This window comes from Oceanispirochaeta sp., assembly GCF_027859075.1.
Taxonomy (GTDB): Bacteria; Spirochaetota; Spirochaetia; order DSM-2461; family DSM-2461; genus Oceanispirochaeta.
Genome location: NZ_JAQIBL010000316.1, coordinates 1 through 42,747, shown reverse-complemented (window position 1 = coordinate 42,747; position 42,747 = coordinate 1). Strand labels below are relative to the sequence as shown.

Sequence of the window (42,747 nt, the reverse complement as noted above, 5' to 3'; positions counted from 1 at the left end):
TTTTAGCAATGGAGGAGGGCTTGGAGGGACTCAGCACGCTTGATGTGAGACGCGCAGCATCAAGCAGGGACCGGAAACTCCTCGATTCTACGATGATGACTGTGTGTGATTGACGGTTTGCAACTAAGCATTAGGGAATTGCTGATTAGTTGCACTAAATTATTAGTATTGCTCAAACAGGAATCACCCCTTAAAATAATCTCAGTTGTGAACTGATTTGAGGGGCAATTGATGATTAATGAGAATCCCGAGATTGTTCTTCTTCAGAACTATCACTTAAAAATTGAATGGATAAAGAGCAATAAGGACTGTTCGGAAAATATTGCCAAGGTTCATGATACTCTCAAAGAAGATTTTTCAAGCTCCCCTTATCAGGCTCTTTTTCAACTGGCATTTGTGTCGGATGATAAAAAGCTCTCAGCCAATCTCGAATTCTGGAAGAGCTTTGCCAGATTATTTACAGAAACCCTCCGTTTGAGCGAATCTCTGGAGGAATTACGGGAAAAACAAACTGTAGCGGCAGAACAATCCCTTCTTCAGGAACTATGCGTCAGAGCCCCCTATTTTCGGGGCTTCGAATATTTAAACAGCGACTGCCTCAATTATCACTGGATCCTATTAAATGACTTTTTCCAGACAGAAATAAAGAAACACCAGGGTTCTGTAGCAAGTTTCTTTTTAAACTATTCACCCGATGTACATCTGGTGGGTAAAATATATTTCCATCTGGTTGAACAGAAATCAGAAAGCTCCTCTTTTGCCTTTATGGCCACATATTCAGTGGGGCTGAACAAGAAAAAACAGGCACAGCACCGTCCACTGCAATATGCCTTGTCTGAATTTCAAAATGATCAGAACAGATTGCTTGAATTGTTATCCACTGTATCAAATGCCGCAAAACAGAGTGCGTTTCTAAAAGATCTGCTTGATTCTGGAGAACTCTTTTATCCTCTTCACTTCACCCCGGAAGAAACCTTTCAATTTCTCAAGGAAATTCCTCTCTATGAAAAGGCCGGAATACTCTGCCGGATCCCCAACTGGTGGCGCAGAGGTAAAAAATCTGCCTCTTTATCCATCTCATTTGGAGAGACGAAACAGACCTCTTTCCTGGGTCTTGAATCTCTGGTTGATTTTAGAGCGGCCATAAAAATAGGAGATGTAGAACTAACAGCTGCCGAGGCACAGGAGATTCTCAAACAATCAGAAGGACTGGCACTGATCAAGGGTAAATGGGTCGTTGTCGACAGAGAGAAGCTCTCTCAGAGCCTTGAAAACTGGGGAAAAGCAACTGATCTTCTGGCTGATGAGGATATTGCTCTCAGTGATGCTCTCAGGATGCTGATGAGCCGACAGGGGCACTCATTTTCTGATATCCTCTCCGATGAGAACGTTGAGGTCGGCATTGGAGACTGGTTCTCCGGCATTATGAAGAAGATGCAGAACCCTGAGCTGATTAAAGAATCCAGAATTGCAAAAGATTTCAGAGCCGAATTGAGGCCCTACCAGCAGGAGGGCTTAAACTGGCTCACCCTGTTGGACTCACTGCATTTGGGAGCCTGTCTTGCCGATGACATGGGACTGGGTAAAACCATCCAGATTCTGGCTCTTATGAACAGTCTCCGTAAGAAAAAAAAATACACCACAAGCCTTTTGGTATTACCAGCCTCCCTTATTCATAACTGGGCCTCGGAGCTTGAGAAATTTGCCCCTAAGATAAAATTCATCATCGCTCATCCCGGTGGAGGGAAAGAGATTCTTGATAAGAATACCTCAGCCTATCAAGTATCGAAGTGGGATATGATCATTACGACTTATGGATATGTTAAACGATACCAGTGGATTCAGGATTATCCCTGGAATTATATTATTCTCGATGAAGCTCAGGCCATAAAAAATGCCGGGTCGGCTCAGTCAAGGGCGGTCAAGAAGCTGAATAGCTGCAACCGCATTGTTCTGACGGGTACACCCATCGAAAACCGTCTATCCGACTTGTGGTCCCTCTTCGACTTTCTCAACCCGGGATTGCTCGGTAATAAAACGGAATTTTCCAGGTTCATTAAAAAAAATGATGACCTGGGGATGCTGCGCCAGGTGATCAGTCCCTATATCCTGAGGAGACTTAAGACTGATAAAAATGTCATCACCGACCTTCCCGATAAAATTGAAGTGGATTCATTTTCCCGCCTGAGTAAAAAACAACATCTTCTGTATCAGCAACAGGTTGATCTTTTAAAAGAGGCTCTTGAAGATACTGAAGGGGGGATGAAGCGCAAGGGGCTGGTCTTGTCATCTCTGCTCAAGTTCAAACAGATTTGTAATCACCCCGATCAGTATCTTGGAAATCCGACCTATAAACCCGCGGAAAGCGGTAAGTTTGAACGTTTGCGGGAGATCTGTGAGACCATCTATGAAAAGCGGGAAAAGGTCCTCATTTTTACTCAGTTCAAAGAAATTATTGAGCCTCTGGAAACCTTTCTGGAAGATATTTTCGAGCGAAAAGGGCTTGTCCTTCATGGCTCGACATCCATTGCCAGACGGAAAACACTGGTGGATCAGTTCCAAAGCGATGAGTATGTACCCTTCTTTGTTTTGTCCATAAAAGCCGGAGGGACGGGACTGAACCTCACCGCGGCAAATCATGTGATTCATTTTGACAGATGGTGGAAACCGGCCGTTGAAAATCAGGCTACAGACAGAGCTTTTCGAATTGGACAGAAAAAAAGTGTAGTGGTCCACAAGTTTATTACAGAAGGAACCATTGAAGAAAAGATTGCCATGATGCTGGAAGAGAAAAAAGGTCTCTCTGACGTGGTGCTGGAGAACACCGGTGAATCTTCTTTTATGACCGAAATGGATGATAAAGAGCTGATTGATTTATTCTCTCTCAAGGCGGGAATATAATGGGCTGGGGATATTACGGCTACGGTCGCAGCGAATCTGTGGGTGAGAAAAAAGAGAAGGCCCGGAAAAAAATTGCCGCCCTGCTTAAAAAAGGAAAAAAGATTTCACCTGTCACCATCGAAGGCCGAACAATTGCAAAAAGCTGGTGGGGACGGGCATGGAACAGCAATCTTGAGCTCTATGCCGACTTTGCCAACAGGCTATCCCGCGGCCGCAGTTATGTCACGCATGGATGTGTTATTGACCTGCAGATACTCCCGGGGAAAATAAAAGCACAGGTTTTGGGTTCCGGCAGCAGCGTCTACCGATGCGAAGTTGAGATGGATGCACTGAGCAACACAAGCTGGAAGGGTCTTACAAAACTCGTAGAAGGAAAAATCTCCTCCCTCACAGAACTACTTTCAGGAAAATTCCCTGTTGAACTGGAAGCAGTTTTAACCGATCAAAAAGGAGGACTCTTCCCCACTCCCGGGCAGTTTCATCCCTACTGCAGCTGTCCTGACCACGCAAAATTCTGCAAACATCTGGCAGCAGTTATTTACGGGGTCGGTAACAGACTGGATGCGCAGCCGGAACTCCTGTTCACACTCCGGGGAGTCTCTCCTTCAGAACTTGTTTCAAAAGCCATCATCACAGAAAAGGACAGCCTGGTAGCTAAAGCACAAAAAGTCAAAAGTACAAGACTTCTCAAACTAAAAGACAATGATTTATCCGAGATGTTTCATATCGATTTTGCCAAACCCCGGAATAAAAAGTAGAGCCTATTTCCACTTCCTCAGGTCCAGTTCCTTCTCACCCTTACTGACCAGAACTGTTCCGACCATATCGCCGGTGACATTGGTAATGGTTCTTCCCATATCCAGAAGGGCATCAATTCCCAAAATCATAGCGTAGGCGGCAGCAACGGCAGAACCGGCCTCAATGGTAATTCCTATTGAATTGAGAACCATCAGCAGCATGATGGCACCCGCTCCGGGTATCCCTGCTGATCCGATAGAGGCAAGAACAGCCGTCAGAATGATGGTGAACTGCTGGGTCAAGTTCAAATCCATGCCCACCGCGTTAGTGATGAACAGAGCGCAGACTCCCATATAGATGGCCGTACCATCCATGTTAATGGTGGCTCCCAAAGGAAGTGTAAAAGAAGCGATTTTTTTTGGAACACCGAGATTCTCATTCATATTACGCATGGTGATGGGTAGAGTACCGCTGGAACTCCTTGTGACAAAGGCGGTGACCATGGCTTCACGGGCTCCCTTAAAGAAGGTCAGATAACTCAGCTTATTCACAACAAGAAAAAATCCGTATACAAGGGCTATCTGAATAAAGAATCCGACATAGGCTGTCAGAGTCACAAGCCCCAGTGAACCAAAGGCACTGGCGCCCTGCTTACCGAACACAACAGCGATCAGTGCAAAGACACCGATGGGTGCGTATTCCAGAATCCAGCGGACAATGACATACATGACTTCTGCAGCACCATCAAAGATAGAAAACAGAGTTTCCCCCGCCTTGGCAATTCTCTCTTCTTCCGAGTTGCGAACTACAGAGATTCCGATACCAAAGGTTAAGGCAAAGAAAATGATGGGTAATACCTGACCCTGTGACAGGGCCCCAAAAGGGTTTTTAGGAATAATATTCAGGAATGTATCCATGAACTTAGGCTGATTCAGGGCCTTTCCCGCGATATCCGCATTCACGGCCAGTTCCAGTCCTGCTCCGGGATTGAAAATATTGGCCGCAATCAGTCCAATGCTAACAGCCAGGGCTGAGGTCACAATATAGTAGATAAAGATGCGGATGCCGATTTTGCCCAGCTCCTTAGGTTGAATGCTGGCAGCACCCACAACCAGTGATGTAAGGATCAAAGGCATAACAATCATCTTGAGAAGATTGACAAGAATACTCCCCAGGGGCTGCACCACAGCCACGGACGGACCAAAAACAATCCCTATGATGGCACCCAGCATTAAACCGATAAAAATTCTCAACAACAGACTAGTGTTAAAATACCAGGCAAACAAACCCTTTTTTTTTGAGGCTCTCATTTTTTTCTCCCGGTTCCAATTCAATTTAGAAAACCTATTTTTCCACTGGAACTTCATACCATAATAAGTTGATCCGGGAGATTCTCAAGTTAAAGATTCTTAACAATACCGATTGCATCTTCGTCTCGGTCATGATTTTAGGCCCACCTGTCTAGGAGACACAATAAACAGAGACATTCATGTGGGAAAGAGAATCTTTCATGGTCTCAGAAATATGACTGTCCGTGATGATCCGGTCAATATCCCGAATCTCTGCAAAGACTCGAATTCCTTTCATGCCGAATTTAGATGAATCAGAGAGGATAAAGACATCCTCCCCGGCGGCAACAAACTCCGCCATGACCTCCGCCCGGTCCAGATCCCGGCACATGGCGCCCTGGTCCAGGGTAAAACCATCCATCCCCAAAAAAACTTTGCTGAAGTTATAATAGGAGAGATACTCCCTTATCATGGGTCCCACCATGGTTTCACTGTCCTTTTGAAATTCACCCCCCAGAAGGATAACCTTGACACCCGGAGCATCCTTCATCTGCCTGGCGACAAAGGCATTATTGGTCAAGACATTGAGGCTGCTGAAGACTTTCAACTCCCTGGCCATAAGAGCAATGCAGGAACCGGCTTCCAGGAAGATCGTATCCCCTTCATTGATAAAACTCACAGCCTTGGAGGCAATCTTCTGCTTGATGCTGTAATTGATGCCCATCCGGCGGGCAATATCATCTTCAGAGGAGAGTTCGGCACCCCCTCTCGTCCTGACAAGAAGACCATTTTCTTCCAGAACCCTCAGATCACTTCGAATCGTGACAAGGGATACCGCCAGCTGGTCCGAGAGCTCCTGGACTGAGATCTCTTTCCCTTCACTGACAAGATTCAATATTTCTTCGTGTCTTTCAATCATGACTCTTATTATAGGTCTCCCTGAATACCCCTGTAAATCATCAATTGAAAGCTATATTGAGAGAATTTAAGGAATTTTCAGGGATTATTTACTTTCGATAGAAAGTTCTTTGACTTTCGATGATAAAATTGATAGAATTACAGGATGGGGGGGGCTATGGGGTTTGTTTTTAATATTCAGGGTTTTTCTCTGCATGACGGCACAGGTCTCAGAACAACCGTCTTCTTCAAAGGCTGTCCCCTGAACTGCCCCTGGTGCGCCAATCCGGAGGGAAAAAAATACGAACCTCAGTTTATGATCGGAAACAGCGGATGCATCTCCTGCGGAGACTGCGGCGATCTGAGACAACAAGGGACAAACCTGGTGGCTCTGGAGTCAGTCGAAGCCCTTAAAACCCTATGCCCCAGCGGAACTATCACGGTCTCGGGAGAATCGATGACACCTGGAGAAATTGCCCGGGAAGTCTTAAAGGACAAGCCCTTTTATTCAGCCTCCGGCGGAGGTGTGACTTTTTCCGGAGGTGAACCCCTCTCTCAGCCCGGACTCTGTAAAGAAACGGCTGAATTATTAAAAAATCAGGGCCTGATGACAGCTGTTGAAACCTGCCTCCATATCCCCTGGAAAAATATAGAATTGGTCCTGCCTTATATAGATGAGTTCCTTTGTGATCTCAAACATGGGGACCCTGTTATTTTTAAAGAACATACGGGAGGAGACTTGAATCTGATCCTGGAGAACCTGAAAAAACTGGACAGCCGAGAAGTCCCGATTCGTATCCGGGTTCCCATTATCTATGGTTTTAACCATGAAGGGAAAGCCATAGAATCCATACTGGATATTGTATCAGGATTAAAGAGTGTGAAGGCCATTGACTTTATGCCCTATCACCCTCTGGGAGCCGGAAAACACGAAGCCCTGGGACTCCCCTATTCTTTGCCATTGCATTCTATGGATATCGAAGAAGTCCACCCTTATATCCAGATGGCCGAGTCCAGAGGATGGAATGCCACCATAGGAGGCGCATTATGACCGAAAGAATCAATGCCTACAGAGACAGAATATTATCCTCCCTACCCACCATATGTACCGAAAGGGCCCGGTTTTATACGGAAGCCTATAAAATGCATAAAGACAAACCGGTCATCATGAAGAGGGCCTTCGCCCTGAAAGAGACCCTGGAGAAGATGACCATCCGCATTGAACCGGAAGAGTTGATTGTGGGAAACCACTCCTCCCGGATTTATGCGGCTCCGATTTTCCCGGAGTATGCTGTAGAATGGATCATCAAAGAATTGGATGACTTTGAAAAAAGACCATCCGACTGCTTTTTCCCTGATGACATGACAAAGACGGAACTGCTTGAGATCTGCAGCTTCTGGAAGGGATCAACGACTCTGGACAAGGGTAGATCCCTGATGACCGATGACCTTCTGGCCATTCATGAAACCGGAATCATCAGGGCCGAAGGGAATCTGACTTCCGGTGATGCCCACATCGCCGCCCATTTCCCCAAGGTTCTGGAGAAAGGTCTGGATTGGTACATCCGGCATGTAGAAGAGCTGCTGGGGAAAACCGATACAATGGGTGCTAAGGGTATTAAAAAATACCAGTACTACAAGGCCACCTTGATATCCTTGAAAGCCCTCCAGAAATTCATCATCCGCTTTTCCGCCCTGGCAGAGCTTCTTCACAATAGCTCCCGGGATAAACACAGAATCGGAGAGTTGAAGCAGATAGCCTCAAATTGTCATAACATCGCTGTAAACCCTCCTCAGGGGTTCTACCAGGCACTTCAATTGACCTACTTCCTGCAGTTGACCCTGCAGATCGAAAGCAATGGTCACTCCCTGTCTCTGGGCCGGATGGACCAGTACCTCTACCCCTTTTACAAATCGGATAAAGAAAAGGGCCTCCTGCGCGATGATTTTGTTATGGAGCTTCTGGAAAATACCTGGCTCAAACTGGTGAGCATGAAAAAGATCCGATCCTGGTCTCATACCCGGTTTTCTGCGGGGGGACCTCTATACCAGAATGTGACCATAGGAGGGCAGCTCAGAGACGGCAGTGATGGCGTCAATGAATTGAGCACTCTCATATTGAAATCTGTGGGAGAGACAAGACTCACCCAGCCTAATCTGTCTGTCCGTTTCCATCCCGGTCTGAATGATGACTTTTTAAAAGAGTGCATCGAGGTGATCCGCCTGGGATTCGGCATGCCCGCCTTTAACAATGACTCCATCGTGATTCCCTCTTTCAGAGAATGGGGTGTGGAGGAAGAAGATGCCTGGGATTATTCCGCCATCGGCTGCATTGAGGTGGCTGTTCCCGGCCGCTGGGGCTACCGCTGTACAGGAAAACACTTCCTGAACTTTATGCGGGTTTTTATGGCAGCTCTCAATGATGGAACAGATCCTGTGAGCGGTCGGCAGTTCTGCAAAGGGACAGGGATGCTCACGGATTTCACTGAGTATTCCCAGCTCCTGGAGGCCTGGGACAGGCAAGTCCGGTATTACGCCAGAGCGGGCATTGCCATTGACGCAGCCATCGATGTGGTCCTGCGGGATGAAGCCCCGGATATCCTCTGTTCGGCCTTTACCGAACCCTGCCTGGAACGGGGTTTGACAATCCACGAAGGTGGCAGCAAATACGACTTTGAATCGGGCCTGCAGGTGGGAATTGCCAACCTGGGAGACTCCCTTGCAGCGATTAAAAAGCTTGTCTTTGAGGAAAAGCGGATCGGCGCCGGAGAACTGATGGAAGCCCTTGAAAATAATTTTGAGGGTTCCGGAGGAGAAAAGATCAGACAGATTCTTCTGAACCATGCTCCCAAATTCGGGAACGACGATGAGAATGTGGACAATCTTCTGGTAGAGGCCTATGACTCATTTATTGATGAGATCAGTCACTTCAGAACCATAAGAGAGGGTTGCGGACCCATCGGCTGCCGTTACTACGCCGGGACATCCAGCATATCCGGAAATGTTCCCGCCGGATCCATAGTCCCGGCCACCCCTGACGGAAGAAAAGCATGGAAACCCCTTGCTGAAGGAGCCTCTCCCTCTTCGGGTGCCGATAGGAAGGGCCCTACCGCAGTCATGAAGAGCATCAGCAAACTGAGAACCGACCAGATTCTGGGGGGAGTCCTCCTCAACCAGAAAATGACCCCCGCCGTTCTGGAATCTGAAGGAAACAGACAAAAACTGGCCGACATGCTTCACGCCTTCTTTGACGATCTGAAGGGATGGCACATCCAGTTTAATATCGTAGACAGGGAAACCCTGCTGGCCGCTCAGAAACATCCTGAAGAGCACCGGGATCTGATTGTCCGGGTCGCCGGGTATTCCGCCTTTTTTACCAATCTTTCAGCAGAAACGCAGAATGATATCATAGCCAGGACACAGCAGGTTCTCTGATTTCTTCACTTCAAAGGATGCATGCAGCCCATTCAAAACCATCATATGATAATTTTTTTCTATCATATGACAATATATCTATCTTTATTTACCCAAACAGGCTATAATTTACCTATATTTCTTTCAGGTGCCCCTGTCTGATCCAATCCGGTGAATTCAGGCGGTTCCTCAATTATAAAAAATTAGGAGACTGTTTATGAAAAGAGTCCTGCTCACCGGAGGAAACGGATTTATCGGTACAAGATTCAAAGAGGCTCACCACCACAATTTTGAAATTCTCTCTACAGATGTTGCTGAGTTGAATATTCATGAAAAAGACAAAATACAGGATGCCCTGAGGCTGTTCAAACCCGACTATGTCATACATGCTGCCGCTATTGCCCTGACAGATTTCTGCAATGAACACCCTGAAAAATGCTATGCCATCAATGTGACCGGTGCTGCTAACATTGCCCAGGCCTGCAAGGAGGCGGGAGCCCGGATGATCTTTCTCAGCACGGAACAGGTCTTCAACGGCAACCCCGAAGGCGGTCCCTACAAGGAGAGTAATACACCCATTCCCGATACAATGTACGGTAAAAACAAGCTGGAAGCCGAGGGGCTGATTCAATCCATTCTGGAGGATGTGCTGATTCTCCGTTTCACATGGATGTTCGGAGTTCCTGAACGATTCCGGCCTGTTGTGAACAATGTTCTCTGGGACACCGTTAAGGCCGTCATGAAAGGTGAATCCATCCGGGTTCCCTCTCATGAGTACCGCGGACTGACCTATGTGAATGAATTGATGGATCAGTTTGATACAATCATGGATCTCCCTTCCGGAACCTACCATGTGGGTTCTAAAAATGATCAAAGCCGATACGATATTGTCTGCCTTATCATGAAAGAACTGGGCCTGGAACATCGAATTGAGGAACTGATTATCAAGGATGAGATAAAATATGCCCGGAAAGACCGGGATGCCCGTTTAGATACATCATTGATACAGACCAGGGGAATCAAGTTCTCTGAAACTTCGGAGGCGGTAATCAAATGTGTCCGGGAGTACAACCTTAAGATGAATTGAATACTATGAGTTTATTTCCCGGGAAGGGAATTACCCGATACGGGTAGAGGACTATCCAATTCCGGTCCTCGCCCCCGATCCGGCGACTCTCTAAAACAACCATAATCAAAAGATATAACTTTCCATGATAATGATTTACACCATATTCTCCTTATTAAAAAAAGTATGGCACAACTCTTGCTTAGTAATAGTTAAGGGAGAATCAAAAAATGGAGAATCAAACTTTGCTGACAGAATACAACTATAAGGACCAAAGGGAAGAATTCAGAGAGGAAAGCTCAAGCGGCGCCGGGCAGATCCTCTGGGTAGCAGACTATTTTCAAATCACCCCGGAAGGACAGGAATTCCTTCAAAAAGTAGCGAATACCCTCACCCTGTGATATACTCCTAATCCCATGAGCGGATTAAAATTAACTCTCCTTCTCACTGTTCTGCTCCTGACTGTAACTATGATCTCAGGAGCATCAGGGCAGGGAGAATCCCTGGATAAAACCGACCTGAATATCCTCTATGTTCCCGGCGTAGCCGACCCTTTCTACTATTCCATGGAAAAGGGTGCTTTGATGAAAGCCGAGGAAATGGGTGTCTCTCTGGATGTTTCTGAATACCCTGAATTATGGGAGCCGGCAGTGCAGATCCCCATCCTCAAAAGGGCGATTGCGGCAAAAAAATACGACCTCATCATGATTGCTCCCGTAGCCAATGACGCCCTCATTGTGCCTCTGAAAGAGTGTTATAATCAGGGGATACAAATCATTACAGTGGATACAAAAATTGGGGACGGCCTGTATACCTTGCCCTCGGACTGGTCCTTTCCCCTCGCCCATATAGGAACTGACAACTTTGCCGGAGCCGTCTACCTGGCGGAAACCCTGGCGGAACAGGTCAATGAAAAAGGAAAGGTCTATATCAATACAACCACCGAGGAAACATCCACGACGGAAGAGCGGAAAAACGGGTTTATGGAGGGGATTTCACACTTTCCCGAGATGGAAATTGTCCAGATCGATTACAATGGAGACCTTCAGACGGTGGCCATGAAACAGACCCTCAGTGCACTGATGAAGAATCCCGATCTTGTTGCGGCCTTCGGAACAAATGTGTTCAGCAGCCAGGGAGTGTCTGCGGCGGTTAAAAACGCCGGTCTATCCGGGGCTGTTCGTGTGGCCGCCTGGGATGCCACAGACTCCCTGATTGCCAGCCTCAGAAACGGTGAAGTCGATCTTGTTCTGGCACAGAAACCCGCAGAAATCGGAGCCCTGGCGGTCGAATGGGCCTATAAATACTTGATTGATCACAAGGAGATACCCCCCAGTATCACTTCGGGATATGTGGTCTTCAATAAATCCAATATCAACAATCCTGAAATGGAGCAATATATATATTAACAATGAAACTGTATCCCAAGCTGGCCTTGACAATCCTGATCCTCATTCTGCTTCAAGCCTCGTTTACAGGAATATTGGTCAGTAGAACCATCCGAAATAATAATCTGGAGGATGCCCTAGTGGAATTGAGGCTGAAGGCAGATTTCATTGTGAATAACTATCAATCATGGAAACGCCATCTCTGGAAACAACTGATACAGGTCCTGGAGTATTCAAAAGAAATGGATGAGGAAAACCTGAAGAGTGGTGAACTGAAAAGTCTTCTTACATCCTCCAATATAGATGCAGTTATTATCAAAACAGAAGACGGCAATTATTCTATGACTGCCCTGAATACCAGCCCCGATTTTATTCTGCCTCCTGTGGAAGATCTATCAGTCGTATATAATCACCCCTCCATCAGCCTGTATCAGATGAAGGGGCAGTTTTACATGATCGGGATTATTAATTTGAGTTCCCTTTCGGGAAATACCGAGATTTATCTGGTCAAACACATCAATGACAGCTTTCTCAATAATATTATCTTTGATAAAGACGGGAGGATACTGTTTCATACATCAACAGATTTTCTTGCGGGTCATAAGGAGATCCAGACCATAGCGTTTCATCAATCCGGAACCCTACCTGGAATGGCTTATAAGGAGTGGTATGACCTGGAGGAAGAGGATCAGAGTTACAACATGGCCAGCACCAAGGTGGGAGAGATCAGCAGCAGCAGTGGAAACACCAGTTCTGTCTATCTGACAACCATTCTTTCAAATGAACCCTATCAGCGGAGGATACTCTCCATCGAGAGGACTGTTCTGACTGTATCCCTCTTCACACTGCTCTTCACATTCCTCCTCATTCTTATCTTTACAAGAGGCATCACAAGGCCTGTAGCCCTGCTGGCCAATGCCATGGGTCATATCCGGGAAGGCTCCTATAATGTACAGCTGAAAATTGCAGATAAGGGAGAGATGGGGGTTCTGCTCAAGGGATTCAACGGCATGGCCGCCCGACTTCATCAAGACCAGATCAAAATTGAAAAATCCCTTGATGAAATCACGTTTCTCAATGAGTTCAACGAAGAAGTCATCCACTCCATCAGGGATGCTCTAGCAGTCGTCAACGATGATATGATCATAGAAAAAGCGAATCCCGCCTTTGACATTTTGACGGAATTAAAGGTCAGAACTCTGACAGGATTTATCAATGAAAACTTTGATACCACTCTTCTCGAGGGTGTCAGGAAGGTCCTGTTTCAGGGTGAAGAACGCTGGACTCAGCGCATCCGGAACAGACAGGACCAGGTTTTTGAGGTTAAGATTTATCCTGTTCATCGGGAGTCTCATATGCATTCTGAGAAAAGGATGTGTGTTCTTATCCTGGAGGATATTTCCGAAAAGAATGCCTATGAGGAAAAAATATTCCAGGCGGAAAAACTCTCCTCCATCAGTATGCTTTCTGCAGGGATTGCCCATGAGGTGAACAATCCTCTGTCCTCCATCCTGACGAATATACAAAATCTGATTTACGAAGAGGCCGACACAGAGCGCCTTAAATCTCTCCATCTGGTAGAAGAAGAGTCCATAAGGATTGCCCAGATTATCAGGGATCTGACGAATTTCACATCCAGGGAACTCGGTCAGGGAAACATCTGCTCTCCCCTGATTGTAGCGGAAGAGGTCGTACGATTGATCCGCCACTCCCGCAGACCCGATGGCACCAGGATTCCTCCTGTCAGCATTCTGTGCGATCCAGCAGTGGCAGATGTGATTATATCCAAGGGGGAGTTGATGCAGGTTCTTATCAATCTGCTGCAGAATGCAGCCCATGCCACAGAAAATGACAAACCTATAAAAATCAGCATCAGAGAAGAAAACCAGAGGGCTATCATGACTATTGAGGATCAGGGAAAAGGCATCCCCGAAGAAATTCTCAACCGTGTCTTCGATCCTTTTTTCACAACCAAGGCAAACAACGAAGGTACTGGTCTGGGCCTGTCTGTTGTATATGGCATCATCATGAAATACAAGGGCACAATCAAGATCGAAAGCAAAAAGGGCACAGGCACTGTCATTGTGTTCTCACTCCCTACAATCTCAAAACAGGAGGCGGTATGAATATACTCATAGCCGACGATGAAAAAGGAATCCGCATCGGCCTCAGCAAGTTGTTTCAAAGAGAGGGCCATGAGAGCTTTACCGCAGAGGATTATGAATCGGCCCTGGAATGCATCAGGACTACAGAGATCCATATAGCCCTGCTGGATATCCGTATGGGCGACAGGGATGGTGTGGAACTCTTGAAATCAATTCAGATGATCAACAGCGATGTGATCTGTCTGATGATCACGGGCTATGGAAGCATCAGCAATGCGGTTGAGGCCATGCGCGAGGGAGCGGCAGACTACCTGCTCAAGCCCCTGGATAATGAATACCTGCTGAAGGCTGTCAATGAACGGCTCGAGCTGAAGCATCTCAAGAATGAAAACCTCCTCTTGAAGGAAGAACAACAGGAAAAAATGCTGGATTTTAACTTCAGGACGAACAACCCGAAGATGAAAAAAATCCTGACCGTGGCAGATAAGGTAAAGGATACGGATACAACGGTTCTGATCACAGGTGACAGCGGAACGGGGAAAGAGGTCCTCAGCCGCTATATTCACTTTACCAGCAATAGACATGGGGCTCCCTTCATCGGTGTAAACTGCGCAGCCCTTTCGGAAACGCTCCTGCTGAGTGAACTTTTCGGGCATGAAAAAGGCGCCTTTACCGGGGCTCACGAAAGGAAAATCGGCAAGTTTGAACTAGCCGACAGAGGAACTCTATTCCTGGATGAGATTGGTGACATGTCCCCGGATGCCCAGGCCAAGCTTCTCCGGGTTCTGGAAGAAGGGACTCTGGAGAGGGTCGGTGGAAATAGAACCGTCAGGGTCAATATCCGGGTCATAGCGGCCACCAATCAGGACCTGGTCTCACTGATTCAAAAAAAGGAATTCCGGGAGGATTTATATTACCGCCTGAATGTGATCAGTCTGGTTCTTCCCTCTCTGAAGGACAGGCCCGAGGACATCCTTCTTCTGGCAGAGTATTTCAAGGCCCTTTACGGCAAAAAATACAGAAAGGGTCAACTCAATTTTTCGCCGGCGGCCTGTGAGTCCATGAAAGTCTATGGATGGCCCGGGAATATTCGGGAACTGAAAAACCTGATCAACCAGACAGTCCTTCTAACCGAGGAAGCCACTCTGGAGACGGCGGGATTAAACCGCAGAGAAGAGCCCCTGACTTCATCAGAGGAAGGATTAACCCCGGGGATTTCTGAAAGCCTAAGCCTCCAGGACAGGATGGACGGCGTGATAGAGAAGTATGAAAAGAATATCATTAGAGAAACACTGATCCGGAACAGGTTCAATAAAACAGCCGCAGCAGAAGAGCTGGGAGTCACCCGGAAAACCCTTTTCAATAAAATCAGTAAATACAGCCTTTAGAAAGCTATTCCAGGACCAATGCCGCCGCCCCGATAAGGCCTGCATCCCGGCCGGTTTCTGCCAGTTTTATTTCCATTTCTTCAGCCATCATTTCATAGGTGTGAGACAGGAAGCGGTGTTGGATGCGGTTCATGTAGTCTTCACCAAAGGACATGAGTCCTCCCCCCAGAATGACCAGTTCGGGATCCAGGGTCTTGTAAATATTGTAAAGAGTGGAGCCTACAACATCGGCTGAATCTTCCACAATCACTCTGCAGATGGGATCACCCTTTTTCATGCCCTCTTCAATGGATTGACCATCCATCTTATCGGCGGAAGCCTCTGTTATTCCAATGGTGCTTTTCAAGCCTTTCCGGAGCTGCCTGCGATAGAGTTCCGGAAAGAAGAGCCCCGAAGCCAGAGCCATGGCACAGCCGTAATTCCCGCAGGTACATTTTACATCCGAATCAATGTCAATGATGGTATGTCCCACTTCTCCGGCAGTGCCTACTTTTCCACGGAGCATCTTGTCGTTGACTATGATACCGCCGCCGATCCCGGTACTGACCGTGACAAAGACCAGGTCATGATAACCACGTCCTGCACCGAACTTGAACTCTCCGAAGGCCTGGGCATTGGCATCATTATCCAGAATGATTCTCATTCCAGGCAGCAGTACAGAGAGTTTGTCCACGAAGGGATAATCATAAATATTGTGTACAAAATTGCTCACAGTGACGATGACACCCTTTTTAAAATGGATATGCCCGGCCAGAGCCACTCCAATACCCAGGATATCATCGGGTTCGACCGAACAGGAGCGCATCACTCGTTTTACCAGGTCTGCAATGATGATAAGAATTTCATCCCATTGTTCATCCCGATGATCGTATACGGTTTCCTTTCCCACCAGGGTTCCGTCCTGTCTGAACAGACCCGCCGAGAGCTTCGTCCCTCCCAGGTCTACACCGCAAATGAGTTTTTTCGACATAAGTTCATTCCTTTTGCAATACGAAGGCTGTAACACAGCCATCGTGTTTTATTATCTGAAGGCCGAAGGGTTATCCTTTAACTGAGCCGGACATGAGCCCCCGAACAAAGTAGCGTCCCGAGACCAGGTAAATAACCAGGGTCGGCATAGCTGCCATAAGAGCCCCGGCAAAGTGTACGTTGTACTCCTTGACCCCAGTGGAGGAGCTGACAAGGTTGTTCAAAGCCACCGTCATGGGCTGACTGGAAGCATCTCCAAAGGAAACACCGAAGAGGAAGTCATTCCAGATATTGGTTGTCTGCCATATAACGGACACGACAATGATTGGTGTGGAATTGGGGAGAATTATATCCCGGAAAATCCTGAAAAAATGGGCCCCGTCCACCTGGGCGGACTGCACGAGTTCTGATGGAAAACTGTCATAGGTGTTCTTAAAAAACAGAGTGGTAAAACCCAATCCATAGACGGTATGGACCAAAACCAGACCGGATGTTGTTCCTGCCAGGTTCAGGGAACCCAGTACACGGGCAGTAGGAATCAGAACGATCTGAAAGGGAATAAAGCAGCCGAAGAGGATCAGTCCGAATAAAAGTTTATCTCCTTTAAACTGCCCTTTAGACAGAACAAAACCACTCAAGGATCCCATCAGGGTGGAGAGAAAAACTGCCGGGATCACCATCTTTATGGAGTTCAGAAAATAAGGCCGCAACCCTGTGGCCTGAACACCGATCTGAGCCGTTGACCAGGCACTTCTCCAGGGTGCTAAAACAAAATCGACAGGAAGAGCCAGCATATTGCCTCCCCGGATTTCTGAAAGTGGTTTGAAAGAGTTGACCACCATGACGTACAGGGGTGTCAGGAAGAAAATGGCGAAGATCACCATGATCACCATGTTTATGATCTCAGCCGTTTTGTGCAGCCGCATTGTGTCTTTAATAGTCATATCAGCTGTCCTTCACGATTTTGTTGATATAGGGAATGATGATGATGGCGAATAGTAACAGCATAAAGACAGCAGAACTGGCTCCTATTCCCATCTCGTTTCTTGTAAATGTATAAGAGTACATAAAAGTCGAGGGCATTTCTGTAGCCCGTCCCGGTCCACCGTTGGTCAGTGCAATAACCAGGTCGTATGACTTGATGGCCATATGCCCCAGAATAACAAATACAGATGTAAATGACGGTCCCAGTTGAGGGATGATAATCCTGGTATAGAGTTTCCAGGTTCCCGCTCCGTCAACAACCGCCGATTCGATGGTCGCATGGTTGACGGCTCTGAGTCCTGCCAGAAATATGGTCATCACATAACCCGTGACCTGCCATATGGCCGCGATGATGACCGTATAAATGGCTTTATCTGAATTCTTTATCCAGTCGAATTTAAAGTTTACAAATCCCCAGGTATGCATGATCTGTTCCAGACCGATTCCCGGATCAAGAAACCATTTCCATGCCGTACCGGTTACAATAAATGAGATGGCCATGGGATAAAGGTATATGGGACGGAAAAACCGCTCTCCCGCCTTACTCCAGTCGACCAGAATGGCAAGGATCAGACCCAGAAATGTAGCAAATGAGATATAAAGAACGCTGAAAATAGCAAAATTCTTCAGCGCAGTGTGCCAGTTTGCGAGTTTAAACATTTTTACATAGTTCTTCATACCCACCCATCCAAAGGAAGGCATGAGACTTGAATCGGTAAATGAAATATAAACGGTATAGATGATAAAGGCATATACAAATACGAAAGTGAGAATAATCGTGGGCATCAGTACGAAACGTGCGGTCAGATCATCCCTGGATATACGCCATTTATTGTTTAAGACCATAGAGTGAATCCTTTACTAAACAGATAACTACCGGCTGCTCATCAGATGAAAACAGCCGGCAGGAATTCAGCGGTAAAACCGCATCACATTATTTTAAGATCATTTAGCTGCGGCAACGGCTTTTGCAAGTTCCTGTGCTGCTGTTTTTGCATCATAGACACCATTGAAATGGGCAGTGATTACATCAAACATGGCCTGTTTGATTCCTGCAGGTACGGCATGTCCGTGTGCCATGGAACCAAAGAGGGTTCCGTTTTTGGCGGCATCTGCCAGGTCTTTCATACCTTTTTTTCCGGCTGCGTCAAACTCGGCATCTGAGATGTCAGTTCTGGCGGGAACGGAACCTTTGACAAGGTTAAAGGCAATCTGGAAGCTGGGGTTCATGATGGCTTTAGCCAATTCCTGCTGAGCATGCTTGTACTCGGGAGCTACTTTAAACATAACAAACTGGTCAGAATTGAAAGTAACGGTTCCCTGTGTTCCGGGAGTTCTGAAAAAATAGAAGTCTTTTCCAGGTTCAAGACCAGCGTTTTTAAACTCACCCTTGGCCCAGTCTCCCATCATCTGGAAGGCCGCAGTTCCTTCAATAACCATGGCAGAGGCCAGGTTCCAGTCTCTACCGCTGAAGTTGGGGTCTACATAGGTTCTCAACTTTGCCATTCTGTTGAAGACTTCAACCATCTTGTCAGATTTCAAGGCGGCTTCATCAAGATCTATCATAGTTTTTTTGTAAAATTCTGGTCCGCCCGTAGCGATGACAACGCTTTCAAAGACGGTACCATCCTGCCAGGCCTGCCCACCGTGTGCCAGAGCTGTAAATCCAGCTGCCTTGACTTTTTCCATGGCTGCCATGTACTCATCCCAGGTTTTGGGTTCTTTGATTCCCAGGTCATCCATGATCTTCTTGTTGGCCCAGACCCAGTTGGTAGAGTGTACGTTTACTGGCGCTGCGACCCACTGTCCTTTCTGTTTAGAGAAAAACTTAAGTGCTTCGGGAACGACGGAATCCCAGTTTTCATCTCTGGCTACGTCATTCAGGTCTGCAAGAAAGCCAAGATTGGCCCAGTCGATGATGTCAAAACCAAGCATCTGTACAGCGACAGGAGGATTCCCGGCTGTGGCTCTGGAACGAAGTACAGTCATGGCCTGATCACCACCACCACCGGCTACGGGTGAGTCGGTCCAACCGATACCTTTTGATTCCAAATCTTTTTTAAGAACATTCAAAGCTGCTGCTTCACCACCTGATGTCCACCAATGCAGTACTTCTACCTGGTTTACATCGACTACTGCTGCTGCAGCCTTTTTGTCATCTGTTTTGACTTCCTTCTGCCCAGCGGCAAAAAGACTCATTCCTGTCACCAATGACAGAATCAGCATCAAATAGAATCCCTTTTTCATAAATCCTCCTTGATCGCCACAGTATCTCTGTGGTTTTCGGTTTAGAATTTTTAAGAATTGTACCATCTTGATTTTCATATGTAAAGTTTTAATTTTCACATGAAGATGTTTTCTTCATTTACAACATCTATTTCTATGCATTAGAATCAATATTACCCTCTATACAAAGATTAAGGAGACTTAAAAATGGTCAAACACATCGTTTTATTTTCATATGAAAAGGAATTGGACTCGCCGGAAATCATGGAACTTCATCAAAGGTTTTGTGCACTCCCGGGTATTATCCCGGAAATTTCCGGTTTTGAGTCGGGGATGGATATCTCTGTGGAAGGTATAAGCCGTGGATATACCATGTCCTATGTATTGAGTTTCAAGGGATGTGAAGAAAGGGACCGCTACCTGGTTCACCCCTCACATAAGGAGTTTTCTGAGTTCGCCGGTCCCTTTTTAAAGGATGTCCTCGTCTTTGATTATGATGCAGAAGTCATTCTGACCTGAGCGTAGTTCCCGGTTTCTCCGCTCTTATATGCAGCATCCAGAACATACTGAGCTACGGCTCCATCTTTTAGGGATGGAGAAAAAGCAGATCCCTCCTGAAGGGACTTCAGAAACCTGTACTGGTTCTCTGTATGGAAACGGGTCCATCCGATGACAGATCTCGGTGCGGGAATCTTTGCCTCTTCATAAGTCTGCAGGGTTTCAAGACGGCTCCACCCCTGCCCCGGCTTAAGCTGATCAAACCAATACAAAAAGTTCGGATCCATCAGTTTGAAACTGAATGATCCTCTGCTTCCATACACGGTCAGATTCAGATCATCCAGAGCTCCTGTGGCAAAGCGGGAGACTTCGATGGAACCCAGCCCTCCCGAAACCAGACGGCACTGCATCCAGGCCGCATCATCCACAGTCACCTTGCCCATCTTACCGCTGCCGTCGGGCAAGGGTCTCTCATTTATGTATGTCTTAAGATCAGCTCTCACCGAGAAAAAGTCTCCCAGAAGGAAGCGGACAAGGTCAATGACATGAATACCCAGATCGGCCAGGGCTCCCCCGCCGGACTCATCAAAATTCATCCTCCAGCTGTAGGGTTTCTCCGGGTTCTGATAACCTGTATGAAAATACTCTCCCCGAAATGAGTAGACATCTCCCAGCAGACCAGCCTCAATCAGCTCTTTTGCTTTCATGATGGCCGGAATAAAGCGGTAATTAAAAATCATACCGACCCGGACATTCGACTTCTCAGCGGCCTTCTCCAGGAGGACAGCCTCTGAAGCATCAAGAACCAGAGGTTTTTCACATAAAACATGCTTTCCCGCCTCCAGAGCCTTTAGAATCTGCTCTTTATGCAGAGAATTAGGGGTTACCAGATCGATAACATCGACTTCCGGATCGGCCAGAACTTCGTCATAGTCTCTGTAGGCTTTATCAAATCCAGAGAGGGTTGCCGTTGTTTTGGCCCCCTCAAAGGTGGACCGGCAGACTCCCTTAAGGTAGATTTCGGGGAGTTTCCCCGGGTAAATATAGGGTATGTCGGCATAGGCCATCTGATGAATCCTGCCAATGCTGCCGAAACCAGCCATTCCGATGACTATTTTATTCATGAATGTCTCCTTTAATGATGAAGGCTCAGGGCCTAAGGACTCTTTCTTTTCTCAGACTAACGCGAAGAAGCCGCCATATCCAGGGCGGATCTTAATTTTTTAACAGCATTCGTGATCTTCCCGGTTCCAGGAATGAACCGATTGCCCGGGCCTTCCCCATCAGGACCTTTCAAGAGAGCCGAAGAGTATTCTCCCACAGTCATTCCGGCATGGACAAATTGTGCCGAATTGACCGCGTTGATACCGCCGTCTTCTATGAGATCAACAATGGATTCCCGGCCGGCATCTTTGATCATCTGCTTCAGATCCCGAATATTTTCTATCATAAAAGGATCGATAACATGGGGTGTTTTCCCTTTCTCATTCACCCAGAATCTGGCCCGGCTCTCATATTCAATGATATCCACAAAGGGAATATACTGTTTGAAAAAATCAAGAGGGAGCCTCTGCCGATTCCAGCTCCTGGACTGTTCCTGCCAGATATCCATAATCCGCCCAGAAAAGTCCAGCGGCAATTTTCACCTTCTTGCTGACGGATCCAATTCGATTAGAGTTCATATGGTTCCTCCACTAAATCTTCACTTGAAAGTATTTTGACTTTCATATAATAAATACTATACAATATTAAACATGGATACAAATAAAAAATGGAATTCTGATGAAATCTATGATTTTTTGATTATCGGATCAGGAATGGGGAGGAGTTCCATAGCCCATGCCCTGAAGGATTCAGGAGCCTCCATTCTTATGATAGAACGGGGTGGATTCATAAAGCAGGAAAAAGAGAACTGGTCTCTGGATGAAATAGTCCGAAAAAAAAAGATATGCCCCCCGGGAAGTCTGGTATGACCGGGAGAACAAGCCTTTCAGTCCCCGCCTCGGCAGCTGTGAATCCAGCCCTGACCATAGCTGCCATGGGACTGCGGGTGGGACAGAAGCTGAAAGAACAGTATCAGAACAGATCCAGACCTTGAGAATTTGTTGACAAAATCTACCGATACCCTTCATACTGCTTTCGTATGACAGTTAGGTAAACTCATATGAAAAAGATAACAGAGGATTTTTTATGAAATCACTTCAAGAACTACTGAAAGAAGAAAAAAAGCTGGTTCTTCCCGCTTTCAATGAAAGTATTGCCAGGCAACTGGGGGAATTGGCAACAGACATGGCTGTCCAGAAAAACCTCTCTGTCGCCATAAGGGTCGAGAGGGAGGGTCAGATTCTGTACCAGATATCTCTTCCCGGGACCACTATAGACAACGACCTGTGGCTGAGCGGGAAAGCACGTATTGTTCATCACTTTCTGCACAGTTCATTCTATATTTCCAGAAAAATGATTGAAGCTGGCACTTCCCTGGCAGACAAAAGCCTGCTGGATCCAGTCCTGTATAGAGACAAGGGCGGCGCAGTCCCTCTCTTTGTGAAAAATGGAGGGTTGGCCGGTGTTCTCATCGTCTCGGGACTGCCCGATCACGAGGACCATGATTTCAGCATTGAAATAGTCAATGAATATATTAAAAGGCAAAATACTAATTTTTCTGATAAAGGTTGATCTATGAATCAAAGGCATAAACAGGTATTAAGCATCATGTCTGATGGACGTAAGGTCACAGTCAATGATTTAGCCGACCAGCTGGATGTATCCCAGGCGACGATCCGTCAGGACCTGACACAGCTTGAGAACAGCGGATTTCTCAGGCGTGTGCACGGAGGAGCCGTTCTGGATGAAACAGATGATATCTCTCACCGGATGGGGATCAACTATGAACAGAAACTTAGAATTGCCCGGATGGCGGCGCAGTATGTCAATGAAGGTGAAACTATTTATATTGAATCCGGTTCAATCAATGCCCTTTTTTCAAAAGAAGTGGCCAAGATTTCCAATACGACTATTATCACATCCAATGCCTTTATTGCCCGCCAGATTGGGAAGGAGTCTTTGGGGAATATCATTCTTCTGGGAGGACTCTATCAGCCGGAAAGTGAATGTATGGTGGGAAATCTGGTTAAAATATGCCTGAATGCCCTGAACTTTTCCAAGGCGTTTATCGGGATTGACGGATTCACTCCTGAAACAGGGTTCACAGGACGGGATATGATGCGAGCCGAAATAAATTCTGAAATCATAAGCCGCAGTCCCCAGACCTTTATCTTAACGGATGCCAGCAAGTTCGGCAGGATTGCCCTCTCCCGCTACTGCGGGGCAGAAGACATCGAATACCTCATCACCGACCAGACTCCTGCAATAGAGTACAAAAAAGCACTCGAGAAGGCCGGAGTCAAGCTGCTGATTCCCGAATTATAAGAGTAGGAACCCAAAAAAACCGCTGATCCGGGGATCAGCGGTCAATTATCTGAAATAAATTCTGATATTACTGTTTAACAGCAGTCAGAGTACCTTTTATGGCAAGTATATCATTTTCAAGTGTCACCTGAAGGGGACCGTCGAATACATACATGGCTTTGTCACTGGCACCGGCAAACATTACATCACTGGACCATACTTTGGCAAAGTCTACACCGGAAGCTTTTCCATCAGAAGTAAAGGCAGCCTCAATGCCGTCTGGTGTTCCAATTTTGCGGCTTTCGAAAGAACCATCAGGCAGAGCCAGGATTCCTTTAGAGTCTGTTGTAAAACGATAAGCTGTTCCTCTGTGAACATACTGAATTACAATAGTTCCATCTGCTGCTTTAGAAGCATTCAGATTATCATTTTGAGTCGCATCCAGTCCGTTTACACCGTACAGAAACAGTCCTCTGAGACCGGTAGACATGGTAGGATTACCTTCTACATCGTAGAGATAAGCCTGGAAAAGATGAGTAGAACCCAAAGCAGAGGCACCGGTCACGGCATCAAAGCTATCTTCTGCAGCCATGTAACGGATGTTGCCTTTCCAGTTGAAATGACTGGCAGCGTCATCTGCAACCAGATTTGTTTGATAGTCGATAATAAGGTCTTCACTTCCGTCAGAAACGGCCTTTACTTCAGCCGCAGGTGCCGCTGCAGGTGCTACAGCCGCTTCTGGTGCTGCGGGTTTTCCGCAACCCATAAAAATCAACGCTATAGCCAGTACTGGTAAAAAAATTGCTTTTTTCATATGTATTCCTCTTCATTAAAAATATTACAATTATTATAGTACTTATAAATTATTCAGTCAAGATTTATCGATTAAAAACATCAGGAAAATAGAAAAATCCCTGGAGCCAACACGCCCGTCAGGGCGATAAAACTATAAAACCTTATCGTACAAAGTCACCTTGATATTCTGATTTAACAGAATCTTCAGTTTCGGTCCGATTTCTGTCAGATGAGGGCTGCGGTTGTGTTCATCTATGGCAGGCTGATCTTTCCACTCTTCAATCATGGTGTAAAGGTTTTCTGATCCCTGAGCCTTATGAAGTCCATATGCAATACATCCCTCTTCAGCGTTGGATGCAGCCACAAGAGGCTTTACTTCTGCCAGGAAAGCATCAATACTTTCTTTTTTTACATCAAATTCAGCAATTATTCCGATCATTTTTTTATCTCCATCTTACAATTAATGACAATTTCCAATCAGTTTTGATTTATTCAGAGCTTTACAGATTAGATATGCTGTCATTATACTCATAATATGACTTCCAATACAATCATGACAACCATTCTGGGAGGCTTTCTGGGGAGTGGTAAGACGACTGTTTTGAACCAGCTTCTCAACGATTTGAATCCACAGCTGAGAACAGCCGTCATCATTAATGATTTTGGTGAAGTGAACATAGACAGCCTGCTCATTGAAAAAGGTGGATACTCAAAAAAGGAGATATCCGGCGGATGCATCTGTTGCAGCCTGAAGGCAAAACTCCTGGACACTCTCTTACAAATTGTGAATGAAGAAAAACCGGATGAGATATATATTGAAGCCACTGGTCTGGCCGTACCCTGGGAAATGAAGCAGACCATTGAAAAGAATTTTCCTTCCGATTTAATCAGGGTCAAAGATGTGCTGGTCTGCATGGACGCCCGTCAGTGCGACCGCTACCATGACCGTCTACCCGCCTACTCCCGTCAGTTTGAGGGAAGACCTCTTGTGCTCATAACCAAAGCGGATATCTACAGTTTGGATGTCCTGGAGCAGACCAGGGTGAAGCTGCAGAAGCACTACCCGGGATTGACAGGATTTGCTGAATCCCGCAGCGGATGCTGGAAGAAACCCGGCACCCCGGGAATACCGGTAACATCCCCGGCAGCATCCACGGGACTCTTCCTGTTCCACCCGGAAATGATCGATACAGGCAAAGACGGTATTGAATCCCTCTCACTCATGGGCCCCCTGACGGGGACCGTTGCCGATCTTCATCAGCTTATCGATGAAAACAGACCAAAAGTCATCCGCCTCAAAGCATTGATCCCCTTTAACAAGACTGTATTGAGTCTTCAGTTTGATGGGAGTACCATTTCTGAACAAAAGGCTCCTGAAAATCTTGATATAAAGGGACAGACCGTACTAAATATGTTCTGTATGAAAGAAGATATGGAAAACCTCAAAGAGAAAATATCCCGGCTGATCAGCCTTGATTAAGCATTGAAATCCTGTTCATACTGAATGAATGATGAACAATGAAAATACGATGACCATCACTCTTCTCTGTGAAAACCAGGTGGGTCATAAGGGCGCCAGAGTCTGCCGGGGAGAATGGGGATTTTCTGCTCTTTTAGAATCAAAAGACCATAAGATACTCTTTGATACAGGGCATAGTGACCTGTACTGGAAGAATGCCGAAGCCCTCAAGCTTGATTTACAGAGTGTCGATATAGTCGTTTTTTCCCACTACCACTGGGATCATACCGACGGTATCGTTCATCACCATTTTCTCAATAAGAAATCTCTTCTGATCCACCCGGACCTTCAGGAAAAATTATCGGAGAGAACAAAAAAGACGGTTCTTGATGATTTTAATATTATTCCTTCCCGCAAGACCTATAAAATTACAGAAGATATTATTTTTCTGGGTGAAATACCGAGGAAGATGAGTTTTGAAAAGGGTACGTATAAGGATGATCCCATGAAAGACGATACGGCCCTGGCCATTAAAACATCCAGGGGAGTCGTCGTTCTCACCGGATGCTCTCATTCAGGGATCTGCAATATTTGTGAATATGCTAAAGAAGTCACCCATAGCCCGCTGCATTCTGTGATCGGGGGATTTCATCTGATGAGTGATGACCGGGAGACAGTAAAGCAGACCATTTCCTACTTCAAGAAGGAAGCTCCCCAATCACTCTACCCCATGCATTGTGTCGATTTTCCTGTACTGGCTGCATTTCATAAAGAATTTGGAGTGATTAAAGCAGCAACAGGCGATCAGATCTGCTTTTAAGACGGCTGTCTTTTCGAAATGATTGAGTCAGTCCAATTCAATCCATCATAGTCGCAGAGCCTGACCATGATGATTCTGGCTGTTGTAAACAAACGTATCCCCTCAATCGCCCTCCCTTAATTTTTCAGGGAAATCGGATAGCCCGGTTATATTGAACTGATCAACTTTCAGCAGTAATCAAATGGAATAGATCCATTTGAAACACCACAGGTGATAGCTTATATTTGAAATATTGGGAATCTATAGAGATAAACTCAGGAGCATCCATATTTCAAAATCAAAAATTTTATTATTCATCATTCTAATATTGAATACCTCATCTGCCTTTGGGGAGTTTGAAACGGGCACATCCTTATTGACAGAGGCTGAAAGGGTCTGGATTAAAGCCCACCCTGTCATTCGCCTGGCACCGGATCCTGAGTTCCAGCCGGTTGAGTTTTTTGACAAAGACGGGAATTATGCCGGAATCGGTGCTGACTATGCAGAACTGATAGCTGAAAAATTGGGTATCAGTTTTGAAATTGTAGAATGTAAAAACTGGGACGATGTCATCGACAAGATGAAACGCCGCGAAGTGGATGTGCTGAATGCCGTTGTCAAATCTTCTGCCAGAGAAGTGTATATGGATTTCCCCCCACCTTATTTGACAATCCCTTCGGTCATTATTGTCAGAAAAAATGTGACTGAAGAATTAACTCTGGAAAAACTAAAGGGACTGCATGTGATTATGGTCTCCGGTTACGGTTATGTAGATTTGATCCGGATTAAATACCCGGAGATTAAAATTGAATTAGTCCCCGACTTAAAATCCGCTCTGAGGAAAGTTTCATTTTCCATGGCCGATGCCTTTGTGGGAGATCTGGCAACAGCCAGCTTCTACATTGAATCAGAAGGAATCACAAATTTAAAAGTGGCTGGAGAGACGGAACCTCCCAATGTTTCGGGTTTCGGAGTACGCTCCGATTGGCCCGAACTCAGCAGTATTCTGGAAAAAGGTGTAACCCTGCTGTCGGAGAATGAGAGAAAAAATATTCGTCAAAAATGGATACACCTGGAGACAGCTGAGGGAGTAACAAAAAGGGAACTCCAGAGCCTGATACTCATAACCATAGCAGGAATATTTCTGATCGTATTGGTATTTACATTCTGGAATCTCATGCTGAACCGAGTCGTGAAACTCCGTACAAAAGATCTCCTGAAAGAGGTTGAAGATCGGAAACGGGCGGAACTGGCACTCAAAGAAAGTGAACGGAATTTCCGGGCCCTTGCGGACACATCTCCTCTGGCCATCTACATGTCGGAGGGGGTCGAGCAAAAATGTGTCTATATCAATTCTACATTCACAAATTTATTCGGCTATACCATTGATGATGTACCGACAGCTGATCATTGGTATCCTCTGGCCTATCCTGACGCGGAATATCGCCGGGGTTTGGTTGATGAATGGCAAAAAAGAATAGAACTGGCCATTAAAACAGGATCAGATATAGAACCGATGGAGGCTGTTGTAAAATGCAAAGACGGTTCGAAAAAACATATTTCCTGGGGATTTATTACAATGGGAGAGCAGAACTGGGCATGCGGTCTTGATTTAACCGAGCGCTTACAGGCGGAAGAAAAAAGAGCGGCTCTTGAATCTCAGCTCAGTCAATCTCAGAAAATGGAAGCAATCGGGACTCTGGCGGGAGGAGTCGCCCATGACTTCAATAATATCCTGGCAGCCATGCTCGGTTATGCTGATCTGGCCCTGCTGGATCTCCCCAAAGAGAGTATTGTTAAAAATCAGATTGAGCAGATTATTAAAGCCGGATATCGGGCCAGGGATCTTGTAAAACAAATTCTATCTTTCAGCCGTAAAGAGTTCAGCCAGCGCAGATCGCTTGATGTTTATACAGTTGTTAAAGAAGCTCTTATACTCCTCCGGGCATCAATCCCTTCAACCATAAGGATAGAGGAAGATCTCGATTCCCAATGTGGCAATATACTTGCCGATCCGACTCAGATTCATCAAGTTATGATGAATCTCTGTACCAATGCCGCCCAGGCAATGGATGAAAACGGAGGGACCTTAAAAGTAACGCTGAACTCAATTCTACTGACCAAAAGGGACGTGGAAGATGATCCTTACCTCAAACCGGGTAATTTTGTTCTGCTTATAATCGAGGATTCCGGTACGGGCATCGAAAAACAATATATTGACAGGATTTTTGATCCCTATTTCACAACCAAAGATATTGGAAAAGGTTCAGGCATGGGATTGGCAGTTGTCGCGGGAATCATAAAAAGCAATGATGCCTTCATAAGCGTTGACACCAGGCCCGGGACCGGAACGACAATAAAAGTGTATTTCCCCAGGATACAGACACAAAATTTTGAAAATATAAAAATTCCAGATCCCCTGCCTTTAGGCCAGGAAAAAATTCTCATTGTAGATGATGAAAAGAGTGTTGTAGAGATTACAAAGCAATGTGTGGAAAAGCTTGGGTATGAGGCAACAGGAAAAACAAGCAGCCGAGAGGCTCTTGAATTATTTCAATCCCGTCCGAATTCGTTTGATCTTATTATTACGGATCAAACCATGCCAGATTTGACAGGAGAGAATCTGGCGATAGAGATCATGAAGATCAGACCTGATATACCGGTCATACTCTGCACAGGGTTCAGCACTAAAATGAATCAAGAGAAAGCGAAAATGATCGGAATCAGAGGATTCCTGATGAAACCCTTTAATATGAAAGAACTGTCTATAACGATCAGGAAGATCCTGGATCAAGGTCCATCCCCCACGGATAGGGGAGAATAACCCCGGCACATATAATGCCTGTAAGGGCAGAAAAGGTTCAACAAAATTGCCCGACCTATTGTCTGACGTTAATAAATGTTTTATTATCATACAATTGGAGTAAGCGATGGCAAAAATTCGTCAAAAAACCGTTGTTGAGCAAGTGATGGAGCAAATCAAGGAACTCATTGCCTCCGGCACGTATCAGCCGGGAGATAAACTGCCGACAGAACATGAACTGGCAGAACGCTTTGGTATCGGCCGCTCCTCTGTGAGGGAAGCCATTAAAATTTTTAACTACCTGGGTGTTTTGACTTCAAAGGCAGCAAAAGGGACCTTCCTTTCAGACAGAGCCAATATCTCCGCGGAAGCCCTCTCCTGGTCCATACTGTTAGGCAAGGATGAACAGCAGGAGCTGATCGAGACACGGGGTGCCATCGAGCTGTGGAGTATCATCACTCTTATACGGCTGCAACAGAAAGACGAGGAGAAGGTGAACCGGGTTCTGGAAGATCTGCTGAAAGAAGTGGACAAGATGAAGGATGGAATTGAGTCTAAAAAACCTGAAAAACTGGTTGAAGCAGATTATAACTTTCATAACATTATAGTAAAAAGCACAGGAAACTCACTCTTCTATTCGATTTACAAAACATTGAAATCTTTTATGTATGAGGAGATCGTCCAGTCCCAGAATGACTACAGCGATCAGAATATGATCGTGTCGGAACATCAAAGCATCATCGATACAATCCAGTCGGGACAGATCAACAGTTCGGTGGAAACATTCAGTTCCCACATTGATAATATTGAGAGCCGCCTGAAGATTAAGTAGAATCCTTCACAGACACCCTGAAAATAGAATAGCGGCAGCCCCTTTCGGGATTCTGCCGCTATTTTTTTTCCTAATCGAGTGAGCCTTTAGTATGAAAGCTTCACGGCCTGACCGGTTTTGAGAGACTCACCCGCAGCGATGGCAATCTGTACGGGTCTCAATGCATCCAAACCACCAAGAGGGGTGTCTGTATCATCCACAATGGCCTGCACGAATTCCCTGAGCTCCTGAACAAAGGATGCCAAATAGCGTTCCAGAAAGAAGAAAAGAGGTTTTTCTGAGATGATCCCATCCTCGGTACTGAGTACCACGGTAGAGAGGGTATCGTTTCCTGAGGCGATAGAACCTTTGCTTCCAAAGACTTCGGCTCTCTGATCATAACCATAAACAGCTTTCCGGGAGTTATCGATACTGCCGATAGCACCGTTGGCAAACTTGAGAGTAATCAATGCCGTATCGATGTCTCCGGCTTTGCCGATTTCCGGGTCAACCAGAACAGCTCCCTGTACATAGACCTCAACGACTTCACTGCCGCTGAGATAGCGGGCCATATCAAAGTCATGAATTGTCATGTCCACAAAGATTCCGCCGGAACTCTTAATGTATTCGACGGGGGGTGGAGATGGGTCACGGCTGATGATCTTGATCATATGGGGATCACCGATTTTCCCGGCAGAAACGGCATCCTTAACGGCTCTGAAGTTATGATCAAAGCGTCTGTTGAAGCCGATCTGGAATTTGACTCCCGCCTCCTCCACAACCCTGAGGGTTTCTTTAATGCTCTCCACATCCAGGTCTATGGGCTTTTCACAGAAGATGTGTTTTCCCGCCTTTGCTGCTTCTCTGGTAATACGGGCATGGGTATCTGTGGGGGTACAGATCAGAACAGCATCAATTTCAGAATCATCCAGGATTTCTTTGTAGTCCTTTGTGGTAAACTCGACACCCAGGGATTCAGCCCATTGTGCCGTTTCGTCGTTCATAAAAGGATCCGCCATTGATTTAACATGGGCTCCAGGAATTTGATTACAGATTCCTTCAGCATGAACGCGGCCGATTCTTCCGGCACCAATGATCCCGATTACAGTCTTTTTTTTCATTTAATTACTCCTGATTTACTGACCAGACTCACGGTCTGTCAGATGCCTGCGTTTATTCTGATATAGTCTCTGGCCATTTTAGCGTAAGTAAAAGCATTGGCTTTGGCAGGATCCTGTTCGGCTTCTACCACCATCCAGCCCTTATAGTTATTCTTATCCAGAATGGTAAAGAGAGAAGGGAAATCAATACTTCCGTCACCGGGAACGGTAAAGACACCCTCTCTTACAGCATCCATAAAAGAAGAATCCTTTGTTTTGACTTCATTAAAAACATTCGTTCTCATATCTTTGAGGTGCACATGCCCCACCCTGCTGATGAATTTTTCGAGGGCTGCCACGGGATCTTCACCGGAAAATGCAAAATGACCGGAATCAAAAAGCAGGGTCACTTTGTCCGGATCGGTATCATTAAGAAAACGTTCTGTTTCTTCAATGGTCTGCACAGCGGTGCCCATATGATGATGAAAAGCCAGAGTCATGCCTTCTTCCCGGGCAATATGCCCCAGCTTATTCATGCCTTCTGTCAGAGCTCTGAATTCTTCAGTTGAAAATACAGCCTTTCCGGTGAATACAGAAGTATGGAGATCTCCCTGACAGGAACTGGTCTGTTCGGAAGGCCCGATCACATCTGCACCCATGGCTTTGAGAAAGCCGAGCTGAGCCCTGAAATCCTTCTCTACCTGTTTATACGGCTGGGAGGCCAGGAAGGAACTGAACCACTGGTTACAGATTTGAAGTCCTCTGATATCCAGGTATTCTTTGAGGACAACCGGATCTTTGGGATATTTATTCCCGACTTCCGATCCTGTATAACCGGCCAGAGCCATTTCGCTGACACACTGTTCAAAGCTGTTTTCTGCTCCCAGATCAGGCATATCGTCGTTGGTCCAGCCAATGGGAGCCATGGCCAGTTTTACATTTTCTTTTTTCATATGTTCCTCTAATATTGTTTTGCTTCTGCAATATTTTTTACAAGATCTTTATTGGCTTCCAGAACAGTTTTTTTCTTGGAAACCTCGGGTGTTCCCACCCGCCACCAGTTCATATACCCGCCGGACATAGAATCAAAGTCCACCTTGATGTCTATCAGAGTGGTCACGGGACTCTCCTTGGCTTCTTTCAGAGCCAGTTTAAGTTCATCCGAATTGCTGACTCTCCAGACCCGGCAGCCGTAGCCTTCGGCAATTTTGGCATAGTCTACGGGAATCAATTTACCACCCTCATCCAGCCTGCCTGTCTCTGGATTTCTGTACTTCAGCTCGCAGCCGAACTTTGGAATTCCCTGACTGGTCTGCAGATTATCGATGCAGCCGAATCCGTTATTATCAAAAAGCATGATATTGATCTTGATGCCTTCCTGAATGCTGGTGAGGATTTCGGAATGGAGCATGACAAAGCTGGCATCCCCCGTCATAGAGTAGACCTCCTGATCAGGAGCAGCTATCTTGGCACCCAGAGCCCCTGAGACCTCATAACCCATGCATGAAAATCCGTATTCCATATGGTAGGAATCCTTGCATCGGGGTCTCCAGACTCTCTGCATGTCACCCGGGAGGCTTCCAGAAGCACCCACGACAATAGCATCGTCTGCAAAGGCCTCTTCATTCATAATACCAAGAGCCCTCATCTGGGAATAACCTCTATTGGGGCCCGACTCTTCATCGAAGTAAAGGTGGTCCACCTCTTTTTTCCAGGCGGCCCGGGCCTCACTAATTTCTGTGGTATAGACTGATATCCATCGCCTGCTCCGCAGCTCCAGACTCAGAGATTCCAAACCGGAACGGGCGTCGCAGAGGAAGGGAAATGCATTCATTTTATAGGCATCAAAGCTATTCACATTGAGAGACAGGAATTGAACTCCCTGGTTCTTAAAGGATGATTTACTTCCGGTTGTGAAATCGGACATTCTGGTTCCCACGGCAATGATCAAATCGGCATTTTCGCTGATCATATTGGCAGCCAGACCACCGGTGACACCCATACCGCCCAGGTTCATGGCATGATCCCATGTGACAGCACTTTTACCGGCCTGAGTCTCTCCAAAGGGAATGTGAAACTCTTCACAAAAGGCGGCCAGTGCTTCTCCGGCTTCGGAATAGCGGACACCCCCGCCGCAGACAACCATTGGTTTTTGACTGCCGGCGATAAGATCGGCGGCACGTCCCAGGGCCTCGGGAGTCAAAGAGCGGCGATCCATGAAATGAACCCGCTTTTCAAAGAATTCAGCCGGATAATCCCAGGATTCCGCCTGAACATCCTGGGGCAGTGCCAGACAGACCGCACCCGTCTCGGCAGGATCTGTGAGTACACGCAGAGCGTTCAGGGCAGCGGTCATCAGCTGTTCCGGCCGGTTAACCCGATCCCAATATCGGCAGACAGAGCGGAAAGCATCGTTGCTGGTAGCGGTATAGTCATGAAACTGTTCCATCTGCTGAAGAACAGGGTCAGGCTGCCGGCAGGCGAAGGCATCACCCGGCAGGAGGAGGACCGGGATTCTGTTGACCGAAGCCAGACCGGCAGCGGTGACCATATTCAAGGCACCGGGACCGATGGAGGAAGTAACCGCCATGATTTTCCGGCGATTGTTCTGTTTAGCATAGGCAATGGCAGCATGGGCCATTCCCTGCTCATTATGTCCCTGATAAAATTTCAGGGAGTGATCGGGTTCCTGAAGAGCTTCTCCAAGGCCGACCACACAGCCGTGCCCGAAGATACCGAACACACCATTGATAAATTTTTCTTCAGTCCCGTCCTGGGATACATATTGATTGTCCAGAAATTTCACCAGAGCCTGAGCCATGGTCAATCGTATTGTTTTCATGCTTTAGACTCCCCATGTTTCAATTCCGGCCATATTTTGACATCCTTTTCCAGGAGCCACTGATGGTCTTCCTTGTAATAACGGGTTGTAGGAAGCCATCTGTCCCCGGGAAGATGGGGGATCATCCAGATGTAATACATGGCGTAACCCGCTCCGGCCACCTGAGAATGTGTTTTACCACCTTCAATCAGACAGGTTTCACCATTTTTTACCACATGGGCGTCCTCATTCAGAAGAGAGACACCGAATCCCTGTTCGGGAAAATGTCTGTAGTGATAGATCTCCGGCTGGGGATGGTGGTGAGGAGGATAACTGGACCACTTGCCGGGGTGATTGATCACTTCTCCCAGGACCATATTGGACTCAGGGGCAATCACACCGTCAAAAACAGTCCTTACGGTTCTGATGGATGTTTCATTCAGGGTCCCGCCGCCGAAGATATCACAGCGGATGTCTTCAGGCGCATAATATCGAGGTGTAAAATCAACGGGATTGTTTTTCATTTCAAGAGCCAGTTCCGCATCGGCAAGAGCCGTAATGGTCACATCCACATTCCGGGGAACATGAAGAACCGAAGGGTTCTCTTCAAAACAGGAGTTCCTCAGGGCAGAGACGGATTCACCCTTCCAGTCAAAGCGGACGTTTCCCTTGATCAGGAGCCAGGCTCGTTCTTTATTTTCATTTGATTTCCATGTATCACCCTTCTTAAGCTTCAGGATTCCAAAATCCAGTAGCATGGAGGAATGGACTCCGTCCTCTTCGGTTATTACCGTATACCCTGTGGTCTTAATATTATTCCTTACAATCAAAATAGCCTCCTTCAGGCAATAAAAAAATCTCGTTATGTCGGATTGTCTGATGTCATACGAAGATGCACGCCTTATCAAGTAAAATTCTTTTCAATCAGGAAGACTCTCTGGGGATCAATACAGGCTGTATGCTGATCCTCTTCTTCATGATTTCTTCCCCGTTTTTCCTCTTCTCCATCTGAATGAAAAGGCGGTCACAGGAAATATGAGCCAGTTCCTCCCGGGGCTGATGGATGGAGGTCAATCCTGGACTGCTATAGCGGCCGAATTCACTGTCATCGTAGCCGACAACAGCCATATCATCGGGGATTGTAAAACCATGATCCTTCATGGCCCTGATGGCACCGAGACCCATCAGGTCATTCGAGGCAAACATGGCATCACACTCTCTCAGTTCTTGCGCATGCTGTGAAATGACGGCTCTGGAAGAATCAAAGGTGGAGTCACTGAAAAACTGCTTCACCACAAAACCTGCTTTTTCAATGGTGTCCCGATATCCTTCCTCCCGTAATTGGAACTCAAGATGCTTTTCTTCCATGGCCAGCATACAAAAGGATTTCAAACCCTTTTCCAGCAGGTGTTCGGCCACAAGCTTGCCCCCCATGTAATGATCTGTGTACACGACTTCCTGATCTTTGATCTCCTGTCCGGGAGGATAGTGAAGGCAGACAAAGGGCACGGCGTAATCCACAAGATAGCTCAGACTTTCGGGATGGACTTCTTCCACCAGGATTATCAAGCCATCCACCTTGTTGCGGGTCACCAACCGGATGATGTTATTGTGATTTGTATAATGATTTCTTTCATAACTGACAATCAAATCCACATCCGCTTTTTCCAGATAGGTTCTCAAACTGTTCATAAGCATTCCATGGTAAACATTGACATTAACCGCAGTATACTGTTCGGGAAGTATAATACCCACCGTCCCTACCCGGCTTGTGATCATACTCCGTGCACCCGCATTAAACTCAAACCCCAGGTCATTGGCAATTTTATTCACCCTTGCCTTCGTCTTTTCGGCCACCAAAGTACTGTCATTCAAGCAGCGGGATACGGTGGAAAAGCTGACTCCGGCGATTTCGGCGATATCTTTGATAGTGACCTGGTGATTCATAATTAAAACCTCAACTGAGTCCCGGATTCAAATGATTCTTTGCATTTGTAAGCAATTTCAGAGACTCGGGTGCCATCGTATACTGTAACAGATGGTTTGCGCTCTTCCAGAATACAATCCACAAACTCCTGCAGCTCGTTGACATAGGAGCTCTCAAATCGTTCCAGAAAGTTTTCACTGCACTCTTTTCGCACACCCGAATGATCCAGTATTTCCACCAGATTTTTCTGAGGAACAGAAGCAATTCTGAGGATACCTTTTGTGCCGATGATCTCTGTTTCTACATTATATCCATGGGGTGCGGTTCGTCCAGCAAAGAGAAACACCATAGCATCGTTTTTAAACTTCATCAGGCAGGAGACATTGTCTCCGTCCTTGAACTCTCCGAACTCGGGGTGGGCATAACAGCCGCCCATAGCCGTCACAGACTCAGGTTCTGAATTCAGAAACCACCGGGCCAGATCGATGTCATGAACCGCCATATCCAGAAACTGTCCACCGCTGTGACCGGCAAAGGCAATAGCTCCGTCAATGAACTTTTCCGGGTCCTGACTGTAGGATCGAAACAGGATCGGCTTACCGATTTCCCCTGAGGCAACCTTCTGGTGTGCATACATATAGGAGGGGTCAAAGCGGCGCATAAATCCCAGCATAAAAACCTTATCCGGATGAGATTCTACGGCTTTTTCGGCTTCTTTGCACTCCTCTACGGTCACCCCCAGAGGTTTTTCTGAAAAAACATGCTTTCCCGCGGCCAGGGCAGCGGAGATCTGGGCGGTATGAAGACCCGAGGGAGAGACAATACAGATAGCATCAAGTTCTTCGAGAGCGATCATCTCTTCAAAGCTGTTGCAGCGATGCTCCACACCCAGTCGGTCTGCAGTTTCGTTTAACAGGTTTTTATTGAGATCACACAAGGCAGTCAATTCAACATTCATGACCCTGGTGGCTATATTTTCCGCATGCTGCAGACCCAGACGGCCGAGGCCGACGGAACCAATCTTTATTTTCTTCATCTCTTCCTCTATCCAGCTTCAATTAGTCTTTTTTCAAGTTTTTACGCATGTCGACGATAACCGCTACGACGATGATGACCCCTTCGGTGACCTGCTGCCAGTAGGCATCAACACCCATCAGGGTCATACCGTTTCTCATAACCGAAAGGACAAGTGCACCCACCAGGGCTCCCCAGATAGTACCGATACCTCCGGAGTGACTGGTTCCGCCGATAGTCGTTGCGGCGATGGCGGTCAACTCGTACCCCGTGGCCGCACCGGGGTGGACTGAACCGACTCTTCCGGCAAACACAACCGCTGCCAGACCGGCCAGAAGACCGCTGTAGGCATAGATGGCAATGAGGTTTCGGCTGACATTGACCCCGGAGACCTCGGCAGCCTTGATGTTCCCGCCAATGGCATAGACACTCTTACCGAAGCGGGTCTGATTCAGCAGAATCGTGCTTACAACAATCGTGATGAAATAAATCAAAACAGGAATGGGAAGCCATCCCCAAATTTTTCCGCCCAGATCCGTGAGGGAGGGAATCAATGTGCTCACAGGTCTACCATCGGAGTAAATCAAAGCCATACCCCGGGCCACAGTCATCATCCCTAAGGTTGCGATAAAGGCGGGAATGTGAGTCTTGGCAATCAGGGCTCCGCTGATGGCACCGCAGAGGGCTCCCACCGCAAGGGCTCCCAGAATAGGTACGATGAGAGGCATTTCTGTCATATTGGGAAAGTATTTGCCTGTAGCATCTGCAGCCTGTCCCAGACTGGCGGCGATGACACCGGACAAAGCAAGGACAGAACCGACAGAAAGGTCAATTCCCTTGGAAATGATGACAAAGGTCAACCCCAGAGCCATGATTCCATAGATAGCCGTGTGAGTCAGGACATTAAAAATATTGGATTTACTGAGGAACGCCGGCTCCATTATGCTGATCCCGACGATCATCAATATAAGAACAAATACGATTCCGTATTTCTGCAGGATCTCTTTGGTTCCCTGCGATTTTAAAGTATTCTTCAGAATGGGCATGCCTTAATTCTCCTTTCCTTCTGCTTTTCCTGTGGCATAGGTCATCAGCTCTTCCTGGGTCAGATCTTTACTGTTCTCGACAATCCCTGTCACCAGTCCTTCATGCATGACCATGATCCTGTCGCTCATCCCCATCACTTCCGGCAGCTCTGAAGACACCATCACGATGGATTTCCCTTCCCCTGCCAGCCGGGTAATCAGTCTGTGGATTTCAGATTTGGCACCCACATCGATCCCTCTGGTGGGTTCATCCAGAAAGAGGATCTCCGGATTGGTCATAAGCCAGCGTGCCACAAGAACTTTCTGCTGATTCCCTCCACTGAGGTTTTCTACTCTCTGCATCAGACTAGGTGTTTTTACCTGGATCTTTTTTACATAATCATCACAGTCATCTTTCAGTTTCTTGTTCCGGATCAATCCTACTTTATTCAGATAATGGGGGATATTTGTTATGGCCATATTCAAACGGACAGAGAGCATTGGAAAAATGCCTGTCTGCCTGCGGTCTTCAGTCAGCAAAGCCATATGCTGACCTATTGCATCTCGGGGAGAGGCAATATCAACAGCCTTTCCGTCAATCAGGATTTCCCCCCCGATCTTTTTTCTGATACCGAAGATGGTTTCGATCACCTCTGTCCGTCCCGAACCGATGAGTCCGGCGACACCCAGAATTTCACCCCTTCTGACAGTAAAGGAAACATCGGTGAAGTAACGATAATGACTCAGGTTCCTGACCTCCATTTTCACTTCACCAATGGGACAGACCACCTTGGGAAACATCTCATCCACATCTCTTCCAACCATCATATTGATCAGCTTATCCAGGGCCAGATTTTTCGTATTCTCTGTACCGATATAGGTTCCATCCCGATAGACGGTGATGCGGTCGGTGATTTCATACACTTCATCTAATTTGTGAGATATATATATGATGCTTTTACCTTTATCTTTCAGTTTACGCATGATGATAAAAAGCTGCTTGATTTCTTTTTCTGTCAGAGCCGATGTAGGCTCATCCATGATGATGAGATTGGAATCATAGGACACAGCCTTGGCAATCTCGATCATCTGCATCTTAGCTACGGTCAGCTGGACCATCTCGGTCCGGGGATCTTCATTCAGTTCAATTTCTTTCAGAACTTCAACACTCATATCATACATTTTCTGATGGTCAACCAGACCGAATCTGTTCAGGGGCTCTCTACCCAGCCAGATATTCTCCATAATGGGCCTGTGCAATACGGGACTCAGTTCCTGATGAATCATGGAAATCCCCATTCCAAGAGCCTGTATTGTATTGTAACGTTCTCTTAGTTCTCCATCATAAATGATGGATCCCGAGGTCTGACCGAAGACTCCGGCAAGACAGTTCATAAGAGTGGATGTTCCGGCTCCATTGTCACCCATCAGGGCATGAATTTCAACAGGCATCACATCCAGATGAACACCCTTAAGAGCTTTTACTCCAGGGAAGTTTTTTACGATATCCTGCATCTGCAGGAGATATTTTTCCTCTGCCATAATCCCTCCAAAAATGAGGCTGTCAACTACTGACAGCCTCATAACAATTCCTACTGAAAGTCAGCCAGATTTTCCGGTGTAATCAGAACAAAGGGAACCCATGTTAAGGCTTCAGCACTTTTGCCCATCAGGACATTGTGAATAACCTTGGCTCCGCCTTCACCCTGTCCAACGGCATCCTGAAGAACCGTAGCTGCCAGAGATCCATTTCCAACGGCTTCTTTTGCGTCTGGAATGGCATCAACTCCCATGACAGGGATATCAGTTCTTCCGGCGGCCTTGAGGGCTTCTACAGCACCAAGAGCCATTTCATCATTATTTGCCAGAATACCCTTCAGATCGGCACCGTAAGCGGTGAGCCAGTTTTCTGTCAGAATCATGCCCTGGTCTCTCTGCCAGTTGCCTGTTTCTTTAGCGAGAATTTTGATTCCGGGGAATTTAGAGGCGGCTACAGACTCGTTACCTTCGGTTCTTTTCAAAGCACCTTCGTTGTCCAGTTTACCCATAAGGATGGCGACTCCGCCTTTACCATCGAGCATTTCGCCCATATATTCCATCTGCTGCTGACCGGCAATGATTTCCTGAGAACCTACATAAAAAACATTCTTGGGAAGTGTTTTGCCTGCATAAGGATTCCTGTTAACAAAACAAAGGGGGATTCCAGCTTCAGCTGCAGCTTTCACAATGGGGTCCATGGCGCTGGTGTCTACGGGAACGACAATCAGTGCATCAATTTTCTGTGCTATCAAGGTGTTTACCAGGTCCTGCTGACGGATAACATCTTCCAGTGCATCCTGCAGAACGATTTCTACATCGGCAACACCGTCGAAATAACCTTCGGCAGCATCCATGACATAGGTCTGGAAAGTGTCATTAAAGTTGTTACAGACATAACCGACTTTCATAACTCCATCGGCATCCTGCTGACCAGCAGCAAAAGCACCTGTTGCGATAACGACGAGGCAGATAAGGCCAAGCATAAGTTTTTTCATAAAAAGCTCCTTCTTCTTTAGCGATTTAACATTTACATGAATCCTCGAAACATCAAGGCTTCCTTGCAAACGTTGCCATTTTAGTCATTATCTCTCTGGAATTTAAAATCTGTCAACATAAATTTGTACATTAATCAGGCAATGATTACTATATGCATATCATATATGATTTTATTCATTTTTCAGAATATCAGACAATCCTTATATCACAGGTTCAATTCCAATCTAAATCGATAATTCAAGATCGATATAAAATGATTTAAATACAAACGTTTGCAATGATTTTATTGTTATTAATCCTAAATCATTGCCTACAGGTCTGAACTCCGGAAGACGCGGGAGGAAATTTGAATCTCGTCTATGACAATTCATTCCTTCGGACTGAGCCCTTTTTTTCATTGCAAAACGTTCAACCTCCTGAACCTGATCACCACCCATCCTGACCCGTATCAATGATTCTGATACGAGGCCTCCGATAAAGGCATTACCCTGCCAGCCTGAAAACAGTGTCCCCGAATATATGATCAACCCGGATGGTGCAATTGAAGGCACCCAGTATAGCTCGGGAGAATGGAATTCCCGACGGGTATCATGATCGGGAATGGCAAGGCCCGAGTATTGATCTCCCCAGGAGACAAGAGGCCAGCCATAATTTTCACCGCCAAGGATCAGATTGAATTCATCTCCATGCCTGGGGCCCATTTCATGGGTCCACAGCTGCCCCTCCTGGTCGAAGGCTATGCCTAAAAGATTACGATGTCCGAGGGACCAGAAGGTTTTGGCAAGCTCTCCTTTATCCTGAAAGGGATTATCGGCAGGCACGGTACCGTCCGGGTTTAACCTGATCACCTTGCCGAGATTCTGCGTCCAGCTCTGGGCGGGGGTCTGTTTCTGCCGTTCACCCGAGGTTATGAACAGATGCCCCTCCGGGCCGAAGGCCAGACGATGGGAGTAGTGACCGGTGCCCTGAACCTTGGGGATCTGCCGCCAGAGGACTTCCAGGTTTTCCAGCTCAGCCCTGGCCGCTGCATTCTTTAAAAGAGCCCGGGCCACGACGGCTCCGGAATTTCCTGACTCATCCCTCTCGACATAAGACAGGTATACCCAGTGGTTCTCCCTGTATTGAGGATGGAGAATGATGTCTCCCAGACCCCCCTGGCCACCGTAGGCGACCTCGGGCACCCCCTGGACCAGCACCCGGGAGCGGTCCTTCAGATGAAACAGAACCAGGGTTCCGCTTTTTTCGCTTATAAGGAGATCTCCCTCGGGCAGAAAGGTCATGGCCCAGGGTTCATTGAATGCTCCAAAACTCTCGGCTTGAAGCCTTGAACCAGCACTCCCCTCAATTAAGGTTTTCACCGACTCTCCGGAACAGCTGCCTGCAAGCAGAAAAAGGAACAGACCACTCCACAAAGAAAATCTATGCATGATTCTCTCCCCCGGCCAAAGCCAGAATCAACTCTCTGTTGTAATCCGGAATATCTGCTACAACACGTCCCCACACCAGGTTGCCTTCCCGGAAGGCGGGAAGGTCGACCCAGGTAGCCCCGGCATTTTCCATATCATCCTTGATTCCCAGTGAACCCGTAGCCTTCCGTCCCGTCAAGATCCCGGCACTGGCTGCCAGCCATCCGGCATGACAGATGAATCCCAGAATTTTACCAGACTGATCCATCTCCCGGATGAGTTTGAGGTATTCAGGCACCCGGCGCAACTGATCAGGAGCCCATCCTCCGGGGATCAGCAGGGCATCCAGATCTTTCGAACCAAGATCCTCCGGACCGAACTTGGCCTTTGCTTTCAGCCCACCGCTTTTACTGCTGTAAGTATCCCCTTTGTTCAGGCCCATAACGAGGATACGGGCGCCCTCTTCCCTGACCCTGATATTAACGGCCCAGAACTCCAGGTCTTCAAAACCCGGACCCACTAGCATTCCAATATTTTTGTTTTTGAGTTTCATGGTGTATCTCCTGACATCCAGTATAAAAGACTGAAGGAGAGATTTCCCTGTCCCATCTGAAACTGCCACAGCAATTAAAAGTGCCCTTCCAGAGCACATAAAATCAGCATGACAGGATCAGGAGTCAGATATTATAATCATCAGATGCAAAGAGAAACAAAGAAAATCTCAGTTTTCCTTGTACTCACCATGCTTATCAGCCTTCCTTTTTATATTCTCATGTCCCGGGATTCGGAGAAGTTCTACCTGCCGTCGGTAATCATGATTATGTGGACTCCTGGACTGACTGCACTCATTGTGAAGCTTGTTTTTGATAAGAATTTCCGCGGCTTCGGCTGGAAACCGGGCAAACTCAAATATCTGGGTCTTGGATATCTTCTTCCCCTTTTCGGAGGGTTCCTGGTTCCCGAACTGTTGAAGCGTTATTC

The 42,747-nt window shown here is 46.7% G+C and carries 41 protein-coding genes; 19 read left to right on the top strand and 22 right to left on the bottom strand.

The window, feature by feature from the left end; translation table 11 throughout:
• Positions 1-231: 231 nt before the first annotated feature.
• Together PF479_RS18000 and PF479_RS17995 are read left to right on the top strand one after the other, a co-directional pair.
• A complete protein-coding gene (locus PF479_RS18000; RefSeq protein ID WP_298009602.1) occupies positions 232-2,901 on the top strand; it encodes a DEAD/DEAH box helicase in 2,670 nt (889 codons plus the stop codon).
• Positions 2,901-3,659, top strand: a complete 759-nt coding sequence (locus PF479_RS17995) for an SWIM zinc finger family protein (RefSeq protein WP_298009597.1) — start codon at positions 2,901-2,903, stop codon at positions 3,657-3,659. Before PF479_RS18000 ends, PF479_RS17995 begins: the two co-directional genes overlap by 1 nt.
• Before the next feature lie 3 nt (positions 3,660-3,662).
• Here the strand turns inward: PF479_RS17995 and PF479_RS17990 are convergent, their stop codons facing one another.
• The gene (locus PF479_RS17990; protein ID WP_298009594.1) at positions 3,663-4,949 is read right to left on the bottom strand and encodes a dicarboxylate/amino acid:cation symporter; all 1,287 of its coding nucleotides are present in this window, start codon (positions 4,947-4,949) and stop codon (positions 3,663-3,665) included.
• A gap of 151 nt (positions 4,950-5,100) precedes the next feature.
• Positions 5,101-5,847 carry a DeoR/GlpR family DNA-binding transcription regulator gene (locus PF479_RS17985; RefSeq protein WP_298009592.1) on the bottom strand — a complete coding sequence of 249 codons (747 nt, stop codon included), beginning with the start codon at positions 5,845-5,847 and terminating at the stop codon, positions 5,101-5,103.
• A 156-nt stretch (positions 5,848-6,003) separates the two neighbouring features.
• On the opposite strand from PF479_RS17985, the gene PF479_RS17980 reads away from it, so the two are divergent.
• The 7 genes from PF479_RS17980 to PF479_RS17950 all read left to right on the top strand — a co-directional run bounded on the left by PF479_RS17980 (position 6,004) and on the right by PF479_RS17950 (position 15,186).
• Positions 6,004-6,876, top strand: a complete 873-nt coding sequence (locus tag PF479_RS17980) for a glycyl-radical enzyme activating protein (RefSeq protein ID WP_298009589.1) — start codon at positions 6,004-6,006, stop codon at positions 6,874-6,876.
• The gene (locus tag PF479_RS17975; protein ID WP_298009586.1) at positions 6,873-9,260 is read left to right on the top strand and encodes a glycyl radical protein; all 2,388 of its coding nucleotides are present in this window, start codon (positions 6,873-6,875) and stop codon (positions 9,258-9,260) included. The genes PF479_RS17980 and PF479_RS17975 overlap by 4 nt, the downstream gene beginning before the upstream one ends.
• Before the next feature lie 196 nt (positions 9,261-9,456).
• The gene (locus tag PF479_RS17970) at positions 9,457-10,326 is read left to right on the top strand and encodes an NAD(P)-dependent oxidoreductase (RefSeq protein ID WP_298009583.1); all 870 of its coding nucleotides are present in this window, start codon (positions 9,457-9,459) and stop codon (positions 10,324-10,326) included.
• A 209-nt stretch (positions 10,327-10,535) separates the two neighbouring features.
• The gene (locus tag PF479_RS17965; protein WP_298009580.1) at positions 10,536-10,706 is read left to right on the top strand and encodes a hypothetical protein; all 171 of its coding nucleotides are present in this window, start codon (positions 10,536-10,538) and stop codon (positions 10,704-10,706) included.
• A gap of 15 nt (positions 10,707-10,721) precedes the next feature.
• Positions 10,722-11,714: an ABC transporter substrate-binding protein gene (locus PF479_RS17960; protein WP_298009578.1), complete on the top strand. Its 993-nt coding sequence runs from the start codon at positions 10,722-10,724 to the stop codon at positions 11,712-11,714.
• A gap of 2 nt (positions 11,715-11,716) precedes the next feature.
• Positions 11,717-13,819, top strand: coding sequence for a HAMP domain-containing sensor histidine kinase (locus PF479_RS17955; RefSeq protein WP_298009575.1), 2,103 nt, complete (start codon positions 11,717-11,719; stop codon positions 13,817-13,819).
• A complete protein-coding gene (locus PF479_RS17950) occupies positions 13,816-15,186 on the top strand; it encodes a sigma-54 dependent transcriptional regulator (RefSeq protein ID WP_298009572.1) in 1,371 nt (456 codons plus the stop codon). Before PF479_RS17955 ends, PF479_RS17950 begins: the two co-directional genes overlap by 4 nt.
• Positions 15,187-15,190: 4 nt before the next feature.
• On the opposite strand, the gene PF479_RS17945 is transcribed toward PF479_RS17950, so the two are convergent.
• The 4 genes from PF479_RS17945 to PF479_RS17930 form a co-directional block, all read right to left on the bottom strand.
• Positions 15,191-16,156, bottom strand: coding sequence for an ROK family protein (locus tag PF479_RS17945; RefSeq protein WP_298009568.1), 966 nt, complete (start codon positions 16,154-16,156; stop codon positions 15,191-15,193).
• A 70-nt stretch (positions 16,157-16,226) separates the two neighbouring features.
• Complete coding sequence (locus tag PF479_RS17940; protein ID WP_367277257.1) at positions 16,227-17,081, bottom strand: carbohydrate ABC transporter permease; 855 nt, start codon at positions 17,079-17,081, stop codon at positions 16,227-16,229.
• A 19-nt stretch (positions 17,082-17,100) separates the two neighbouring features.
• A complete protein-coding gene (locus tag PF479_RS17935) occupies positions 17,101-17,985 on the bottom strand; it encodes a carbohydrate ABC transporter permease (protein ID WP_298009560.1) in 885 nt (294 codons plus the stop codon).
• 99 nt (positions 17,986-18,084) lie between these two features.
• Positions 18,085-19,386, bottom strand: coding sequence for an ABC transporter substrate-binding protein (locus PF479_RS17930; RefSeq protein ID WP_298009557.1), 1,302 nt, complete (start codon positions 19,384-19,386; stop codon positions 18,085-18,087).
• A gap of 186 nt (positions 19,387-19,572) precedes the next feature.
• Between PF479_RS17930 and PF479_RS17925 the strand changes: the two genes are divergently transcribed.
• Complete coding sequence (locus tag PF479_RS17925; protein ID WP_298009554.1) at positions 19,573-19,884, top strand: Dabb family protein; 312 nt, start codon at positions 19,573-19,575, stop codon at positions 19,882-19,884.
• On the opposite strand, the gene PF479_RS17920 is transcribed toward PF479_RS17925, so the two are convergent.
• From PF479_RS17920 to PF479_RS17910, 3 genes are read right to left on the bottom strand one after another with little or no spacing between them, the layout of a single operon-like run.
• The gene (locus PF479_RS17920; RefSeq protein ID WP_298009551.1) at positions 19,857-20,987 is read right to left on the bottom strand and encodes a Gfo/Idh/MocA family oxidoreductase; all 1,131 of its coding nucleotides are present in this window, start codon (positions 20,985-20,987) and stop codon (positions 19,857-19,859) included. The two genes, PF479_RS17925 and PF479_RS17920, sit on opposite strands and share 28 nt — an antisense overlap.
• A gap of 56 nt (positions 20,988-21,043) precedes the next feature.
• Positions 21,044-21,475 carry a hypothetical protein gene (locus PF479_RS17915; RefSeq protein WP_298009549.1) on the bottom strand — a complete coding sequence of 144 codons (432 nt, stop codon included), beginning with the start codon at positions 21,473-21,475 and terminating at the stop codon, positions 21,044-21,046.
• A complete protein-coding gene (locus PF479_RS17910) occupies positions 21,420-21,545 on the bottom strand; it encodes a hypothetical protein (RefSeq protein WP_298009546.1) in 126 nt (41 codons plus the stop codon). Before PF479_RS17910 ends, PF479_RS17915 begins: the two co-directional genes overlap by 56 nt.
• Before the next feature lie 72 nt (positions 21,546-21,617).
• Here PF479_RS17910 and PF479_RS17905 point away from each other — a divergent pair, with 72 nt between their 5' ends.
• The 4 genes from PF479_RS17905 to PF479_RS17890 all read left to right on the top strand — a co-directional run bounded on the left by PF479_RS17905 (position 21,618) and on the right by PF479_RS17890 (position 23,292).
• Complete coding sequence (locus PF479_RS17905) at positions 21,618-21,836, top strand: hypothetical protein (RefSeq protein WP_298009543.1); 219 nt, start codon at positions 21,618-21,620, stop codon at positions 21,834-21,836.
• The gene (locus PF479_RS17900; RefSeq protein ID WP_298009540.1) at positions 21,833-21,961 is read left to right on the top strand and encodes a hypothetical protein; all 129 of its coding nucleotides are present in this window, start codon (positions 21,833-21,835) and stop codon (positions 21,959-21,961) included. The genes PF479_RS17905 and PF479_RS17900 overlap by 4 nt, the downstream gene beginning before the upstream one ends.
• 92 nt (positions 21,962-22,053) lie before the next feature.
• Positions 22,054-22,539 carry a heme-binding protein gene (locus PF479_RS17895; RefSeq protein ID WP_298009537.1) on the top strand — a complete coding sequence of 162 codons (486 nt, stop codon included), beginning with the start codon at positions 22,054-22,056 and terminating at the stop codon, positions 22,537-22,539.
• Between the two features lie 3 nt (positions 22,540-22,542).
• Complete coding sequence (locus PF479_RS17890) at positions 22,543-23,292, top strand: DeoR/GlpR family DNA-binding transcription regulator (protein WP_298009534.1); 750 nt, start codon at positions 22,543-22,545, stop codon at positions 23,290-23,292.
• Between the two features lie 67 nt (positions 23,293-23,359).
• Here the strand turns inward: PF479_RS17890 and PF479_RS17885 are convergent, their stop codons facing one another.
• Both PF479_RS17885 and PF479_RS17880 read right to left on the bottom strand, forming a co-directional pair.
• On the bottom strand, positions 23,360-24,085 hold the full coding sequence (locus PF479_RS17885) for a hypothetical protein (RefSeq protein WP_298009532.1): 726 nt from the start codon (positions 24,083-24,085) through the stop codon (positions 23,360-23,362).
• Between the two features lie 132 nt (positions 24,086-24,217).
• Positions 24,218-24,505 carry a putative quinol monooxygenase gene (locus tag PF479_RS17880; RefSeq protein ID WP_298009530.1) on the bottom strand — a complete coding sequence of 96 codons (288 nt, stop codon included), beginning with the start codon at positions 24,503-24,505 and terminating at the stop codon, positions 24,218-24,220.
• Positions 24,506-24,601: 96 nt separating this feature from the next.
• On the opposite strand from PF479_RS17880, the gene PF479_RS17875 reads away from it, so the two are divergent.
• From PF479_RS17875 to PF479_RS17860, 4 genes are all read left to right on the top strand, one after another.
• Positions 24,602-25,546 carry a GTP-binding protein gene (locus tag PF479_RS17875; RefSeq protein WP_298009527.1) on the top strand — a complete coding sequence of 315 codons (945 nt, stop codon included), beginning with the start codon at positions 24,602-24,604 and terminating at the stop codon, positions 25,544-25,546.
• 28 nt (positions 25,547-25,574) lie between these two features.
• Positions 25,575-26,345, top strand: coding sequence for an MBL fold metallo-hydrolase (locus PF479_RS17870; RefSeq protein ID WP_298009524.1), 771 nt, complete (start codon positions 25,575-25,577; stop codon positions 26,343-26,345).
• Between the two features lie 307 nt (positions 26,346-26,652).
• Entirely contained in the window at positions 26,653-29,148 is a 2,496-nt protein-coding gene (locus tag PF479_RS17865; protein WP_298009522.1) for a transporter substrate-binding domain-containing protein, read from the top strand.
• Positions 29,149-29,254: 106 nt separating this feature from the next.
• Entirely contained in the window at positions 29,255-29,959 is a 705-nt protein-coding gene (locus PF479_RS17860) for a FadR/GntR family transcriptional regulator (RefSeq protein WP_298009519.1), read from the top strand.
• Between the two features lie 86 nt (positions 29,960-30,045).
• On the opposite strand, the gene iolG (PF479_RS17855) is transcribed toward PF479_RS17860, so the two are convergent.
• The 11 genes from iolG (PF479_RS17855) to PF479_RS17805 all read right to left on the bottom strand — a co-directional run bounded on the left by iolG (PF479_RS17855) (position 30,046) and on the right by PF479_RS17805 (position 42,319).
• Positions 30,046-31,059: an inositol 2-dehydrogenase gene (gene iolG, locus PF479_RS17855; protein ID WP_298009516.1), complete on the bottom strand. Its 1,014-nt coding sequence runs from the start codon at positions 31,057-31,059 to the stop codon at positions 30,046-30,048.
• A 38-nt stretch (positions 31,060-31,097) separates the two neighbouring features.
• Positions 31,098-31,991 (bottom strand): myo-inosose-2 dehydratase, encoded by an 894-nt coding sequence (gene iolE / locus PF479_RS17850; protein ID WP_298009512.1) that lies wholly within the window; start codon positions 31,989-31,991, stop codon positions 31,098-31,100.
• A gap of 8 nt (positions 31,992-31,999) precedes the next feature.
• Positions 32,000-33,880, bottom strand: a complete 1,881-nt coding sequence (gene iolD, locus PF479_RS17845) for a 3D-(3,5/4)-trihydroxycyclohexane-1,2-dione acylhydrolase (decyclizing) (protein WP_298009509.1) — start codon at positions 33,878-33,880, stop codon at positions 32,000-32,002.
• Positions 33,877-34,689: a 5-deoxy-glucuronate isomerase gene (locus PF479_RS17840; protein ID WP_298009506.1), complete on the bottom strand. Its 813-nt coding sequence runs from the start codon at positions 34,687-34,689 to the stop codon at positions 33,877-33,879. Before PF479_RS17840 ends, iolD begins: the two co-directional genes overlap by 4 nt.
• A gap of 94 nt (positions 34,690-34,783) precedes the next feature.
• Positions 34,784-35,806 carry a LacI family DNA-binding transcriptional regulator gene (locus PF479_RS17835; RefSeq protein ID WP_298009504.1) on the bottom strand — a complete coding sequence of 341 codons (1,023 nt, stop codon included), beginning with the start codon at positions 35,804-35,806 and terminating at the stop codon, positions 34,784-34,786.
• A gap of 2 nt (positions 35,807-35,808) precedes the next feature.
• Complete coding sequence (gene iolG, locus PF479_RS17830; RefSeq protein ID WP_298009501.1) at positions 35,809-36,822, bottom strand: inositol 2-dehydrogenase; 1,014 nt, start codon at positions 36,820-36,822, stop codon at positions 35,809-35,811.
• A gap of 22 nt (positions 36,823-36,844) precedes the next feature.
• Positions 36,845-37,846 carry an ABC transporter permease gene (locus PF479_RS17825; RefSeq protein ID WP_298009499.1) on the bottom strand — a complete coding sequence of 334 codons (1,002 nt, stop codon included), beginning with the start codon at positions 37,844-37,846 and terminating at the stop codon, positions 36,845-36,847.
• A gap of 3 nt (positions 37,847-37,849) precedes the next feature.
• On the bottom strand, positions 37,850-39,367 hold the full coding sequence (locus PF479_RS17820) for a sugar ABC transporter ATP-binding protein (RefSeq protein WP_298009496.1): 1,518 nt from the start codon (positions 39,365-39,367) through the stop codon (positions 37,850-37,852).
• 50 nt (positions 39,368-39,417) lie between these two features.
• The gene (locus PF479_RS17815) at positions 39,418-40,359 is read right to left on the bottom strand and encodes a substrate-binding domain-containing protein (RefSeq protein ID WP_298009493.1); all 942 of its coding nucleotides are present in this window, start codon (positions 40,357-40,359) and stop codon (positions 39,418-39,420) included.
• Between the two features lie 225 nt (positions 40,360-40,584).
• The gene (locus PF479_RS17810) at positions 40,585-41,787 is read right to left on the bottom strand and encodes a PQQ-dependent sugar dehydrogenase (RefSeq protein ID WP_298009490.1); all 1,203 of its coding nucleotides are present in this window, start codon (positions 41,785-41,787) and stop codon (positions 40,585-40,587) included.
• Positions 41,780-42,319 (bottom strand): type 1 glutamine amidotransferase domain-containing protein, encoded by a 540-nt coding sequence (locus PF479_RS17805; protein WP_298009488.1) that lies wholly within the window; start codon positions 42,317-42,319, stop codon positions 41,780-41,782. Before PF479_RS17805 ends, PF479_RS17810 begins: the two co-directional genes overlap by 8 nt.
• A 144-nt stretch (positions 42,320-42,463) precedes the next feature.
• Between PF479_RS17805 and PF479_RS17800 the strand changes: the two genes are divergently transcribed.
• A partial coding sequence (locus PF479_RS17800) for a hypothetical protein (protein WP_298009485.1) occupies positions 42,464-42,747 on the top strand: 284 nt, incomplete at its 3' end.

Bases quoted from the DNA above. Each gene is read 5' to 3' on its own strand.
- PF479_RS17820 (WP_298009496.1), bottom strand. From the start codon at position 39,367: ATGGCAGAGGAAAAATATCTCCTGCAGATGCAGGATATCGTAAAAAAC.
- PF479_RS17835 (WP_298009504.1), bottom strand. From the start codon at position 35,806: ATGAATCACCAGGTCACTATCAAAGATATCGCCGAAATCGCCGGAGTC.
- PF479_RS17940 (WP_367277257.1), bottom strand. From the start codon at position 17,081: ATGCGGCTGCACAAAACGGCTGAGATCATAAACATGGTGATCATGGTG.
- PF479_RS17890 (WP_298009534.1), top strand. From the start codon at position 22,543: ATGAATCAAAGGCATAAACAGGTATTAAGCATCATGTCTGATGGACGT.
- PF479_RS17870 (WP_298009524.1), top strand. From the start codon at position 25,575: ATGATGAACAATGAAAATACGATGACCATCACTCTTCTCTGTGAAAAC.
- PF479_RS17925 (WP_298009554.1), top strand. From the start codon at position 19,573: ATGGTCAAACACATCGTTTTATTTTCATATGAAAAGGAATTGGACTCG.
- PF479_RS17915 (WP_298009549.1), bottom strand. From the start codon at position 21,475: ATGGATATCTGGCAGGAACAGTCCAGGAGCTGGAATCGGCAGAGGCTC.
- PF479_RS17880 (WP_298009530.1), bottom strand. From the start codon at position 24,505: ATGATCGGAATAATTGCTGAATTTGATGTAAAAAAAGAAAGTATTGAT.
- iolD (WP_298009509.1), bottom strand. From the start codon at position 33,880: ATGAAAACAATACGATTGACCATGGCTCAGGCTCTGGTGAAATTTCTG.
- PF479_RS17945 (WP_298009568.1), bottom strand. From the start codon at position 16,156: ATGTCGAAAAAACTCATTTGCGGTGTAGACCTGGGAGGGACGAAGCTC.
- iolG (WP_298009501.1), bottom strand. From the start codon at position 36,822: ATGAAGAAAATAAAGATTGGTTCCGTCGGCCTCGGCCGTCTGGGTCTG.
- PF479_RS17970 (WP_298009583.1), top strand. From the start codon at position 9,457: ATGAAAAGAGTCCTGCTCACCGGAGGAAACGGATTTATCGGTACAAGA.
- PF479_RS17930 (WP_298009557.1), bottom strand. From the start codon at position 19,386: ATGAAAAAGGGATTCTATTTGATGCTGATTCTGTCATTGGTGACAGGA.
- iolE (WP_298009512.1), bottom strand. From the start codon at position 31,991: ATGAAAAAAGAAAATGTAAAACTGGCCATGGCTCCCATTGGCTGGACC.
- iolG (WP_298009516.1), bottom strand. From the start codon at position 31,059: ATGAAAAAAAAGACTGTAATCGGGATCATTGGTGCCGGAAGAATCGGC.
- PF479_RS17895 (WP_298009537.1), top strand. From the start codon at position 22,054: ATGAAATCACTTCAAGAACTACTGAAAGAAGAAAAAAAGCTGGTTCTT.
- PF479_RS17950 (WP_298009572.1), top strand. From the start codon at position 13,816: ATGAATATACTCATAGCCGACGATGAAAAAGGAATCCGCATCGGCCTC.
- PF479_RS17980 (WP_298009589.1), top strand. From the start codon at position 6,004: ATGGGGTTTGTTTTTAATATTCAGGGTTTTTCTCTGCATGACGGCACA.
- PF479_RS17885 (WP_298009532.1), bottom strand. From the start codon at position 24,085: ATGAAAAAAGCAATTTTTTTACCAGTACTGGCTATAGCGTTGATTTTT.
- PF479_RS17805 (WP_298009488.1), bottom strand. From the start codon at position 42,319: ATGAAACTCAAAAACAAAAATATTGGAATGCTAGTGGGTCCGGGTTTT.
- PF479_RS17965 (WP_298009580.1), top strand. From the start codon at position 10,536: ATGGAGAATCAAACTTTGCTGACAGAATACAACTATAAGGACCAAAGG.
- PF479_RS17815 (WP_298009493.1), bottom strand. From the start codon at position 40,359: ATGAAAAAACTTATGCTTGGCCTTATCTGCCTCGTCGTTATCGCAACA.
- PF479_RS17955 (WP_298009575.1), top strand. From the start codon at position 11,717: ATGAAACTGTATCCCAAGCTGGCCTTGACAATCCTGATCCTCATTCTG.
- PF479_RS17995 (WP_298009597.1), top strand. From the start codon at position 2,901: ATGGGCTGGGGATATTACGGCTACGGTCGCAGCGAATCTGTGGGTGAG.
- PF479_RS17920 (WP_298009551.1), bottom strand. From the start codon at position 20,987: ATGAATAAAATAGTCATCGGAATGGCTGGTTTCGGCAGCATTGGCAGG.
- PF479_RS17990 (WP_298009594.1), bottom strand. From the start codon at position 4,949: ATGAGAGCCTCAAAAAAAAAGGGTTTGTTTGCCTGGTATTTTAACACT.
- PF479_RS18000 (WP_298009602.1), top strand. From the start codon at position 232: ATGATTAATGAGAATCCCGAGATTGTTCTTCTTCAGAACTATCACTTA.
- PF479_RS17900 (WP_298009540.1), top strand. From the start codon at position 21,833: ATGACCGGGAGAACAAGCCTTTCAGTCCCCGCCTCGGCAGCTGTGAAT.
- PF479_RS17985 (WP_298009592.1), bottom strand. From the start codon at position 5,847: ATGATTGAAAGACACGAAGAAATATTGAATCTTGTCAGTGAAGGGAAA.
- PF479_RS17960 (WP_298009578.1), top strand. From the start codon at position 10,722: ATGAGCGGATTAAAATTAACTCTCCTTCTCACTGTTCTGCTCCTGACT.
- PF479_RS17810 (WP_298009490.1), bottom strand. From the start codon at position 41,787: ATGCATAGATTTTCTTTGTGGAGTGGTCTGTTCCTTTTTCTGCTTGCA.
- PF479_RS17860 (WP_298009519.1), top strand. From the start codon at position 29,255: ATGGCAAAAATTCGTCAAAAAACCGTTGTTGAGCAAGTGATGGAGCAA.
- PF479_RS17825 (WP_298009499.1), bottom strand. From the start codon at position 37,846: ATGCCCATTCTGAAGAATACTTTAAAATCGCAGGGAACCAAAGAGATC.
- PF479_RS17875 (WP_298009527.1), top strand. From the start codon at position 24,602: ATGACTTCCAATACAATCATGACAACCATTCTGGGAGGCTTTCTGGGG.
- PF479_RS17910 (WP_298009546.1), bottom strand. From the start codon at position 21,545: ATGAACTCTAATCGAATTGGATCCGTCAGCAAGAAGGTGAAAATTGCC.
- PF479_RS17975 (WP_298009586.1), top strand. From the start codon at position 6,873: ATGACCGAAAGAATCAATGCCTACAGAGACAGAATATTATCCTCCCTA.
- PF479_RS17935 (WP_298009560.1), bottom strand. From the start codon at position 17,985: ATGGTCTTAAACAATAAATGGCGTATATCCAGGGATGATCTGACCGCA.
- PF479_RS17905 (WP_298009543.1), top strand. From the start codon at position 21,618: ATGGATACAAATAAAAAATGGAATTCTGATGAAATCTATGATTTTTTG.